The 57,671-nt window shown below is 74.2% G+C and carries 20 protein-coding genes (1 of these 20 running past the window's edge); 11 read left to right on the forward strand and 9 right to left on the reverse strand.

The features are described 5' to 3' along the window. Window positions 1-13,219, reverse strand: a 13,219-nt coding sequence (locus tag FB454_RS31250) for a type I polyketide synthase (protein ID WP_145824038.1), incomplete at its 3' end; no start/stop codon positions are given. Between the two features lie 44 nt (window positions 13,220-13,263). Then, a complete protein-coding gene (locus FB454_RS31255) occupies window positions 13,264-18,834 on the reverse strand; it encodes a type I polyketide synthase (RefSeq protein WP_486481622.1) in 5,571 nt (1,856 codons plus the stop codon). A gap of 289 nt (window positions 18,835-19,123) precedes the next feature. Between FB454_RS31255 and FB454_RS31260 the strand changes: the two genes are divergently transcribed. Continuing rightward, window positions 19,124-19,885 carry a thioesterase II family protein gene (locus FB454_RS31260; protein WP_013477282.1) on the forward strand — a complete coding sequence of 254 codons (762 nt, stop codon included), beginning with the start codon at window positions 19,124-19,126 and terminating at the stop codon, window positions 19,883-19,885. Window positions 19,886-19,952: 67 nt separating this feature from the next. On the opposite strand, the gene FB454_RS31265 is transcribed toward FB454_RS31260, so the two are convergent. The 3 genes from FB454_RS31265 to FB454_RS31275 form a co-directional block, all read right to left on the reverse strand. Then, on the reverse strand, window positions 19,953-20,840 hold the full coding sequence (locus FB454_RS31265) for a class I SAM-dependent methyltransferase (RefSeq protein ID WP_013285627.1): 888 nt from the start codon (window positions 20,838-20,840) through the stop codon (window positions 19,953-19,955). A 29-nt stretch (window positions 20,841-20,869) separates the two neighbouring features. Further along, a complete protein-coding gene (gene mhpA / locus FB454_RS31270; protein ID WP_145755651.1) occupies window positions 20,870-22,432 on the reverse strand; it encodes a bifunctional 3-(3-hydroxy-phenyl)propionate/3-hydroxycinnamic acid hydroxylase MhpA in 1,563 nt (520 codons plus the stop codon). A 70-nt stretch (window positions 22,433-22,502) separates the two neighbouring features. Beyond that, complete coding sequence (locus FB454_RS31275) at window positions 22,503-37,343, reverse strand: type I polyketide synthase (protein WP_145824039.1); 14,841 nt, start codon at window positions 37,341-37,343, stop codon at window positions 22,503-22,505. A gap of 224 nt (window positions 37,344-37,567) precedes the next feature. On the opposite strand from FB454_RS31275, the gene FB454_RS31280 reads away from it, so the two are divergent. Both FB454_RS31280 and FB454_RS31285 read left to right on the forward strand, forming a co-directional pair. After that, entirely contained in the window at window positions 37,568-38,401 is an 834-nt protein-coding gene (locus tag FB454_RS31280) for a hypothetical protein (RefSeq protein ID WP_240322336.1), read from the forward strand. After that, window positions 38,382-39,422 (forward strand): 3-dehydroquinate synthase, encoded by a 1,041-nt coding sequence (locus FB454_RS31285; protein ID WP_145755649.1) that lies wholly within the window; start codon window positions 38,382-38,384, stop codon window positions 39,420-39,422. The genes FB454_RS31280 and FB454_RS31285 overlap by 20 nt, the downstream gene beginning before the upstream one ends. A 100-nt stretch (window positions 39,423-39,522) precedes the next feature. On the opposite strand, the gene FB454_RS31290 is transcribed toward FB454_RS31285, so the two are convergent. Next, window positions 39,523-40,713 (reverse strand): ATP-grasp domain-containing protein, encoded by a 1,191-nt coding sequence (locus FB454_RS31290; RefSeq protein WP_145755648.1) that lies wholly within the window; start codon window positions 40,711-40,713, stop codon window positions 39,523-39,525. Between the two features lie 896 nt (window positions 40,714-41,609). On the opposite strand from FB454_RS31290, the gene FB454_RS31295 reads away from it, so the two are divergent. Beyond that, window positions 41,610-45,212, forward strand: coding sequence for a non-ribosomal peptide synthetase (locus FB454_RS31295; RefSeq protein WP_486481621.1), 3,603 nt, complete (start codon window positions 41,610-41,612; stop codon window positions 45,210-45,212). A 126-nt stretch (window positions 45,213-45,338) separates the two neighbouring features. After that, entirely contained in the window at window positions 45,339-49,040 is a 3,702-nt protein-coding gene (locus FB454_RS31300) for a non-ribosomal peptide synthetase (RefSeq protein ID WP_145755646.1), read from the forward strand. A gap of 75 nt (window positions 49,041-49,115) precedes the next feature. Here FB454_RS31300 and FB454_RS31305 read toward each other — a convergent pair whose 3' ends face one another. The 3 genes from FB454_RS31305 to FB454_RS31315 are packed head-to-tail and all read right to left on the reverse strand — an operon-like array spanning window position 49,116 to window position 52,139. Continuing rightward, window positions 49,116-49,811 (reverse strand): HAD-IA family hydrolase, encoded by a 696-nt coding sequence (locus FB454_RS31305; protein ID WP_013477291.1) that lies wholly within the window; start codon window positions 49,809-49,811, stop codon window positions 49,116-49,118. Window positions 49,812-49,848: 37 nt separating this feature from the next. After that, on the reverse strand, window positions 49,849-50,979 hold the full coding sequence (locus FB454_RS31310; protein ID WP_091328812.1) for a Gfo/Idh/MocA family protein: 1,131 nt from the start codon (window positions 50,977-50,979) through the stop codon (window positions 49,849-49,851). After that, a complete protein-coding gene (locus tag FB454_RS31315) occupies window positions 50,976-52,139 on the reverse strand; it encodes a DegT/DnrJ/EryC1/StrS family aminotransferase (RefSeq protein WP_030274336.1) in 1,164 nt (387 codons plus the stop codon). The genes FB454_RS31310 and FB454_RS31315 overlap by 4 nt, the downstream gene beginning before the upstream one ends. A 332-nt stretch (window positions 52,140-52,471) precedes the next feature. Between FB454_RS31315 and FB454_RS31320 the strand changes: the two genes are divergently transcribed. From FB454_RS31320 to FB454_RS31345, 6 genes are all read left to right on the forward strand, one after another. Beyond that, window positions 52,472-52,903, forward strand: coding sequence for a type II 3-dehydroquinate dehydratase (locus FB454_RS31320; RefSeq protein ID WP_013285616.1), 432 nt, complete (start codon window positions 52,472-52,474; stop codon window positions 52,901-52,903). A gap of 91 nt (window positions 52,904-52,994) precedes the next feature. After that, window positions 52,995-53,348 carry a DoxX family protein gene (locus FB454_RS31325; RefSeq protein WP_013285615.1) on the forward strand — a complete coding sequence of 118 codons (354 nt, stop codon included), beginning with the start codon at window positions 52,995-52,997 and terminating at the stop codon, window positions 53,346-53,348. A gap of 8 nt (window positions 53,349-53,356) precedes the next feature. Beyond that, entirely contained in the window at window positions 53,357-54,292 is a 936-nt protein-coding gene (locus tag FB454_RS31330; RefSeq protein WP_013477294.1) for an ROK family protein, read from the forward strand. Between the two features lie 11 nt (window positions 54,293-54,303). Then, complete coding sequence (locus tag FB454_RS31335; RefSeq protein ID WP_013285613.1) at window positions 54,304-54,864, forward strand: NADPH-dependent FMN reductase; 561 nt, start codon at window positions 54,304-54,306, stop codon at window positions 54,862-54,864. A 296-nt stretch (window positions 54,865-55,160) separates the two neighbouring features. Beyond that, window positions 55,161-56,453, forward strand: coding sequence for a serine/threonine-protein kinase (locus FB454_RS31340; RefSeq protein ID WP_053065508.1), 1,293 nt, complete (start codon window positions 55,161-55,163; stop codon window positions 56,451-56,453). An 84-nt stretch (window positions 56,454-56,537) separates the two neighbouring features. Continuing rightward, window positions 56,538-57,671 carry the 5' portion of a substrate-binding and vWA domain-containing protein gene (locus tag FB454_RS31345; RefSeq protein ID WP_047893889.1) on the forward strand. The gene runs 657 nt beyond the window's last position, so only the first 1,134 of its 1,791 coding nucleotides appear in the window; its start codon is at window positions 56,538-56,540; its stop codon lies off the right edge, out of view.

Genomic DNA, 57,671 nt, shown 5'->3' on the forward strand with positions numbered 1-57,671 from the left:
ACACACCCCCACCCAACACACCCGGCAAATCCACCAAACCACCCCACCGCAACGGCACCTCCAAACCCACCACCCGACCCAAACCCCACACCGCACCACCGTCCAGGTCGGTCAGAGGCTCGGAGTCGTCCACGGAGACGGCACCGCTGGTCAACCACCACAGCCGACCCTCGACCTCGGTGATTGCAAGCGCCTGGGCGACCGCCAGTGCATCGACGACACCGGCGCCGGCCAGCGACATCAGCGAGATCATCCCGGCGACCGGTCCTGCGGCCGCCGAGGCGGCGGACAGCCGACGCGCGATCCCGTCCCGGTCCAGCTCGTCCAGCACCACGGGGATCATCTCGGCACCCCGCTCCGCCAGCTCGGCCAGCAACGGGTGGTCCTCCTGGCCGGGGACCATCAGCACCAGCCAGGAGCCGGTCAGGTTCTCGTTCCCGGTCACGTCCTGGCGCCGCCAGACCACGCGGTAGCGCCAGGAGTCCACAGTCGACCGCTGCTGTGCGGCCCGCCGCCACTGCGCGAGCTTCGGCAGGACCGCGCTGAACGGTTCGTCCGCGCCGACGCCCAGCTCGCCGCCGACCAGGTCGGGGTCGCCGGACTCCACGGCCGCCCAGAACCGCCCGTCGAGAGCTTCGCCGTGCGCGTCCCGGCGGGCCACGGGCGCCGCCTCGGGCCAGTACCAGGTGTGGTCGAAGGCGTACGTGGGCAGGTCGACCACGCCCGGCCGGGCACCGGCCTGGCCGTGGTACGCCGCCCAGTCCACCGGCACACCCGCCACCCACAACTGCCCCAGCGCCGACGTCAGCGTCCCGACCTCCGGCTGATCCCGCCGCGACACCGCAACACGCCGCACACCCGCGTCCCCGACGATCTCCGCCACCATCGCCGTCAACGTCGCATCCGGGCCGATCTCCAGGAACGTGTCCACGCCCTGCCCCCGCAGAGCAGCCACCCCATCGGCGAACCGCACAGGCTGCCGCACATGCCGCACCCAGTACTCCGGGTCAACCAACTCCAGCGGCTCCGCGACCGCGCCGGTCACGTTCGACACGATCGGCACCCGCGGCACCCGCCAGTCCAGCCCCGCCACCACCGACGCGAACTCTTCCAACATCGGCTCCATCAGGCGGGAGTGGAACGCGTGACTGACCGCCAGTTCCTTGACCCGCCAACCCCGCTCGCGAGAAGTCCCCACCACCACCGCAACCTCATCGGCGGCACCCGACACCACCACCGACGCCGGACCGTTCACCGCCGCCACGTCCACCGCCGCACCCGACGCACCGATCAGCTCGGCGACAGCCTCCTCCGACGCGCCGACCGCCGCCATCACCCCACCAGCCGGCAACGCCTGCATCAACCGACCCCGCGCCGCCACCAACGTGCACGCATCCGACAGCGACAACATCCCGGACACGTACGCCGCCGTCACCTCACCGATCGAATGACCCGCCAGGAAATCCGCCCGCACACCCCACGACGACAGCAACTCCCACAACGCCACCTCGACCGCAAACAGACCAGCCTGGGCAAAGACGGTCTGATCCACCAGGGCAGCCTCATCCGACCCCGCCTGCGCGAACACCACATCCCGCAACGCACACGGCAACACACCATCGAACCGGACGCACACCTCGTCGAACGCCGACGCGAACACCGGGAACGTCTCGTACAGCTCCCGGCCCATACCCGCACGCTGCGAACCCTGACCCGTGAACAACACCGCCCGACGACCCACCGACACCACACCCGACACCGCCGACCCGCCCTCAGCAACAGCCGACAGACCAGCAACCAACTCGTCCACCGACGAACCCCACACCACCGCCCGATGCTCCAACGCAGCCCGCGACGTCACCAACGACCACGACACATCCACCGGCGACAGACCACGACCACGCACGAACGACGCCAACCGCGCCGCCTGACCCACCAGACCCCGCTCCGAACGACCCGACACCACCCACGGCACCGGCAAAGCCACGGAAGCGCCCCCGGCAGACGCCGGGGCAGACTCCGGCTCCGCCGCGACCTCGGGGACGGCCTCGGGCTCCGGCTGCTCCAGAATCACGTGCGCGTTCGTCCCCGAGATACCGAACGACGACACACCCGCCCGCCGAGCCCGGCCAACACCCGGCCACTGCCGCGACTCGGTCACCAACTCCACCGCACCCGACGACCAGTCCACATGCGACGACGGCACATCCACGTGCAAAGACGCCGGCACCACCCCATACCGCATCGCCAAGACCATCTTGATGATCCCGGCCACCCCCGCAGCCGCCTGCGTATGACCGATGTTCGACTTCACCGACCCCAACAACAACGGCACATCCCGACCCTGCCCATACGTCGCCAACAACGCCTGCGCCTCGATCGGATCACCCAACGACGTACCCGTACCGTGCGCCTCCACCACGTCGACGTCCGCCACACCCAAACCCGCGTTGGCGAGCGCCTGCCGGATCACCCGCTGCTGCGACGGACCGTTCGGCGCCGTCAAACCATTCGACGCACCGTCCTGATTCACCGCCGTGCCCCGCACCACCGCCAACACCCGACGCCCGTCACGTTGCGCATCCGACAGCCGCTGCACCACGAGCACCCCGACGCCTTCGCCCCACGCGGTGCCGTCCGCAGACTCGGCGAAGGCCTTGCAGCGGCCGTCCGCCGACAGCCCGCCCTGGCGGGAGAACTCGATGAAGGCACCCGGGGTGGACATCACGGTGACGCCGCCGGCCAGCGCGAGGTCGCACTCGCCCGACCGCAGCGCCTGCACCGCCAGGTGCAACGCCACCAGCGACGACGAACACGCCGTGTCCACAGTCACCGCCGGCCCCTCGAAGCCGAACGAGTACGCCACCCGGCCCGACAACACGCTCGCGGAGGCGCCGGTCGCGCCGAATCCGGCGAGCGCCTCCCCGGCCTGGCGTACGACGGTCTCGTAGTCCTGGCCGTTGGTGCCGGCGAACACCCCGACGCGGCTGCCGCGCAGCGCGAGGGGTTCGATCCGGGCGTCTTCGAACGCCTCCCAGGAGACCTCCAGCAGCAGCCGCTGCTGCGGGTCCATGGCGAGGGCCTCCCGCGGCGAGATGCCGAAGAACTCCGCGTCGAAGCCGCCCGCGTCGGCCAGGAACGCCCCGCGCGAGACGTAGGAGTCGGTGCCGGCCAGCGACTCCAGGTCCCAGTGCCGGTTGGCCGGGAAGTCCGACATCGCGTCGGCACCGGCCGTCAGCAGGTCCCAGAGCCCTTCCGGGGATTCGGCTCCGGCCGGGAATCGGCAGCCCATGCCGACGATGACGATCGGGTCGTCGCCCACGACGGGGCCGGTGGCGGCGGGGACGGGCAGCGCCTGCCCGCCGAGCAGCTCGGCGTGGATGTGGCCGGCCAGGGCGGTGGAGTTCGGGTAGTCGAAGGCGAGCGTGGTCGGCAGCGCGAGGCCGGTCGCCGCGTCGAGCCGGTTGCGCAGCTCGACGGCTGCCAGCGAGGTGAAGCCGAGGTCCTGGAACGCCCGGTCCGGCGCCACCCGCTCGGCGGACTCGTGGCCGAGCACGGCCGCGACCTCGGCACGCACGAGTTCGCCGAGGGCGCGCAGCTGCTCCGCACCGGACATCCCCGCCAGGCGGAGGCGCAGGTCGGCCGCCGGCACTGGGGCGTCGGCGGGCACCGCCGCGCCGGCCTCGGCCAGCAGGTCGCGGACCAGCGGGTGGGCGCGCCGAGGACCGGTGACGGCCACCCGGGCCCAGTCGATGTCGGCCACGACGAGGTACGTCTCGTCGCGGTCCAGCGCCCGGCTGAAGGCGCGCACGGCTGTCTCCGGCGCCATCGCGCCGAAACCGGTGCGGCTGAGCCGCTGTTCGAAGTCGCCCGCGCTCACCCCGCCGTCGGCCCACAGGCCCCAGGCGAGCGAGGTCGCCGACAGCCCCTCGGCGCGGCGGCGCTGCGCCAGGGCGTCGAGGAACGCGTTGCCCGGCGCATACGTGGCCTGGCCGGCGGCGCCCATCAGGCCGGCGAGGGAGGAGAAGAGGACGAAGGCGGAGAGGTCGCTGCCCCGGGTCAGCTCGTCCAGGTTGCGCGCGGCGTCGACCTTCGCCCGCAGGGCGGTGGCCAGCTGGTCGACACTCACGGCGTCGACGACGTTGTCGTCGAGGGCCGCGGCGGTGTGCACGACCGCGCTCAGCGGAAGCTCGGCGGGGATCGAGTCGAGCAGCGTCGCGAGCGCGGCCCGGTCGGCCACGTCGCAGGACGCGAGGGTGACCCGGGTGCCGAGCCCGGCGAGTTCCTCGGCGAGGGCGGTCGCGCCGGGCGCCTCGCCACCCCGCCGGCTGACCAGAAGGAGGTGTTCGGCTCCTTCGGCGGCCAGCGCGCGGGCGACGTGTCCCCCGAGTGCCCCGGTGCCGCCGGTGATCAGCACCGTGCCGCGCGGCGTCCAGGAACCGCGCGCACCGGTGTCGCCGTACGTCGCACGAACGAGCCGGCGGGCGTGGCCGCCGGTGCCGCGCAGGGCGATCTCGTCCTCCTGGCCGGTGCCGGCGATCAGCGTCCGGAGCATGCGCACGACGCCCTGGTCGGGCTGCTCGGGGAGGTCGACGAGCCCGCCCCACCGGTGCGGGTGCTCGGCGCGCAGCACGCTGCCGAAGCCCCACGCCATGGCCTGCACGGGGTCGACGTGCCGGTCGCGGGATCCGACGGAGACCGCGCCGCGGGTGGCGATCCAGAGCCGGGCGGTGATCCCGGCGTCGCCGAGCGCCTGCGCGAGCGCGACCGTGCCGGCGAGGCCCGTCGGCACGGAGGCGGCCCCGGCGTACGGCTGGGTGTCGAGGGCCAGCAGGGAGAGTACGGGCAGCACGTCCCCGTCGCGGCCGGTCGACGCCTCGGCGAGGTCGTGGGCGAGGCGCTTGCGGTCGCACGTGGCGTCGACCTCGACGATCCGCCCGCCGGCGGCGCCGAGGGCGGCGGCCCAGTCCGTCACGGCCGCGTCGGCGTCGGCCGGTACGACGAGCAGGAAGTCGGTCGCCTCGGCGCGGGCGGCGTCGTCCGTGAGCGGCTGCCAGGCCACCCGGTAGCGCCAGGAGTCGAGGGCCGCCTCGGCGTCCCGGCGGCGTCTCCAGGTGGACAGCGCCGGCAGCACGTCCGCGAGCGGGGCGTCGGCGTCGACGGCCAGGCTCTCGGCGAGGGTCGTCAGGTCCTCCGCCTCGATCGCCCGCCAGAAGTCCTCGTCGGCGGCGGTACGCCGGGCGGCGGGGGGACGGTAGGACCGCGTCGCGGCATTGATCCAGTAACGTCGATGGTCGAAGGCGTACGTGGGCAGGTCGACCACGCCCGGCCGGGCGCCGGTCTGACCGTGGTAGGCGGCCCAGTCGACCGGCACACCCGCCACCCACAACTGCCCCAAGGCCGCCGTCACCGCAGCGAGCTCCGACTGGTCCCGCCGCGACGCCGGAACCCGCCGCACCCCCGCATCCGCGACGATCTCCGCCACCATCGCCGTCAACGTCGCGTCCGGGCCGATCTCCAGGAAGGTGTCCACCCCCTGTGCCCGCAACGCCGCCACACCGTCGGCGAAGCGCACCGGCTGCCGCACGTGCCGCACCCAGTACTCCGGATCCACCAGCTCCAACGGGTCCGCCACGGAACCCGTCACGTTCGATACCACCGCGACGCGCGGCACCCGCCAGTCGAGCCCCGCCACCACCGACCGGAACTCTTCCAGCATCGGCTCCATCAGGCGGGAGTGGAACGCGTGACTGACCGACAGTTCCTTGACCCGCCTACCCCGCTCGCGAGCGGTCGCCACCACCGAGGTCACCTCGCCGACGGCACCCGACACCACCACCGACGCCGGACCGTTCACCGCCGCGACGTCGACCGCCGCTTCCGCAGCATCGATGATCCCCCGCACCGCGGACTCGGGCGCACCCACCGCCGCCATCACCCCACCGGCCGGCAGCGCCTGCATCAACCGGCCCCGCGCCGCCACCAAAGTGCACGCATCAGCCAACGACAACACCCCGGACACGTACGCGGCCGTCACCTCACCGATCGAATGACCCGCCAGGAAATCCGCCCGCACACCCCACGACGACAACAACTCCCACAACGCCACCTCGACCGCGAACAGGCCCGCCTGCGCGAACACGGTCTGATCCAACAGAGCCGCAGTCTCCGAACCCGTCTCCGCGAACACCACGTCGCGCAACGCACGCGGCAACAAGCCATCGAAACGGGCGCACACCTCGTCGAACGACGCCGCGAACACCGGAAACGCGTCGTACAGCTCCCGGCCCATGCCCACACGCTGCGAACCCTGACCCGTGAACAACACCGCCCGACGACCCGCCGACACCACACCCGACAACCGACCCTCGGCCACCGCCGACAGACCAGCAACCAACTCGTCCACCGACGAACCCCACACCACCGCCCGATGCTCCAACGCAGCCCGGGTCGTCGCCAACGACCACGACACGTCCGCCACCGCAAGGCCGGACCGATCCCGCACGAACGACGCCAACCGCGCCGCCTGACCCGCCAGACCCCGCTCGGAGCGCCCCGACAGCATCCACGGCACCGGCAACCCGACGGGCGCGGCAGACGCCGCGGCGTGCTCCGGCTCCGCCTGTTCGATGATCACGTGGGCGTTCGTGCCGGAGATGCCGAACGACGACACGGCAGCCCTGCGTGCGCGGCCCGCACCCGGCCACTCGCGCGCCTGGGTCACCAGCTCCACCGCACCCGACGACCAGTCCACATGCGACGAGGGCTCGTCCACGTGCAGCGTCGCCGGCACGGTCCCGTACCGCATTGCCAAGACCATCTTGATGACGCCCGCCACCCCGGCGGCGGCCTGCGTGTGGCCGATGTTCGACTTCACCGACCCCAGCAGCAGCGCGTCCCGGTCGTCGCGGTCCTGCCCGTACGTGGCGAGCAGCGCCTGGGCCTCGATGGGGTCGCCCAGCGTCGTGCCCGTGCCGTGCGCCTCCACGACGTCGACGTCGGCGACGCCCAGCCGGGCGTTCGCGAGGGCCTGGCGGATCACCCGCTGCTGCGAGGGGCCGTTCGGCGCCGTCAACCCGTTCGACGCGCCGTCCTGGTTGACGGCCGTGCCCCGCACGACCGCGAGGACCCGGCGCCCGTCGCGCCGCGCGTCCGACAGCCGCTGCACCAGCAGCACGCCGACGCCCTCGGACCAGCCCGTGCCGTCCGCCGCGTCGGAGAACGACTTGCACCGGCCGTCGGGGGCCATGCCCCGCTGGCGGGAGAAGTCGATGAACGTCTCGGGCGTCGCCATCACGGTGACGCCGCCGGCCAGCGCGAGGTCGCACTCGCCCGACCGCAGCGCCTGCACCGCCAGATGCAACGCCACAAGCGACGACGAACACGCCGTGTCCACAGTCACCGCCGGACCCTCGAACCCGAACGAGTACGCCACCCGGCCCGACAACACGCTGCTGGCGGTGCCGACGCCGAGGTAGCCGTCGAGGGCCTCCGGGACGTCGGCCAGCCCGGCGGCGTGGTTGTGGTACATCATGCCGGCGAACACGCCGACAGGGCGGCCCCGCAGGGCGAGCGGGTCGATCCGGGCGTCCTCGATGGCCTCCCACGCGGTCTCCAGCAGCAGCCGCTGCTGCGGGTCCATGGCGAGCGCCTCGTGCGGCGAGATCTTGAACAGGGTGGCGTCGAAGTCGCCGGCGTCGGCCAGGAAGCCGCCCTCGCGAGCGTAGCTGCTGCCCCGGCGCGCGCCGGACGGGTCGTACAGGTCGGCGACGTCCCAGCCCCGGTCGGCGGGGAAGCCGGTGATGCCGTCGCCACCAGAGACGAGGAGGTCCCACAACTGCTCGGGGCTGCGCACGCCGCCGGGGTAGCGGCAGCTCATGCCGACGATCGCGATCGGCTCGTCGAGCGCCGCGACGGCGGCGACCGGGGTCGCCTGGGCGTCGGCCCCGGTTCCGGTCTCGGCGTCCAGGTGGTCGGCGAGGGCGAGCGGGGTCGGGTGGTCGAAGACCAGGGTCGCGGGCAGGCGCAGGCCGGTGACTGCACCCAGGCGGTTGCGCAGTTCGACGGCGGTCAGCGAGTCGAAGCCCAGCTCGGTGAACGGGCGTCCGGCCTCGACGGCGGCGGCGTCGGCGTACCCCAGGACCGCCGCGACCTGGTCGAGGACGAGCCGCAGCAGGGCCGCGGCGCGCTCCTCGCGGTCGAGACCCGCGAGCCGCTCGGTCAGCGCGGCGGTCTCCGCCGGGCCGGAGCGCGCGGCGCGGCGCCGGGGCGCGCGGACCAGGCCGCGCAGGACCGACGGCAGGGTGCCGGCCTCGGCCTGGGCGCGCAGCGCCGGCCCGTCCAGCACCATCGGCACCGTCGCGGGCAGGCCGGTGAGCAGCGCGGCGTCGAGCAGGGCGAGGCCGTCCTCCTGGGGAAGCGGCCGTACGCCCGCGCGGGCCAGCCGGTCGGTGTCGGCCCGGTCGAGGCCGGCTGTCATGCCGCCGCCCGACTCGGCCCACGGTCCCCAGGCCAGCGAGTGCGCGGGGAGGCCCGCGGCCCGCCGCCGGTGCGCGAGCGCGTCCAGGAAGGCGTTGGCCGCCGCGTAGTTGGCCTGGCCGGGGCTGCCGGTCACGCCCGCCGCCGAGGAGTACGTGACGAAGAGCGCGAGGCGGCTGCCGGCGGTCAGGTCGTGCAGGTGCGCGGCGGCGTCCACCTTCGGCCGGAGCACCTCGTCGAGGGACTCGGCGGTGAGCGAGGTCAGGGTGCGGTCGGCCAGCACGCCCGCGGTGTGCACCACGCCGGTGAGCGGGTGCGCGGGGTCGATCCGGTCCAGCAGCGCGGCGAGGGCGTCGGGGTCGGCGGCGTCGCACGCCTCGACCGTCGCGGTGGCGCCCAGGTCGGCGAGGTCGGCGAGCAGGTCGGCGGCGCCGGCCGCGGCGGGCCCGCGCCTGTTGGTCAGCACCAGGTGGCGGACCCCGTGCCGGGTGACGAGGTGGCGGGCGACGAGCGCGCCCAGGGCACCGGTGCCGCCGGTGACCAGCACCGTGCCGTCCGGGTCCAGCGCCGGCGCCGGCGCGTCGGGTTCCGGGGCGGCGACGAGCCGGGGCACCCGGACCACGCCGTCGCGCACCGCCGCTTGCGGCTCGTCGGCCGACAGCAGGCCGGCGAGGGCGGAGGCGGAACTCTCCTCGTCGTCGAGGTCGACGACGAGGAACCGGCCGGGGTGTTCGGCCTGGGCGGACCGGAGCAGGCCCCACACGGCGGCGCCGGCCAGGTCGGCCACGTCGGCGTCGGCGTCCACGGCGACGGCGCCGCGGGTGAGGACCACCAGCCGGGATCCGCCGGTGTGGCGCTCGGCGGCGAGCCAGCCCTGGAGCACGGCGAGGACCTCGGCGAGCAGGTCGTGGACCGGGCCGGGGCCGGTCGCGGCAGCGCCGGCCGCCTGGTACAGCACGACGTCGGGCACCCCCGCGTCGCAGAGCGCGGCGAGGTCGGCGTGCCGGTCGGCGGTCACGCCGGCCGGCAGCGGCGCCGGGCGGTCGCCGAGCACCGCCCAGGTCGTGCGGTCGGGCGCGCCCACGCCGCCGGCGTGCCGGGGCCAGTCGAGGCGGAACAGCGCGCGGCGCCACGGGGATCCGCCGGCGGTGAGCTCCCCCGCCGGCAGGGGCCGCAGCACCAGGGAGCCGATCCGGGCGACGGGCGCACCGGTCGCGTCGGCGACCAGCATGGACACCGTGTCCGCACCGGTGGGGGTCAGCCGTACCCGCAGCGTGTCGGCACCGTGGGCGGACAGGGTCACGTCGGACCAGGCGAACGGCATCCGGGCCTCGCCGGGGTCGACGATGCCGAGCCCGACCGCCTGCACGGCGGCGTCGAGCAGCGCCGGGTGCAGCCCGTACCCACCGGCGTCGCCGGCCTCCGGGTCGGGCAGCGCCACCTCGGCGTACACGTCGGTGCCGACCCGCCAGGCGGCGCGCAGCCCGGAGAAGGCCGGGCCGTACGCGAACCCGGCCCGGGCCGCCCGCCCGGTCAGTTCCGACACGTCCAGGGAGGTGGCGTCGCTCGGCGGCCACTGCGCCGGTGTGCCGGTGTCCTCATCCGGCTCCGGGGTGAGCAGGCCGGTGGCGTGTCGCACCCAGATGTCGTCGGTGCCGGCGCGGCGGGCGTGGACGGTGAGCTGCCACGCTCCGCCACCGGCGCGTTCGGCGGCGACCTGCACGTCGACGCCGCCGGTCTCGGGCAGCACCAGCGGCGCCTGGAGGGTCAGCTCGGCGAGCCGTTCGGCGCCGACCTCCGCGCCGGCCTGCAGCGCCAGCTCCACGAACCCGGTGCCGGGCAGGAGCACGACGTCGCGCAGGGCGTGGTCGGCCAGCCAGGGCTGGGTCTCCACGGACAACCTGCCGGTGAGCGTCACCTCGTCGCCGTCGGCCGAGCGGAACACCGCGCCGAGCAGCGGGTGGCCGGTCGGGGTCAGCCCGGCGGCGGTCACGTCGGCGGGCTGCGGCAGGGGCAGCAGCCAGTAGCGTTCGCGCTGGAACGCGTACGTGGGCAGGTCGACCGGCACGGGCGGGCCGGCGAACAGGGGCGCCCAGTTCACCGGCACGCCCCGGGTCCACAGGGTGGCCGCGGCGGCCAGGGCGCTCGTCGCCTCGTCGTGCTCGGCGCGCAGCACGGGGACGCAGACCGCCTGGTCCGCGCCGACGATCTCCTGGGTGAGCGCGCAGAGCACCCCGCCCGGTCCCACCTCGACGTACGCGCCCACACCCAGCTCACGCAGGGTGGTCACGGCGGCGTCGAAGCGGACCGTGTCGCGGACGTTGCGCAGCCAGTACGCCGGGGAGCACACCTCTTCGGGGTCGAGCACCGCTCCGGTCACTGTGGAGACCACGGGGATGCGGGGCGCGGCGAAGGCCAGTTGCCCGAGCACGTCGCCGAACGCGTCGAGCATCGGGTCCATGCGGGCGGAGTGGAACGCGTGGCTGACCCGCAGCCGCCTGGTGCTGCGGCCGAGGGCCGCGAAGTGCGCGGCGACCGCCAGCACGGCGTCCTCGTCGCCGGAGACGACGACGGACTCCGGGCCGTTGACGGCGGCCAGCCGGGCGCCGGCCGTCCCGGCGACGGTGGCCAGGTGCGCGTGCACCTCCGCCTCGGTGGCACGGATCGACACCATGGCGCCACCGGTGGGCAGCGCCTGCATCAGGGTGCCCCGGGCGGCCACCAGGCGGGCGGCGTCGGGCAGCGACAGGACGCCGGCGATGTGCGCGGCGGCCACCTCGCCGACCGAGTGCCCGGCCACGAAGTCCGGCACGACACCCCAGGACTCGACGAGCCGGTAGGCGGCGACCTCGACGGCGAAGAGCGCCGCCTGGGCGTACCCGGTGCGGTCGAGAACGTCGGCGGGGCCGTCGAGCACGCCGCGCAGCGGCCGGTCGAGGTGCTTGTCCAGCTCTGCGCAGGCGGCGTCGAAGGCCTCGGCGAAGGCCGGGAAGGCGGCGTACAACCGCTGGCCCATGCCGACGCGCTGGGCGCCCTGGCCGGTGCAGAGCACCGCGACGCGGGTGGGGCCGGCGACCCCGCGCCGCACGGACGCCGCCGGGATCCCGTCGGCCAGCGCGCCGAGCCCGGCGAGCAGCTCGTCCCGGTCGGCACCGAGCAGCACGGCCCGGTGTTCCAGGACGGACCGGCCGGTGGCCAGGGTCCGGCCCACGGCGGCCGGCGTGGCATCGGGGTGCTCGGCGAGCCAGGAGCGCAGCCGGTCGGCCTGGGCACCGAGCGCTGCGGCGCTGCGCGCGGAGACGACCCACGGCAGCGGGTCGGGGCCGGTGACGGCGTCGGTGGCCGGCTGCGGCGCGGGCGGGGCGGCCTCGACGATGACGTGGGCGTTGGTGCCACTGACGCCGAACGAGGAGACGCCGGCGCGCATGGGCCTCGTCGCGCTCGGCCACGGGCGCGGCTCGCGGAGCAGGCTCACCGCGCCGGCCGACCAGTCGACGTGCGGGGACGGCTCGTCGACGTGCAGGGTGCGCGGCAGGACGCCGTGACGCATCGCCATGACCATCTTGATGACGCCGGCGACGCCGGCGGCGGCCTGGGTGTGCCCGAGGTTCGACTTGATCGATCCGAGCCACAGGGGCTGGTCGTCGGCCCGGTCCCGGCCGTACGTGGCGAGCAGGGCCTGCGCCTCGATGGGGTCGCCGAGGCGGGTGCCGGTACCGTGGGCCTCGACGGCGTCCACGTCAGCCGGGGCGAGCCGGGCGTTGGCGAGGGCCTGGCGGATCACGCGTTGCTGCGACGGGCCGTGCGGCGCGGTGAGGCCGTTGGACGCGCCGTCCTGGTTGACCGCGCTGCCGCGCACCACGGCGAGCACCCGGTGGCCGTTGCGCTGGGCGTCGGAGAGCCGCTCCAGCAGCAGCAGCCCGGCACCCTCGCTCCAGCCGGTGCCGTCGGCGGTGGCCGCAAAGGACTTGCACCGCCCGTCCGGGGACAGGCCGCGCTGCCGGCTGAAGCCGATGAACGTGTCGGGGCTGGACATGACGGTGACGCCGCCGGCCAACGCGAGAATGCACTCGCCGGAGCGCAGCGCCTGCACGGCGAGGTGCAGCGCCACCAGTGAGGACGAGCAGGCGGTGTCGACGGTGACGGCCGGGCCCTCGAACCCGAAGGTGTACGAGATCCGGCCGGAGACGACGCTGCCGTGGTTGCCCGTGCCGACGAACGCCTCCACCTCCTGCGGTACGCCGTTGAGCCGGGAGACGTAGTCGTGGTACATGACGCCGGTGAAGACGCCGGTGCGGCTGCCCTTGAGCGAGTCCACGGCGAGGCCGGCCCGCTCGACCGTCTCCCAGGCGACCTCCAGCAGGAGGCGCTGCTGCGGGTCCATGGCCAGCGCCTCGCGGGGCGAGATGCCGAAGAACCCGCCGTCGAACTCGCCGGCGTCGTGCAGGAATCCGCCCTCGCGGGTGTACGACTTGCCGTGCGCGTCCGGGTCGGGGTCGTAGAGGTTCTCCACGTCCCAGCCCCGGTCCGCCGGGAAGGGTGTGACGGCGTCGACGCCGGACTCGACCAGCCGCCACAGCGCCTCCGGAGTCCGCACCCCGCCCGGGTAGCGGCAGCCCATCCCCACGATCGCGATCGGCTCGTGATTCTGCTCGTCGACTGCCCGCAGGCGTTCGCTGGTCTCGTGCAGGTCAGCGGTGACGCGCTTGAGGTACTCGCGGAGCTTGGCTTCGTTCGCCATCGGGTTGATCACCTGTCGCTAAGGGGCAAGCGGCGGACTCGTGCTCAGGATCGGCCGAACTTCTGATCGATGAAGTCGAACAGCTCGTCGTCCGAGGCGTCATCGAGGGCCTGGCTGACGTCGTCGGGCCGGGCGGTGGCGTCGCTCCACCGGGTGACCAGCGTCCGGAGGCGGACCGCCACGGCGGTACGCGTCTCGTCGTCGGCGGCCAGCCGCTCCAGCTCTTCCGGCGCGGTCGCGGCGAATGCGGCCTCCAGCCGGTCCAGCTCGGCGAGCAGGCCCGGTTCGGGCTCCGGCGGGACGGCGTCGACCAGCAAGAAGTCGGCGAGGGCGGCGGGCGTGGGGCAGTCGAAGATCAGGCTCGCCGGCAGCCGGATGCCGGTGAGGGCGGTCAGCCGATTGCGCAGCTCCACGGCCGTCAGCGAGTCGAAGCCGAGGCCGGTGAACGTCTGCCCGGACGGTACGACGGTGGCCGGCGGGTAGCCGAGCACCTCGATGACCTGCGCCTTGACCAGTTCCTCCACCAGCCGGCCGCGTTCCGCCTCGGGCGTGCCGGCGAGGCGCTGCGCGAAGGACGGACCGCCGTCGCCACCGCCCTCGACGACGCGTCGCCGGGCCCGGACCAGGCCGCGCAGCGGCGCCGGGAGCTGGCCGGCGTCGGCCTGGCGGCGCAGCGCGGCGAGGTCGAGCAGCGCCGGCACCAGGTGAGGGCGTCCACCGTGCAGGCCGGCGTCGAAGAGGCGCAGCGCCTGGCCGGTGTCGAGTGGGCTGAGGCCGTTGCGGCTCATCCGCTGCCGCTGGGCGGCGTCGAGTGCGCCCGTCATCCCGCTGTCCGCGGCCCAGAGGCCCCAGGCCAGGGACGTGGCGGCGAGGCCGGAGGCGTGCCGGTGCCCGGCGAGGCCGTCGAGGAACGCGTTCGCGGCGGCGTAGTTGCCCTGCCCGGGGCCGCCGAGGACGCCGGCGACCGACGAGAAGAGGACGAACATCGCCAGCGGCCGCGATCGGGTCAGCTCGTGCAGGTGCCAGGCGGCGTCGGCCTTGGCGGAGAGGACGGCTGACAGCCGGCCGGGGGTCAGCGCCGAGATCACCGCGTCGTCGAGGACGCCGGCGGCGTGCACCACGCCGGTGAGCGGGTGCTCGGCGGGAACGTCGTCCAGCACCGCGGCCAGGCGGTCCCGGTCCGCCACATCGGCGGCGACCAGGCGGGCCTGCGCACCCAGCGCGGTCAGCTCGGCGAGCAGCTCCGCGGCGCCGGGGGCGTCGGTTCCGCGGCGGCTGACCAGCAGCAGATGGCGCACCTTGTGCGTACTGACCAGGTGCCGGGCCAGCAGACCGCCGAGGGCGCCGGTGGCTCCGGTGACCAGGACCGTCCCGTCGGGGTCGAGGACGGCGGCCGGGACCGGTTCGAGGACGGCTGGCGCGAGCCGGGGCGTCAGCACCTGCTCGTCCCGGACCGCCAGTTGGGGTTCGCCGGTGGCGACCGCACGGGCCACCAGGTCCACCGTGCAGGACTCCGGCTGCCGCGCCTCGTCGAGGTCCACGAGCACGAAGCGGTCGGGGTGCTCGGCCTGGGCCGAACGCAGCAGGCCCCAGACCGCCGCGCCGGGCAGGTCGCCCGCACGGCAGGTGTCGCCGGCGGAGACGGCCCCGCGGGTCAGCACGACCAGCCGCCGCGCCGCCAGCCGGTCGTCGGCGAGCCAGCCCTGGACGGCGGTCAGCACTGCGGTGAGCCGGCTGCGCGTCGCGGCGGGGACCGGGGCGTGCTCGTCGTCGGCGTACGCGGCGAGCAGCACCAGTTCGGGGTCGATCCGGCCGGAGTCGACCGCCTCCGCCAGCTCGGCGAGCCTGTACCTGGCGATCTCGGACAGGTCGGACGGTGCGTCGCCGAGGAGCACCACCCGAACGGTCGCCGGGGTGCCCGGCCGCACGCTCTGCCAGCTGACGGCGTACAGCGAGTCGGCGGCGGAGTCACCGGCGCGCACCTGGTCGGCGGTGACGGGGCGAGAGACCAGGGAGTCTATCCGGGCGACGGGTGCGCCGGCCGGGTCGGTCAGGGTCAGGGTCACGCCGCCGCCGCTGCGCCGGGCGCGTACCCGCAGCGCGGTCGCGCCGACCGCCGAGAGGGTGACGCCGGTCCAGGCGAAGGGCAGGCGTACTCCGTAGGCATCCTCCCCGTCGGAGTCGAGCAGACCGACGATGTGCAGCGCCGCGTCCAGCAGGGCGGGATGCAGGCCGAAGCCGGCGACCTCGGTGCCGTCGGGCACCGCCACCTCGGCGTACACCTCGTCGTCGGTGCGCCAGACGGCGCGCAGGCCACGGAAGAGCGGACCGTACTCGACGCCCAGACGGGACAGTTCGGTGTAGATGCCGTCGACCGCGACGGCGGTGGCGGCGCTGGGCGGCCACGGCGCCGGATCGGACCTGTCGGGCTGCGGTACGGCCGGGGCGAGGATGCCCGCCGCGTGACGGTCCCACTCGCCGTCCGGGTCGGCGGCGGCTCGGGAGTGGATGGTGACCGTCCGGCGACCGTCCTCGTCCACCGCGCCCAGCTTCACCTGCACCGCCCTGGTGCCGTCCTCGGCGAGCGCCAGCGGGGCCTGGAGGGTCAGCTCGTCGAGGGTGTCGCAGCCGACCTGCGCGCCCGCGTGCAGGACCATCTCGACCAGGGCGGCGCCGGGCACCACCACCGAGTCCCAGACGACATGTTCGGCGAGCCACGGGTGTGTCAGTACGGAGAGTTCGGTGCCGAAGACCCGTACGTCGTCGTCGGCCACGCGTACGGCGGCGTCGAGCAGCGTGTGGTCGACGGGGCGGACGCCGAGTCCGGGCGCCGACTCAGCCCCCGTAATGGTGTTGAGCCAGTAGCGCTGATGGTCGAAGGCGTACGTGGGCAGGGCGATGGTGCGGGGACGTGCCCCGGCCGCCCGCTCAGGGCCGGACCCGTCGAGGGCGGTGAGGTATCCGGTCCAGTCGACGCGGCCGCCGGTGACGTACCACTCGGCGAGGGCGGCGCGCAGCGTGTCGGCCTCGGAATGGCCGGCACGCATCGTGGCGACGTACCGCACGTCGCCGGCCGCCTCCACACAGTCCTGCGCCATGGCGGTGAGTACGGCGTCGGGGCCGATCTCGAGGAACTGCACGACGTCCTGCTGGTGGAGCGTGCGCACCGCGTCGGCGAACCGCACGGGCTGGCGTACGTGCCGGACCCAGTAGCCCGGGTCGGTGAGTTCGTCCGCCTCCGCCACCGCGCCCGTCACGTTCGACACGACCGGCACCCGCGGCACCCGCCAATCCAACCCGGACACCACCGACCGGAACTCATCCGACATCGGATCCATCAACCGCGAATGAAACGCGTGACTGACCGACAACTCCTTGACCCGCCAACCCCGCTCACGCGAGGCCGCCACCACCGAAGCGACCTCGCCAGCGGCACCCGACACCACCACCGACGCCGGACCGTTCACCGCCGCGATATCCACGCCCGCACCGGTCACGCCGATCAGCTCGGCGACAGCCTCCTCCGACGCGCCCACCGCCGCCATCACCCCACCAGCCGGCAACGCCTGCATCAACCGGCCCCGCGCCGCCACCAGCACACACGCATCCGCGAGGGAGAGCATCCCCGCCACATACGCGGCCGTCACCTCACCGATCGAATGACCCGCCACAAAATCCGCCCGCACACCCCACGACGACAACAACTCCCACAACGCCACCTCGACCGCGAACAGACCAGCCTGGGCAAAGACGGTCTGATCCACCAGGGCAGCCTCATCCGACCCCGCCTGCGCGAACACCACCTCGCGCAACGCACGCGGCAACAAACCATCGAAACAGGCGCACACCTCGTCGAACGACGCCGCGAACACCGGGAACGTCTCGTACAGCTCCCGGCCCATACCCACACGCTGCGAACCCTGACCCGTGAACAACACCGCCCGACGACCCACCGACACCACACCCGACACCGCCGGCCCGCCCTCAGCAACAGCCGACAGACCAACGGCAAGCTCGTCCACCGACGAACCCCACACCACCGCCCGATGCTCCAACGCCGCCCGCGACGTCACCAACGACCACGACACATCCCACAGCGACAGACCACGACCACGCACGAACGACGCCAACCGCTCGGCCTGACCCGACAAACCCCGTTCCGAACGACCCGACACCACCCACGGCACCGGCAACCCGACCGGCGCCACCCCGCCCTCAAGGTCGGCCCCGGCTTCAGCCTCCGGCTGCTCCAGGATCACGTGCGCGTTCGTCCCCGAAATACCGAACGACGACACACCCGCCCGCCGGGGACGCTCCACGCCCGGCCACTGCCGCGAGGACGTCACCAACTCCACCGCACCCGACGACCAGTCCACATGCGACGACGGCGCATCCACGTGCAAAGACGCCGGCACCATCCCATGCCGCATCGCCAGAATCATCTTGATGATGCCTGCCACCCCGGCGGCGGCCTGCGTATGACCGATGTTCGACTTCACCGATCCCAGCAACAACGGCACATCCCGACCCTGCCCATACGTCGCCAACAACGCCTGCGCCTCGATCGGATCACCCAACGTCGTACCCGTACCGTGCGCCTCCACCACATCCACATCGGCCGCCGACAAACCCGCGTTGGCGAGCGCCTGCCGGATCACCCGCTGCTGCGACGGACCATTCGGCGCCGTCAAACCATTCGACGCACCATCCTGATTCACCGCCGAACCCCGCACCACCGCCAACACCCGACGCCCCTCACGCCGCGCATCCGACAACCGCTGCACCAACAACATCCCGACACCCTCGGCGAGCGCTGTGCCGTCCGCCGCGTCGGCGAACGCCCGGCACCGGGCCACCGGGGACAGGTTTCCCTGCCTGGTGAAATCGATGAACACCGCAGGGGTGGGCATGACCGTGACGCCGCCGGCCAGAGCGAGATCGCACTCCCCCGACCGCAGCGCCTGCACCGCCAGATGCAACGCCACCAGCGACGACGAACACGCCGTGTCCACAGTCACCGCCGGACCCTCGAAACCGAACGAATACGCCACCCGGCCCGAGGCGATGCTGCCCGCGTTGCCGAGACCGAGGTAGTCCTCCACGCCCGCCGGCGGGGTCTGCGGCGGATGCGCGTACCCGCTGTGGGTCATGCCGGCGAAGACCCCGGCCCGGGCGTTCTTCAGGCTGGTGGGGTCGATTCCCGCCGACTCGACGGCCTCCCACGAGGTCTCCAGCAGCAGCCGCTGCTGCGGGTCCATGGCGAGCGCCTCACGCGGCGAGACCTCGAACAGCCGGGAGTCGAACTCGGCGGCGTCGGCCACGAATCCGCCCTCGCGGACCGAGGAGGTGCCCGGCCGGGACCGCTCCGGGTCGTAGAGCGCGTTGAGGTCCCAGCCACGGTCGGTGGGGAAGGAGGCGATCGCGTCACCGCCGGACGCGACGAGGTCCCACAGTTCCTCGGCCGTGCGCACCCCGCCGGGGAACCGGCAGCCGATACCGACGATCGCGATGGGCTGCTGCGCGTCGGCCTCGACGTCCCGGAGCCGTTGCCGGGTCCGCCGCAGGTCGGCGGTGACTCTCTTGAGGTACTCCCGGAGCTTCTCTTCGGTGTCCATCATCCCAGCCCATCGCGATTCACGGCGGAGACTCGACGTAAGCGACGGTACGAATGCGCAGAGTTCTCAGGCGACACCTGTATCTGTCGTTCGGCTCGCTCGGCCGAGAGCCACGCAGATCCCCATCTGCCGGGAGAAGTTATTGGTTACGCGCGAGCGCGGACAACCCCTAACCAGGCAACCGACCAGCTAGGGGTGTCCGGTCCCGACCCGCCGCACTAGCGTCGCCTCGACCGGGTCCACGCCCGATCCGGTCGGCAACCGCAGCCGCCGGAAGGACCACCAGAGGATGACCACGCCAGAAACCGACAACGGCTTGTGGGTGCGACGCTTCCACCCCGCCCCGGGCGGCGCGAGGCGCCTGGTGTGCCTGCCCCACGCCGGCGGGTCGGCAAGCTTCTACTTCCCGGTGTCCCGCGGTCTCTCCCCCGCGGTGGAGGTGCTGTCGATCCAGTACCCGGGGCGGCAGGACCGGCGCCACGAGAAGTGCATCGGCGACATCCACGACCTCGCGCGCGAGGTGTTCACCGTGCTGCGGCCCTGGCGGGACGAGCCGCTGGCCATCTTCGGGCACAGCATGGGGGCCAGCCTCGGCTTCGAACTCGCCCGGCTCATCGAGCAGGACGGCGGCAGCGTCGCGCATCTGTTCGCGTCCGGGCGCCGGGCGCCGTCGAAGTCACGGCACGAGACGGTGCACCTGCTCGACGACGAGGGGCTGCTGGCCGACGTCCGGAAGCTGAGCGGCACCAACTCCGCCGTCCTCGGGGACCCGGAGATGCTGCGCGCCGCGTTGCCGGCGATCCGCAACGACTACCGGGCCGCCGAGCGGTACACCTACCGGCCGGGGCCGCCGCTGAGCTGCCCGATCACCGTCCTCACCGGCGACGACGACCCGAAGACGACTGTCGACGAGGCTCGGGCGTGGTCGGACCACACCACTGGAGCGTTCGACCTGAAGGTCTACCCGGGCGGGCACTTCTTCCTGGCCGAGCACCAGCCGGCGATCCTGCGGGCCGTCTCGGCAACCCTGAGCGCGGCACCGGCGGTCTGATCTCACGCCGACGGGGGCCCGTCCACCGGTCGTCACGACCGGTGGACGGGCCCCTCGGTACGCGCTGTCACCGCTTGTGGCCGACCGCGATCACGTAGTCGAGCTGCGCCAGCTCACGCTTCATGAGGTCCTGGTTCTTCCAGTGGGCCGCCATGCTCTTGCGGACGGCCGGCTTGACGACGGCCCGGAACGCGGGGTCGTTGGTCCGCTCGGCCATGTACGCCCGCCAGCCCTCCCACGTCCGGTCCTTGATCGAGCGGACCTCCGGGTTGGCGAAGCCGGCCTCGACCAGCTCCTGCCGGTACGTGTCCCGGTCGTGCCAGTTCTCCTTGGGAATGCTGAACTTGACGAAACTCAGCGGGCCGGACTGGATGGCCGCGCGGACGACGTCGCCGCTGACCGGGATGATGTCGGCAGTGGCGAGCACGCCGCCCGGGCGCAGCACCCGCAGCGCCTCGGCGAAGAACGCGCTGCGCGGGTAGAAGTGGAAGGCGGACTCCAGGGCGACGACCCGGTCGAAGGTGTTGTCCTCGAAGGGCAGTTCGGTGGCGCTGCCGAGCCGGAAGTCGGTCCGGTCGGCGAGCCCCTCCTCCTGCGCCCGGCGCTGCGCCGCCTCGACGTGGTGCGGGGTGATGTTCAGGCCGTACACCTTGGCGACCTGGCGCTCGCGCAGCCACTTGAAGTCCTGGTCCCCGTAGCCGAAGCCGACGTCGAGCACGGTGTCGTCCGGCTTGAGCCCGGCGGCGTCGGCCAGCTTGTCGGCCAGCGCGTCGGCGGCCGTGTCGATGTCGGTGACCCCGTCGGACCAGTAGCCCACGTTCATGTAGTGGGTACGGCGGGCCGCGAACTCCACGTCGGGTGACTGGATCTCGTAGAAGCGCCGGACCCGGGTGATGGGGTCGGCGGTGAAGACCGTGCGGATCGCCCGGCCGGCGATCTTCAGGTTCTCGAACATGTCGGTTCCTTCCGGTGGGTGGATGCCGATCAGCCGCGCCGGATCTGCCGGCGCAGATCCTCGACGAGCGCGGGCACAGCGGCCGGGTCGGCGGCGGTGCCGAAGACGTAGAAGTCGGGCCGGACGAGGACCGCCACCGCGTCGTACCGCTTGAGGTGGGCCAGGTACACGTCGTCGAGGTCGAAAGCGGTCGGCGCGGCGCCGGATCCGGGTGCGGGCGCACCGGCGGGAACGATCCGGACGACCCGCGCGCCGAGCGCGTCCAGGAAGGCCCGGGCGTCGGCGTCGAGCAGGTCGTCGGGGTCCTCGGCGCAGAGCAGGACGAAGCCGGTGCCGACGACCTCGTCGAAGAGCCCGGCGCGGCCGTCGACCTCGACGCGACCCTGCGGCATCGGGGCGCCGGCGGCCTCGCAGCCGCTGTGCCGGACCCCGCCGGACAGGGGCTCCAGCAGGGACCGGGTGCGCGGGCGGGCGGTACGCCGGCGCAGCTCGGCGAGCATCGCGGCGTCGCGGCCGGCCGCGGCGGCGCGGTCGGTCTCGCAGATCACCGTGCCCGAGTCGATGGACATCCGGATGGCGTGCTGCACGTGCGCGCAGCGCTCCTCCTGGTAGGTGTCCAGCAGAGCCTCGTCGGCCAGGCCGCGGTGCACCAGGTCGAGCTTCCAGGCGAGGTTGAGGGCGTCGCGGAAGCCCGAACTCATCCCCTGCCCCATGAACGGCGGCATCACGTGCGCCGCGTCGCCGGCGAGCAGGATCCGCCCGGAACGCCAGCGCTCGGCCGAGCATGCCTGGGTGGTGTAGACGCCGTACCGCTCCAGGGTGGCGTTGTCCGGGGTGATGTCGAAGAGGCCGAGCAGCCGCCACACACTCTCGGCGCTCTCGAACTCCTCCCGGCTCTCCCCCGGCACCCGCATGAACTCCCACCGCCGGTGTCCCGGGCCGGCCGACACGGCCGTGCGGGGCCGCGCCGGGTCGCAGACCTGCAGGTTGTTCGGCTTGAACTCGCGGGCCTCGTGCGGGACCACGTCGCAGACCAGCCAGTCGTACGTGAAGCCGAAGTCGGTGACGCCGCTGCCCAGGTGCTCCCGCACGAAGCTGTTGGCCCCGTCGCAGCCGATGACCCAGCGGGCCGCGCGGACCTCCTCGCCGTCCGGGCCGGCGATGGTCACCTCGACCCCGTCGTCGTGCTCGACCAGGCCCGTCACCTGGTACGGGCGCAGCACCGTGACACCCGGCAACTCCGCGCCCCGCTCGGCGAGCAGCGCCTCCAGTCCCGGCTGGTAGAAGGAGACCGAGTCGGGCCAGCCCATCGGCCCGTCGCCGGTGACCTTGACGTGCAGCAGGGTCCGGCCGAAGCCGTTCTTGAAGGTGTACTCGCCCGACGACTCCACCACCGGGCCGAGGCGGTCGGCGACGCCGGCGGCGGCCAGGACACGGCTCGCCTCCCCGTCGTACGACACCGCGCGGGGGAAGTTGTACGGGGTGGCCCACCGCTCGACCGCCGTGACGGTGAGCCCTCGCTGCGCCAGCAGGATCGTGAGCATCTCACCGACGGGGCCGTAGCCCACGATCAGGACGTCGGTCGTCAGCATCGGTATCGGTTCCTCGGGGGTCGGTCGGACACGGGGTCGGCTTGTGGCGTGCGGGGCGGCCGGACGGCCATCAGATACCGAGTTCGGAGTCGATGAGGTCGAACAGGTCGTCGTCGCTGGCCAGTTCGAGGTCGAGGTCGGGATCGCCGCCCGAGCCGGCGCGCATCGTCCGCCACTTGGCGATCAGCACCTCCAGGCGGGACCCGATCTGGTCGTGCAGCTCCGGATCCACAGTGGCCTCGGTCAGCGAGCGCTCCAGGTTCTCCAGGTCCGCGAGGACCGGCGGGACCGCCGGTCCGCTGTCCGGCGCCAGCTCGGACACCAGGTACGTGGCCAGCTCGTTAGGGTCCGGGTAGTCGAAGATCAGCGTGGCCGGCAGGCGCAGGCCGGTGGCCGTGGTCAGCCGGTTGCGCAGCTCGACGGCGGTCAGCGAGTCGAAGCCGATCTGACTGAACGCCCGGCCCGGGGCCACCGCCGCCCGGCTGCCGTGCCCGAGCACGCTCGCCGCCTGCTCGCGTACCAGGTCGACCACCAGGGTGTGGCGCTCAGGCCCGTCGAGCGCCGCCAGCTGGTCGGCGAGCGTACGCCCGCCGCCGGTCGGGGTGGCCGCCCGCGCGGTCGGCCGTTCCCGGCGCAGCAGCCCACGCAGCAGCGCCGGTGGCCGCTCGACCCGCTCGCCGAGCGCGGCGACGTCGATCCTCGTCGGCACCAGCACCGGCTCGGCCAGCCGCAGGCCCGCGTCGAACAGGGCCATCCCCAGCTCGGACGGGATGGCGAGCTGCCCGTCGCGGGCGGTGATCCGGGGATCGGTGCGGTCCAGCTTGGCGGTCATCTCACTGGCCTGCTCCCACAGCCCCCAGGCGAACGACCGGCCCGGCAGCCCCTCGGCGCGGCGGGCCAGGGCGAGCGCGTCGAGGAACGCGTTCGCCGCGGCGTAGTTCGCCTGACCGGGTACGCCGAAGACGCCGGCGCCGGAGGAGAAGAGCACGAACCCGGCGAGGTCGAGGTGACGGGTGAGCTCGTGGAGGTGCCACGCGGCGTCGAGCTTCGGCGCGAAGACCGTGTCGACGCGCTGCGGGGTGAGGGCGGTGACCACCCCGTCGTCGAGCACCCCGGCGAGGTGCACGACGGCGGTCAGCGGGTGCCGATCCGGTACCGCCGCCAGCACCCCGGCGAGGTCGTCCCGGTCGGACACGTCGGCTGCCACCACCGTGGCCTCGGCACCCAGGGCCCGCAGCTCGTCGACCGCCTCGGCCGCACCGGGGGCCCGCTCGCCGCGGCGGCTGACCAGCAGCAGCCGCCGGACGCCGTGCGTCTCGACCAGCCGCCGGGCGACCAGCCGGCCCAGGGTTCCGGTACCTCCGGTCAGCAGCACCGTGCCGTCGGGATCCCACTCCCGGGGCATGGTGAGCACCACCTTGCCGACGTGCCGGGCCTGGCTGACGTGCCGGAACGCCTCCGGTGCCTGGCGGACGTCCCACACCTGGGTGGGCAGCGGGGTGAGTACCCCGCGCTCGAAGAGCTCCAGCAGCACGACGAGCATGCGCTGCACCTCGTCGGGCTCCTCCAAGGTCAGGTCGAAGGCGGTGTAGGCCACCCCCGGGTGGTCGGCGGCGACGCGGTCGGCATCGCGGATGTCGGTCTTGCCCATCTCGACGAACCGCCCGCCGCGCGGCAGCAGCCGCAGCGAGGCGTCGACGAACTCGCGGGCCAGCGAGTCCAGGACGACGTCGACACCCCGGCCGCCGGTGGTGGCGGTGAAGCGGGTCTCGAAGTCGAGGGTCCGGGACGAGGCCAGGTGTTCGTCGTCGAGACCGAGCGCGCGCAGGGCGCCCCACTTGGCGGGACTGGCGGTGGCGTACACCTCGGCCCCGAGGTGGCGGGCGAGCTGCACGGCGGCCATGCCGACGCCACCGGCCGCCGCGTGCACCAGCACCGACTCGCCGCGGGTGAGCCCGGCCAGGTTGACCAGGCCGTGGTAGGCGGTCAGGAAGACCACCGGCACGGAGGCGGCCTCCACATACGACCAGCCGACCGGCATCGGAGCAAGCAGGCGGCGGTCGGTGACCGCGACGGGCCCGAAGCAGCCCACGAAGACCCCGAACACGTGGTCGCCGGGCCGCAGGTCGGTCACCTCGGCGCCCACCTCGACGACCTCGCCGGCGCCCTCGCCGCCGAGCGGTCCCGCGTCGCCAGGGTAGAGGCCGAGTGCGTTGAGCACGTCGCGGAAGTTGAGGCCGGCGGCGCGGACGCGTACCCGGACCTCGCGGGGGCCGAGCGCGGCGTCGGCGGCGTCGGTGGCGACCAGAGTGAGGTTCTCCAGGCTGCCCCGCACCGGCGCGTCCAGCCGCCACGCGGGGGCGGGTGGTGCGGGCAGCTCACCGGCCGACCCGGCCCGCGCCAACCGCGGCACGTACGCCGCGCCGACCCGGATCGCGGCCTGCGGCTCGTCCGCCGCCAGCAGGGCGGCCACCTCATCGGGGCCGATCCCGTCGTGGTCGACGTCGACGACGACGATCTGGCCCGGGTTCTCCGACTGGGCGGAGCGCACCAGACCCCACGCCGCCGCGGCGGCCGGGTCGGTCACCTCGCCGGCGTGGTGCACGGCCACCGCGCCCCGGGTCACCAGCAGCAGCCGCGACGCCGCCCAGCGGGGCTCGGTGAGCCAACGCCGGACCAGGTCGAGGGCCTGTACGGCGGCATGGCGTGCCGCGCGGGCGGCGGGCTGCGCGGGGTCCGCGTCGAGCGGCACGAGCACCGCCGCGGGCAGAGCCAGTCCCGCGTCCACGGCGTCGGCGAGCCCGTCCAACCCATGGTGCAGCGGGAACCCGTCCAGGCCGGGGGCGACGGTCACGGCGTCGACCGGAGTGGCCGACTCGACGGGCAGCAGCGGCGTCCAGTCGACGCGGAACAGGGCGTCGCGGGTGGCGCGGTCGTCGGCGACGGCCAGCTCGGTGGCGGAGATCGGGCGCATCGTCAGGGCGGCCACCTCGGCCACCGGGGCGCCGGTCGGATCGGCGACGGTCAGCGCGATGGCGTGCGGCCCGACCCGGTTCAGCCGTACCCGCAGGGCGGTCGCCCCGGTGGCGTGCAGGCTCACGCCGCTCCAGGCGAACGGCAGCAGGAGCTGGCCGGCCCCGGCCCCGGCGAGCCCGCCGAAGTGCGCGGCGTGCAGGGCGGCGTCGAACAGGGCGGGATGCAGGCCGTACCGGTCGGCGTCGACCCGCTGGGCCGCCGGCAGCTCCACCTCGGCGTAGACCTCATCGCCGCTGGTCCACACCGCGCGCAGGCCCTGGAACGCCGGCCCGTACTCGTACCCGTCGGCTTCCAGGCCGGCGTAGAAACCGGTCAGGTCCACGGGCCGGGTGTCGGGCGGCGGCCAGACGGTGAGCTGCGGAGACACCGCGGGCTGATCGGCGCGGAGGGTGGCGCTGGCGTGCCGGGTCCACGGCTGTCCCGCCGGCGCGTCGGCGGGCCGGGAGTGCACGGTCACCGGGCGGCGTCCGTCGCCGGCGCCCGCGCCGACCACCACCTGCACCTGCGTCGCTCCGCCGGCGGGCAGGGTCAGCGGCGCCTCGATGACCATCTCGTCGAGGAACGGGTGGCCGACCTCGTCGCCGGCGCGCAGGCAGAACTCCACCAGGCCGGTGCCGGGCACCAGCACGCTGCCGGTGACCCGGTGATCGGCCAGCCACGGCTGCGCGTCGGCCGACAGCCGCCCGGTGAACAGGTGGCCCCTCGTCTCGGCCAGCACGACCGACGCGCCGAGCAGCGGATGACCGGCGGTGTCCAGACCGGCGGCGCCGACGTCGCCGGGGCCGGAGATCGGCCGGGGCCAGTAGCGGCGGTGGGCGAACGCGTACGTGGGCAGGTCGACGCGTCGGCCGCCGGCCAGTGCGGGCCGCCAGTCCACCGCGACCCCGGACACGTGGAGCTGGGCCAGGGAGAGCAGGAACCGCTCAAGGCCGCCCTGGTCGCGTTGCACCGAGCCGACCACCACGGCATCGCCGTCGTGGTCGGCGAGGGTCTCCTCGACGCCGACGGTCAGCACCGGGTGCGGGCTGCACTCGACGTACGCGTCGTGGCCCTCGGCGGCCAGCGAGCGGATCGCCCGTTCCAGCTCGACGGGCCGGCGCAGGTTGCGGTACCAGTAGTCGGGCCCCATCTCCTCGCCGTCGAGCCAGCGCAGGTCGGTGGTGGAGAACAGCGGCACGGCGGCCGGACCGGGGGTGATGCCGGCCAGCACCTCGGCCAGCTCGTCGCGGATGCGTTCCACCTGGGCGGAGTGGGAGGCGTAGTCGACGGCGATCCGACGCACCCGGGTCTGCTCGCCGGCCAACTCGGCGAGCAGCTCCTCGACCGCTTCCGGCTCGCCGGACACCACGACGGCGGCCGGCCCGTTCACGGCGGCGACCGAGATCCGCTCGCCGAAACGGGCGATCCGGTCGCGGACCGTGTCGGCGGGCAGCGCGACGGAGGCCATCGCCCCGTGCCCGGCCAGAGCCCGCAGCGCGCGGCTGCGCAGCGCCACCACCCGGGCCGCGTCGGGCAGGGACAGCACCCCCGCGACGCAGGCGGCGGCGATCTCGCCCTGGGAGTGCCCTACCACGGCGGCCGGCTGCACACCGTACGAGCGCCACAGCTCGGCCAGTGACACCATCATCGCGAACAGGGCGGGCTGCACGACGTCGACCTCGTCGAGGCCGGGCGCGCCGGGCGCCTGGCGCAGCACGTCCACCAGCGACCAGTCCAGGTACGGTCGCAGCGCCGCGTCGCAGGCCGCCATGCGTTCGGCGAACACGGGGGCCTGGTCGAGCAGGTCCAACCCCATGCCGAGCCACTGTGCGCCCTGCCCGGGGAAGACGAAGACGCAGCGGCCCGCGGGACGGGCCTCGCCGCGCGTGACCGCCGGGTCGGGCCGGCCCTCGACGAGCGCGTCGAGGGCGTCGGCGGCCCGCTGCGCCGAAGCGACGACCAGCACCGCGCGGGAGTCGAAGGTGCCTCGGGTGGTGGCCAGCGACCAGGCCACGTCGAGGGGCCGCCGGCCGGGCCGGGCGGCGAGGTCCGCCCGCAGCCGGCGCGCCTGGCCGATGAGCGCCTGCGGGGTACGCGCCGACAGCAGCCATGGCAGCGCACGCTCCTGCGGCGGCTCGGATCCGGCGGCCTCCGGCATCGTTTCGCCGACCGACTCGACGATCACGTGGGCGTTGGTGCCGCTGATGCCGAACGACGAGACGCCGGCGCGCACCGGCCGGTCCGCCGCCGGCCAGGGGCGGGCCTCGGTGAGCAGCTCCACCGCGCCCGAGTCCCAGTCGATCCGCGAGCTGCGGCGCTCGGCGTGCAGGGTGCGCGGCAGGACGCCGTGACGCATCGCCATGACCATCTTGAGCACGCCGGCGACGCCGGCCGCGGCCTGGGTGTGCCCGAGGTTGGACTTGACCGAGCCGAGCAGCACCGGCGGTGCGCCGGGCGGACGCTGCCCGTACGTGGCGAGGATCGCCTCGGCCTCGATGGGGTCGCCGAGCGACGTACCGGTGCCGTGGGCCTCCACCACGTCCACCTCGGCGGCGGTCAGCCCGGCGGCGGCGAGCGCGGCCCGGATGACCCGCTCCTGGGACGGCCCGTTCGGAGCGGTCAGCCCGTTGGACGCGCCGTCGGAGTTGACCGCCGAGCCGCGTACGACGGCCAGGACCGGGTGGCCCCGGCGGCGGGCGTCGGAGAGCCGCTCGACCACCAGCATCCCCACGCCCTCGGACATGCCGAAGCCGTCGGCGTCCTCGGCGAACGCCTTGCACCGCCCGTCGGCGGCGAGACCCCGCTGGCGGCTGAAACCGGTCAGCCCGGCCGGGGTGGCCATCACGGACACGCCACCGGCCAGGGCCAGGTCGCAGTCGCCCTGGCGCAGCGCCTGCACGGCCAGGTGCAGCGCCACCAGGGAGGCGGAGCAGGCGGTGTCCACGGTGATGGCTGGTCCCTCCAGCCCGAGCGCGTAGGCGACCCGGCCGGAGAGGACGCTGCCGGCGGTGCCGGTGAGCAGGTGCCCCTCGTCGGCGGTGACCTCGCCGTCGTCGGAGACGACGCCGGGGGCGACCCGGCCGGCGTAGTCCTGCCCGTGGGTGCCGGCGAAGACACCGGTCCGGCTGCCCCGCAGGGTGACCGGGTCGATGCCGCCGCGCTCCAGCGCCTCCCAGGAGGTCTCCAGCAGCAGCCGGTGTTGCGGGTCCATGGCGAGGGCCTCGCGGGGGCTGATGCCGAAGAACTCGGCGTCGAAGTCGGCGATGCCGGTGAGGAACCCACCGGAACGCACGTACGACCGGCCGGGCGTGCCGGGCACCGGGTCGTAGAGGTCGGCCAGCGGCCAGCCCCGGTCGTCGGGCAGGTCGCCGATGACGTCGGCGCCCGCGTCGAGCAGCCGCCACAGCTCCTCCGGGGAGCCGATACCGCCAGGGAAACGGCAGGCCATCGCGACGACGGCGACCGGCTCGTCCAGGGCGACGGTGCTCGCGTCGGTGACCCCGGTGGCCGCGGTGCCGAGCAGCCGGGCGTGCAGGTGCGCGGCGAGCAGCTCGGGAGTGGGGTGGTTGAACACGGCGTGCGGGGCGAGCCGGACACCGGTGACGGCGGTGAGCCGGTTGCTCAGCTCCACGGCCATCAGCGAGTCGAAGCCGAGGTCCTTGAACGGGCGGCGCGGCTCGACCTGCTCGGGGCCGGCGTGCCCGACCACTGTGGCGCACCGGGTACGGACGAGGTCCAGCAGCAACTCGGCGCGCTCGGGCTCGGCGAGTTCGGCCAGCCGGTCGGCGAAGCCCTTAGCGGCGGCGGGCGCGGAGGCGGCGTTGACCGCCCGGCGGGGCGGCGGGGGCAGCAGTGCCCGCAGCAGGGCGGGCACCTCGCCGGAGGTCCGTACGGCAGCCAGGTCGAGCCCGATCGGTACGAGCGCCGGCCGGTCCACGTCCAGGGCGGCGTCGAACAGCGCCAGTCCGGCAGCCGTGTCGAGGGGGCGGGTGCCGCCGCGGGCGAGCCGGGCCAGGTCGGCCGGGCTGAGCCGGCCCGCCATCCCGTCCCGGGCGGCCCACAGCCCCCAGGCCAGGGCGCTGCCCGGCAGGCCCTGGGCACGGCGGTGCGCGGCGAGCGCGTCGAGGAACGCGTTGCCGGCGGCGTAGTTGCCCTGACCGGGGCTGCCGAAGGTGGCGGCGGCCGAGGAGAAGAGCACGAACGCGGCCAGGTCGAGGCCGGCGGTGAGTTCGTGCAGGTGCCAGGCACCGTGCACCTTGGAGCGCAGAGCCCGTGCCCAGCGGGCGGGGTCGAGGTCGGTGATCAGGGCGTCATCGGTGGCCCCGGCTGCGTGCACGACGGCGACGAGCCGGCCGGCCAGTGGGGCGATCACCTCGGCGAGCGCCGCCCGGTCGGCGACGTCGGCCGCGACCACCCGGACTGTGACGCCGGCGTCGGTCAGCGCTGTCGTCCAGTCGCCGGACCGGCCGCTGCGGCTGACGAGCACCAGTTCGGTGACGCCGTGCGCAGTGGCGAGGTGGGTGGCGACCTGCCGGCCGATCCCGCCGGTGCCGCCGGTGACGAGTACGGTGCCACCGGCCAGGGCCGCCCGCGGCGTACCGGCCGGGGTCTGCGCCACGGGGCGGAGGCGGGGCAGCAGCGCACGCCCGTCGCGGACGGCCACCTCGGGTTCGTCCTCGGCGGCGGCCAGCGCCGAGCGGATGGCGGCGTCGTCGGTGGTGTCGAGGCTGAGCAGGAGGAAGCGGTCGGGTTGCTCGGCCTGGGCGACGCGGAGCAGCCCGGCCACCGGGGCGTGCACCGGGTCGCCGTCGCGCAGGGCGAGGGCCAGGCGGGTGGTCTCCGCGCGAGGGTCGGCCAGCCAGGTCTGGAGGACGCCCAGCACGGCGAGGCTCACGGCGTGCGCCCGGTCGGGCACCGGCCGGCCCGGCTCGCCGTCGCCGACCCGCAGCACGAGCAGCGGCGGCAACGGCCCGTCCGGGGGCGTGTCGTCGGCGATCGTCCAGGAGGGCGCCGGGGTCGCCGGGAACGCCGCGGGCAGCCAGTCGACGACATACAGTCCGGCGGGGGTGGCCGCCGTCGTCGGCGGGCCGGCGGGCGGCAGGTCCACCGCCCGCAGCACCACCCGGTCGGCATCGAGCACGGGCCTGCCCGCGTCGTCGACGGCGCTCAGCGTCACCGCGTCCGCCCCGCCGGGGGCCAGGCAGACACGCAGCGCGTGCGCTCCGACGGCGTGGCGGCGCACGCCCGCCCACTCGGTGGGCAGCAGCCGAGCGGTGGGCCCGGCGTCGGCGACGGGCGCGAAGTCGGCGAGCGGGAGCAGGCGCAGCGCCGCCTCCAGCACCAGCGGGTGCACGCCGTACCGCTCGGCGTCCGGGTCGCGGGCGTCCTCCGGCAGGCGTACGTCGACGAAGAGCCGGTCGGCGGTGACCCAGGCGCCCCGGACCAGCTCCCCGGCCAGCGCGCGGTGCTGTGGTGCGCTCAGATCCACCGGCCGGGCCCCGGTGGGCGGCCAGACGGGGGCGAAGGCACCCCGACCGCTCCCCGGGTCGACGGGCGCGAGCACGGCCTCGGCGACCGCACGCCAGGGCAGCCCCTCGCCGGCCCGGACGTGGCAGTGCGCCACCCGGTGTCCGTGCCCGTCCGGCGCGCCGACACCGATCTGCACGTCGAGGGTCGCCTCGGTGGGCAGCGGCACCGGCTCAGGGACGTGCAGCCGCCGCACGCTCGGGGCGCCGAGCTGGTCGCCGAGGTGGGCGAACATGTCCAGCACGGCGGAGGCGGGCAGCAGCGGGGCCGTGCCGTCGCCGGGTGCGGCCAGCCACGGTGAGGTGGCCGTTGACACCTGCCCGGTGCAGACCACCTGCGCGGTGCCGGCGACCGCCAGCAGCCCGCCGAGCAGCGGGTGCCCGACGTCGGCCAGCCCGGCGCCGCCGGGACCGCCGACACCGGTGGGAGCGGGCAGCCAGTAGTGCCGGCGCTGGAAGGCGTACGTGGGCAGGTCGACGCGGCGGTGCGGGCCGGGGCCGGCGAGGACGGCACGGTCCACGGCGACGCCCCGCACGTACAGCCGCGCCACGGCGGCGAGCAGCGCCTCGGCCTCCCCGGCGGTGCCCCGTACGGCGGGGACGAAGGCCAGTTCGTCGGCCTCGGCGACGAGGCAGTCCTGGGCCATGGCGGTGAGTACGCCGGCCGGGCCGATCTCCAGGAAGGTGGTGACGCCTTGCCCGTGCAGGGCCCGTACCCCGTCGTGGAAGCGGACGGTGCCCCGCACGTGCGCCACCCAGTGCTCGGGCGAGCAGAGCCGAGCCGGGTCGACGGGGTGACCGGTCAGGTTGGACACCACCGGCAGGTGCGGGGTGCGGTACGTGAGGCCGGCGGCCACCGCGCGGAACTCGTCGAGCATCGGGTCCATGCGCGGCGAGTGGAACGCGTGCGACACCCGCAGCCGGCTGGTGCGGCGCCCGGCCGCGCGCAGCGTGTCCGCGACGGCCAGCACCGCGTCGGTGTCGCCGGAGAGGACGACGCTGGTGGGGCCGTTGACGGCGGCCAGGCCCACCCGGTCGGTGAGGTACGCGGCGACCTCGGCCTCGTCGGCCTCGACGGCGACCATCGCGCCCCCGGCGGGCAGCTGCTGCATCAGCCGGGCACGGGCGGCGACCAGCGCCGCCGCGTCGGCGAGGGAGAACACCCCGGCGACGTGCGCGGCGGCCAGCTCGCCGACGGAGTGGCCGAGCACCGCATCGGGGCTCACCCCCCAGGACTCCAGGAGGCGGTAGAGCGCCACCTCGAAGGCGAACAGCCCGGGCTGGGTGTACAGGGTCTCGTCGAGCAGGCCAGCCGGTTCGGTGCCCTCGGCGGCGAGGACGACGTCCGCGACGGGGTACGGGGCGTGGCCGGCCAGGCAGCGATCGAGTTCGGCACAGGCGGCGTCGAAGGCGGTGGCGAAGACGGGGTACGCCGCGCACAGCTCGCGGCCCATGCCGGGGCGCTGGCCGCCCTGCCCGCCGAAGAGCAGGCCGAGTCGGCCGTCGACGACCCGGCCGGTCGACACGCTCGGCAGGTCCGGGTCCGGGCCGCGGCGGGCCAGCGCACCGAGCCCCGTCCGGGCGGACTCCGCGTCGCCGACCAGCACCACGGCCCGGTGTTCGAGGGCCGCGCGCGTGGTGGCGAGGGCGTGCCCGACGTCGACCGGGTCGGCGTGCGCCCCCGGCCCGTCGAACCACGCCAGCAAACGGGCCGCCTGACCACGCAGCGCCTCGTCGGAGGCCGCCGAGAGCAGCCACGGCACGGGCGGCCGGACGGTGCCGGGCGACGGCGGCCCGGCGGCGTCCTCGGCGGTGGCCGGCGGGTCGGCGGGCGCCTCGACGATGACGTGCGCGTTGGTGCCGCTGATGCCGAACGACGAGATGCCGGCTCGGCGAGGTCGGCGTACGTCGGGCCACGAGCGGGCCTCGGTGAGCACCTCGACCGCGCCGGCCGACCAGTCCACCTCGGACGTCGGGGCGTCCACGTGCAGGGTGCGCGGCAGCGTCCCGTGCCGCATGGCGAGCACCATCTTGATCACCCCGGCGGCACCGGCGGCGGCCTGGGTGTGGCCGAGGTTGGACTTCAGCGACCCCAGCCGCAGCGGTTCCGCGTCGCCGCGTCCCACTCCGTACGTGGCGAGCAGCGCCTGGGCCTCGATGGGGTCGCCGAGCGACGTGCCGGTGCCGTGGGCCTCGACCACGTCCACGTCGGCGGCGGAGAGCCCGGCCGCCTCCAGCGCCCGGCGGATGACCCGCTCCTGGGCGGGCCCGTTGGGGGCGGTCAGCCCGTTGGACGCGCCGTCGGAGTTGACGGCGGAGCCCCGCAGCACGGCGAGGACGGGGTGCCCGTGCCGGCGGGCGTCGGAGAGCCGTTCCAGCAGCAGCACCGCGACGCCCTCGGACCAGCCGGTGCCGTCGGCGCCGTCGGCGAACGCCTTGCACCGGCCGTCCGGGGCGAGCCCCCGCTGCCGGCTGAACTCCACGAACGCCTGCGGGGTGCCCATCACCGCCACGCCGCCGGCCACGGCGAGGGAGCAGTCCCCGGCGCGCAGAGCCTGGGCCGCCAGGTGCAGCGCCACCAGCGACGAGGAGCACGCCGTGTCGACGGTGACCGCCGGCCCCTCCAGCCCCAGCGCGTAGGCGACCCGGCCGGAGACGACGCTGCCGGCGGTGCCGACGCCGAGGTAGCCCTCAGTGCCGGGCGGCGCCTGGCGCAGGTTCGCGGCGTAGTCGTGGTGCATGACGCCGGTGAAGACGCCCGTGGCGCTGCCACGCAGCGAGGTGGGGTCGATGCCGGCCCGCTCGAACAGCTCCCAGGCGGTCTCCAGCAGCAGCCGCTGCTGCGGGTCCATGGCGAGCGCCTCGCGCGGGCTGATCGCGAACAGGGTGGCGTCGAACTCCGCGGCGCCGGTGAGGAAGCCACCGACCCGGGCGTACGAGGTGCCGGGGCGGTCGGGGTCGTCGGAGAAGAGGTTCGCCAGGTCCCAGCCCCGGTCCGTGGGGAACTCCGTGAGTCCTTCCCGGCCCTGGTCGACCAGATCCCACAGCTCCTCGGGGGAGGCGACGCCGCCGGGGAGCCGGCAGGCCATGGCCACGACGACCACCGGGTCGTCCCCCGTGGACGGCACCGCCGCCGGGTCCGTCGTGGGAGCGGCCTGCGCGGCGGCACCTCGCAGGCGGGCGGCGAGGTGCCGGGCGAGGGCCTGCGGGCTGGGCCGGTCGAACGCGACAGTGGCGGAGAGCCGTACCCCGGTGGCCCGGGCCAGCCGGTCGCGCAGGGCGACCGCGGCGACCGAGGTGAAGCCGAGTTCCTTGAACGCGCGGCCGGGGCGGACCGCGGCCGGGCCGGGCAGCCCGGCCACCTGGGCGGTGGCGGTGCGGACCAGGTCGAGCAGGAGTCGGTCCCCCTCGGCGGTGGTGAGCCCGGCCAGCCGGCGGCGCAGCTCGGCGGCGTCCCGGTCGTCCGTGGCGTCGCCGGGCTCCGCGACGGGCCCACGCCAGGCCGGGTGGGCGGCGTCGACGTGGCCCGCCGGGCGGGCGAGCACGACCAGGTCGTTGCCGTCGTGGGCCACGTCGAACGCGGCGAGGTCGGCGCGCACGGCCGCCGGCACGGTGCCCGCTCCGGGTCCGGTCGCCGCCGGGACGCCGGGCAACGACCCGCCCTCGGCGGGCACGGTCGTGCCGACGAGCCGGGCCGGATGACCGGACGCCCGACGGCGGGCGACCAGGGCGTGCAGGGCCCCGACGGCCGAGGCGGCCCGCTCCCGGCCCGCGGCGCCCAGCAGCAGGGCGGACGGCACGAGGACGGTGAACGTCGCCCCCGGGTGCCGGCTCGCCGCGTCCAGCGTCGCGGCGAGCCTGAGCAGCCGGGCGGCGCCCTCGGCGTCGGCCAGGTCGTCGCCGCACGGGCCGAGGAAGACCGCGCCGAACGCCTCGTCGCCCACCCGCTCGGCGGGCAGCACGACGGCTTCCGCACCGGTGGCGGTGAGTTCGGCGGCCAGGTCCGCCACGGCCGGGGCGGGCGTCGCGCCGGCGGACAGCAGCCGCAGCCGGCGGACGCGGTGCGCGGCGACGAGGTGCCGGGCCAGCGCGGCGCCGGTCGGTCCCTCGGCACCGGTGACCAGCACCGGGCGCTCCGGGTCGGCCACGGTCGCCGGCCGTGCCGGCGCGGTCGCCGGGGCGGGCACGAGGGCCGCGTGCCGGGCTGCCCCGCCCCGCAGGGCGACCTGCGCGGCACCAGCGTCCACGACGGCGGGCAGCAGGGCGAGCGAGCGGGCCGAAGCGTCGTGGTCGACCAGCACGATCCGGTCCGGGTATGCGGCCTGCAGGCTGCGCCCGACCGCCCAGACGGCACCGGCCGCCGGATCCGGCCCGGCCCACCCGGCGGCGTCGCCTGCCCCGGTGGCCGCGTCGCCGGACAGGCCGTGCGCGCCGGGCCGGGTCGCCCCGTCGCTGGCCGGGCCGGTCAAGAGCACCAGCCGGGTGCCGGCGAAGCCGTCGTCGTCGAGCCAGCCACGCAGCCGGCCGGCGAGATCCGCCGCGTCGGCGTCGGCCGGCCCGGCCAGCAGCACCGTCACGTCGGGGGCGTCGGGGGCCGCCCGCAGGGTGACCAGGTCCCGGTGGGCCCGGAACCGCTCCCCCGGCGACGCCGCGCGCAGCGGCTCCACCAGCGGCTCGCTCCCGGCGCCGACAAGCGCCCAGCGGCGGGCCGGGCCGGCGGCGTCCTGCGCGGCCGCCGGAACGGGCGCCGCCACCTGCGGTACGGCGGCCAGGTCCAGCGGTCGCCAGGCGAGCAGGCTGAGCGCCTCGTGGTGGCTGCCGTTGACCGCCCGCAGCCGCGCCGGCCCGTCGGACAGGAGCCGGCGGGTGACCTTGCCGGACGGGGTGCGGGGCACCTGCCCGATCTCGTACAGCGCTTCGGGAACCTTGTGGTAACTGAGCCTCTCCCGGCAGGCTGCGAACCCCGCGGCGGGGTCGAAGCCCTCCGGCCCCGGCACCACGAACGCCACCGGCACCTCGCCGAGCACCTCATGCGGCCGGCCGGTCACCGCCACGTCGGCGACGCCGGGCACCGCGCGCAGCACCTCCTCCACCTCGGCCGGGTGGATCTTCTCCCCGCCCCGGATGATCAGCTCCTGGTGGCGGCCGGTGACGAAGATGTTGCCGTCGGCGTCGCGGCGGGCCAGGTCGCCGGTGCGGTACCAGCCGTCGCGCAGGGCGGCGGCGGTGACCGCCGGCAGGTTGTGGTAGCCGAGCATGACGCTCGGACCGCTGACCCAGACCTCCCCCTCGGCGCCGGTCGGCACGTCCAGACCCGTCTGCGGGCTGACCAGGCGCACCTCGACGCCAGGCACCGCGCGCCCACAGGAGCCCTCGACCCGGGGCTGCTCCGGCCGGGTGACGGCGATCGAGCCGCAGGTCTCCGTGCTGCCGTACGCGTCGAGCAGCGGCGCGTCGAAGACCTCGTCGAACGCCCGCCGCAGCGCGCCGGTGGTGATCGCCCCGCCGACCAGGCAGACCCGCAGGGCCGGGGCGCGGAAGCCGGTCTCCCGGGCGGCGGTGACCAGGTGGTGGTACATGGCCGGCACACCGGCGAGCACTGTGGCCTCGTCCTCGTCGACCGCGCGCAGCACGTCGTCGGCGGAGAAGCCGTCGATGAGCCGGGCCGTGGCCCCGACCGCCGTCACGCTGAGCACGCACCCGATGTGGGAGAGGCTGTGGAACAGCGGCAGTGGCCAGACCACCCGGTCGGCGGCGGTGAGCCCGGGGATCGGCACGTAGCAGGCGGCGACCGACCAGAGGCAGGTGCGCTGGGTGGAGAGCACACCCTTGGGCCGGCCGGTGGTGCCGGAGGTGTAGAGCATCCAGGCCACCTCGTCGAGGCCCAGGTCGTCGCGGGCGCCCACGGCCGGCTCGGTATCGACCAGGTCGCGCCAGGCGACGACCTCGTCCGCAACCGGGCTGTCCCCGGTGACCACGATCCGCAGGGCCGGCCGGGAGGTACGCAGCCGCAGCATCTGGTCGAGGTGGCGCGGGTCGGTGACCACCAGCACCGCACCGGAGTCGTCCAGCAGATGGGCCAGTTCCGCGTCGGTGCTGTGCGGGTTCACCGGCACGCCGACCGCGGCGGCCCGCGTGACGGCCAGCCAGGTCTCCACCGTCTCCACGCGGTTGCCGAGGCAGAAGGCCACCCGGTCGCCCCGGGCGACCCCGGCCGCCGCCAGGTGACCGGCCAGCCGGCGGGTCCGCGCCGCCAGGTCGGCGTATCCGACCGCCCGGCGGTCGTCGCGGAATGCGACCTTGTTCCCCAACCTGGCGGCGTGCGCCTCGATCAGATCGGACAACGGCTGGATCAGGTCGCTCCGAAGCATGTCACCACATCCATCCGTCGGCGAGACTCCTCATCCGCGGCGTAGACCTCGCTCGCCGTAGCGGCCCAAGTCTTCCGAGCACCCTGCCGACGTCCTACCCCTGTCACCCCCTAAGTCGTCCCCAGTTCGGAGCGCCGATCGGGTGGTGGAGCGGGCCTGCGGGCCGATGATGGGGCGACCCCGCAGACCGTCGAGTCCCGTGCTCCACCCGCCCGTCAGCCGAGGTGCCGTCGTTGGAACGCTGCTGGTTGTTCGCCCGTTCGGCCGTACCGGCCGACGGCTGCCCGGGCACGCGGCTGACCGAGCTGGTCGGCACCGTCCTGACCGGTCTGGTCGCCGCCGCCCGCCGGGCCGATCCCGGCATGAACTGGTTCTTCGACCCGGAGGGCTCCCCCGCCGAGCGTCTGAGCCTCGGCTTCCATGCCGTCCCCGCCGCGCTCGACGCGGTACGGGCGGGGCTGCTCGCGTACGACCCGGGAGCGTCCCTCGCCAGCGACCGGCGCGTCGTGCGCGACCCCGCCCGGGGCGGCCCGCTCGCGTTCGCGGGCAGCGAACTGGCCCTCACCCTGCTCGGCGGCGACGTGCCCTGGCTGGCCGGCGGCGAGCTGCCGCTGGCCGTGGCGCACCTGCGACACCTGACCGGGCTGATGCCGGCGGCCGACCGCCTGGCGTTCCTCTTCCTGCACTGGCAGGAGCGCAGCCAGCGGCTCACCGGCGCACAGCGGCGGGACCTGGCCGCGCAGGCCGACGACGGGGCGGAGAAGATCGTCCTGTCGGCCGGTGACCTACCGCTGGGCGGGGATGTGGCAGTGGCGTGGCAGCGCTACCTGGACCGGGTGACCGACGTGGTGGGCCACGACCACCCGACGGCGCCGTCCGGTTTTCTGCTGGCGCACCACGCGCAGCTCACCCACGATCGGTGGGGCATCCGGCCGGAGGTCGACTCGCTGGCCGCGCTGGCGCTGCGCCTGTCGATGGTGCGGGGCCGCCCGGCCGCGACCGCGCCGGTCCGCGTTCCGCAGAGGAGGCAGCAACCACATGCACACGCCGGTACCTGACCGTCCCGCCGCCGGCGAGCCGGCCCACGTCGAGGTGGCGCTCGGGGAACGGTCGTACCCGGTGCTGATCGGTCCCGGCGTGCGCCACCGGCTCCCGGCGGAGGTGGCGCGGACCGGCGCCCGACGGGTCGTGGTGGTCTCGGCCCGGCCACCGGAGTGGACGCCCGACCCGGGCGTGCCGCACCGGGTGGTGCCGGCCCGCGACGGCGAGCACGACAAGAACCTGACCACTGTGGAACAGCTCTGCCGAGCGTTCGCCGAGTTCGGGCTGACCCGGACGGACGCGGTGGTCTCCTGCGGCGGCGGCACCACCACGGACGTGGTCGGGCTGGCCGCCGGTCTCTACCACCGGGGCGTCCCGGTGATCCACTTGCCGACCTCGCTGCTGGCCCAGGTGGACGCCAGCGTCGGTGGGAAGACCGCCGTCAACCTTCCGGAGGGCAAGAACCTCGTGGGCGTGTACTGGCAGCCCCGGGCTGTGCTCTGCGACACCGAGCACCTGGGGACGCTGCCGCAGCGGGAGTGGCGCAACGGGTACGGGGAGATCGCCCGGGCGCACTTCATCGGCGCCGGCGATCTGCGTGACCGGCCGGTGGCGGAGCAGATCGCCGCGTCAGTGGCGTTGAAGGCCCGGGTGGTGGCCGCGGACGAGCGGGACTCCGGCCTGCGGCACATCCTCAACTACGGCCACACGCTCGGGCACGCGTTGGAGCGGGCCACCGACTTCGGCCTGCGCCACGGCGAGGCGGTCGGCGTCGGCACCGTCTTCGCGGGCCGGCTGGCCGGCGTCCTCGGCCGGGTACCGGCCGAGCGGGTGGCCGAGCACCACGACGTGGTGGCGGGCTACGGACTCGACACCACGCTGCCCACCGGCGTCGACCACGACGAGCTGATCGCGCTGATGCGCCGGGACAAGAAGGCCACCTCGGGCCTGTCCTTCGTCCTGGACGGACCGGGCGGAGTCGAGCTGGTCACCCACGTCCCCGAGGTCGCTGTGCGTACCGCACTCGCCGGCATGTGAGGCCGGCACCGCCCGGTGCCCGTTCGCCGGCCGGCGCCGCGGGGCAGCCGGGCCGGCGAACGGATGACGAGCCGCCGGAGCCGAGCCCCGGATCGGCGCGTCAGCTACCCAGGGCCCGCTGGATCTGCGCCACCAGCACGCCGCAGGCGTACCGGTCCGCGGCCCCGACCATGCCGACAATGGTCGCCGGCAGCGGGCCGTTGTCCGTCTCCGCCGGGTCGTGGTGCATGAACACGACGAACTGCCCCCGGTCGATGAACGGTGCGAGGATCGGTTCGGCGTCGACGCCGGGGGCCAGTGAGAAGAACGTGGTCATGGCGCATGGATGCTGGTCCAGCAGCGAACTGCGGTGCAGCAGCGAGGTGGTGGCCCCGCTGACCCGGAAGTTCGGGTCGATGACCCGCAGGGCGCCGTCGCGGCCGATCCCGGCGTCGAAGGAGCAGTAGCCCCGGTACCCGAGCTCACTGGCCTTCCGGACCCCTACGGTCAGCGCTTCGACCAGCTCCTCCGGGGGCTGGTCGTCGTCCATCACACAACCGACCCACGTCGAGGTGGGCTGCGGCAGGTGTACGGACGAACCGAAGTAGTGCACCGCTCCGCTGTCGGTCACGCCGAACTGGATACCCCAGATGGTCTGGAAGGGCACCTCCTCTTCGACGATCCACTGCTCGCTCACCTGTTCCAACTGGTTGAACAGGGAACGGTTCCGCCGGTCCCGCAACCGACGGGTGAAGATCGCAATTCCGCTGGACACCTCGACCCCGGCCGGTTTGATGACCGCCGGCCGGCGGTCGCGCGCCACGATACGGCGCACTTCGGCGGGGGTGGCGACCTGCCGGCGGGGCAGGTACTCCGGCGCGACCAGAGTCTCCAGCACGGTCTTGTTGTTGAGGCGGGCGAGCAGATCCGCGGGCACCCGGGCGCGAGCGGCCCGCAGTCGCGGGTCATGCGGAGGAAACTGGAACTCCAGCATCTCGCCCCGCTCGACGGCTTCCCGCGCGTACCGCACCGCCTGCGCGCCGGAACGGAATTCCCGCAGGTCGCTGGGCGTCTTCAGACCACTCCGGCTGAGCAGACGCAGCGACTTGTCCGCGCTGGAGCCGGTGCTGCAGATCGCCGCCGACTGGTGCGGAAGGGTCAGGTGCAGACCCGTGATCATGTCCAGGCCGTTGTAGAGAGCGGCGCCCGCGCCGGCGAGATAGGGGCTGTCGGCGGTGGCCGACGGGTCGGGCGGCCGGGCCAGGACCACCCCGTCGTGTGCGAACACCTGTACCTGGATGGGCACCTGCATTTAGTCTCCTGACATGCCGGCCCGGTGCGGGCCTCGGGGTGGCGGTGAAACCGGTGCGCCACGGCCACGAACAGCGGAGAACGTGGCCGAAGGGGTGGGCTCCCGGTCCTGATCCGGCCGCTCGGCCGCGAGAGCCGGGCGTGCCGCGTGCACCGACCGGACGGTCGTGAGCTGGACCGGCCGGGAAGCCGGCTGGCTTATGGCCAGCGTTGCGGCGGCGAGGTGCACACCGCCGGTCAGCGGCTGAGTTTCCAGCCCCCGACAGGCGTCATGATCGAAAGATCATAGTCACTATGCATTGCCCCGGGATGGGCCAGACAGGCGAACGCGAACGGCTCTTTCGCCGCCGAGGCCGCCGATACTCCTAGCGGGGCCATCGACTCGGGCTGACCGAAAAGCTGTTCTTCAGAAGGGCTGGAGTCGCCGGACGGCGCTGTCGCAGCCCGCGCTGTCGAGTGCCCGGATCCGGACGGCCACGCCCCCTGCCAGCTCACATCGCCGGACCGGCCTCGACGCGGCCGGCGGGCATCGCCGACACGTCCCAGGCCTGCCCGGGGAGGAGATCTCCGGCTGATGCGCTAGGGGTCGACGTGCCGATCTCTAGGGGTGTACGCCACTCCACAGCGCTTCGTATGGTCGGGCCCCATCGGCTCGTCGTTCCCACTCTCAGCGCACCGGATCGGGTGGCCCGCGAGCGGTGCCGCCCGTCAACGCGCCTCGCGCCAACCCCGCCGTCCGGCGTGCGGCATCCCGGCTGACCGATCGTCGCGGCCCTGCGCCTTTCGGTCGTCCCCTTTCGATCGGAGGTTGAGCTGTTGTCTGTCGGGTTCGATGGCGCCCAGGCCGCGGACGGCGCGGTTGCTCTGGAGCTCGTGGGGGACCTGCGGAGGCCGGCGGTGTGGCCCGCGCGGGCGGCCTCGGTGCACCGGGTGCTGCCCGCCTGGCCGTCGCGCGTGACACCGGCCGGGCACGTCGTGGTGGCGGGGCTCGTGGCGGTCCTGGCCCGCTGGACCGGCCAGGACGAGGTGGTGCTCGGGCTGGCCCCGGCCGGCGGGGTGGTGGCGCGGGTGGACGTCTCGGGCGACCCGGGATTCGGGGAGTTGGCGGCGCGGGTGGGACTGGCGTGGACGGCGCCGGTGGCGGTTCCGAACCGGCCGGACCCGGTGGCGGTGGAGTTGGCCGACGGCCCGGTGGCGGAGACGGGACCGGCCGCGGTGGACGTCGACATGGTGGTACGCGTGGCGGCGGACGGGTCCGTGCTGCGGGTGGACTACGCGGTGGAGGGATTCTCCGCGCAGTTCGTACAGGGACTCGTGGATCAGGTCGTCGTGCTCGTCTCCGCCGGGACGGCGGCGCCGCAGGTAGCCCTGTCGAGGTTGCCGTTGCTGGACGCCGCGGAACGGGAGCGGTTGCTGACGTGGGGACGCGGCCCGGTGCGGGAGATCCCGGGTGAGCCGATCCACGAGCTCGTGCTGGGCTGGGCGCAACGGTCGCCGGAGGCGGTGGCGGGTGTCGCGGGTGACGAGGTGCTGACGTACGGGGAACTGGATCGCCGGTCAGGACTGCTGGCGGCGTACCTGCGGTCGGTGGGTGTCCGTGCCGGTGACGTGGTGTCCGTGGCGCTGGAGCGCGGGTTGTGGTCGCTGGTGGCCGCGATGGGCGTGCTGCGGGCGGGTGCCGCGTACACGCCGATGGACGTGTCGTGGCCCGCGGAGCGGATGCGGGTGCTGCTGGCCGACCACGGCGCGCGGGTGGTGTTGACGGTCGGTGCGGTAGCGCCCCGGATCCCCGCCGGGGACGGGGTCACGGTGGTGGCGCTGGACGACGGCTGGCCTGCGGTACCGGCCGGTGCGGCGACGGATCTGCCTGTGGTGCCGGTGGACGCTCCGGCGTTCGTCATCTACACGTCGGGTTCGACAGGCACGCCGAAGGGCGTGGTGCTGTCGCACGAGAGGCTGACGAACTTCCTGGCGTGGATGACCGACGAGTGCGCCATCGGCCCCGGCAGCCGGATGCTGCACTCGGCGGCACCGGTCTTCGACGCCGCGTTCGGGGAGATGTTCGCCGCGCTCACCGGCGGGGGTTGCGTCGTCGTGTGCCCGCGCGACGATCTGCTCGACGCGCGCCGGCTCACCGACCTGGTCAACAGCCACGGCGTCACGCACACGTTCGGCCCGGCCACCAACATCGCCCCGCTCGACCCGGCCGCCTGTCCCGGCCTCCGCTGCATCATCTTCGGCGGCGAGGCCGTCCCGCCGCGGTTGGCCCAGCGGTGGCTGACGGCGGGCACGCGGGTGGTCAACGCGTACGGGCCGGCCGAGATCGCCGTGGCGTGCACCTGGTTCGACGCGTCGGCCGGGTGGGGTGGCGCGTACGTACCGATCGGCTGGCCGATGCCGAACCGGCAGGTCCGCGTCGTCGACGCGAACCTCGACCTCATGCCGGCCGGGGTTCCCGGGGAGATCCTGATCGCCGGCTTCGGCGTCGCCGACGGTTACCTCAACCGTCCCGAACTGACCGCCCAGCGGTTCGTCACCGACCCGTACGGCGGCGGGCTCGCCTACCGCAGCGGCGACCTGGGGAGATGGAACAGCGCCGGCGCACTGGAGATCCTCGGCCGGATGGACCACCAGGTGAAGGTCAACGGCATCCGCATCGAGCTGGGCGAGATCGAGAGCATCCTCGCCCAGCACCCGGAGGTGGAGACCGCCGTCGTCGTCCGCCGCGAGGACCGGGGCGTGGCCCGACTCGTCGCGTACGTCACCGGGCGCGACGGCCGCACCCCGGCCACCGGCGACCTGCGCGACCACGCCGCGGCCCACCTGCCCAGCTACATGGTCCCCGCCGCCGTCGTCACCCTCGACCGCTTCCCCCTCGGCGGCACCGGCAAGATCGACCGGAATGCCCTTCCCGCACCCGGCGCCCAACGCCCCGACCTCGGCGTGCCGTACGTCGAGCCGGCCACCGAGGGCGAGCGCCTCGTCGCGGAGGTGTTCGCGAGCGTGCTCGGCATCGAGCGGGTCGGCGCCCGCGACAGCTTCTTCCACCTCGGCGGCACGTCGTTGCAGTCCGCAGCCGTCGCCACAGGCATCGACGAGGCCGCCGACGTGGTCGTGCCCGTCTCGCAGATCCACCGCACCCCCACCCCGCACGAGCTGGCCCGGTGGCTCGCCACCGCCCCCCGCCGTACGGACACCGGCTCGACCGCCGGACAGACCCGGCAGCGCCCGGGACCGGTCCCGCTCGCGCAGCAGGTGGCGAAGTGCCTGATGTCGCCGCTGGAGGTCGTCGTCCCGGTCACCTGGTGGATCGAGGGTGAGCTGGACCTACGGGCCCTGATGGCCGCCCTCGGCGACCTACACCACCGCCACCAGGCCCTGCACGCCCGCTACCGGCGCACCGACCCACCAACAGCAATCATCCCACCCAACCCCGGCATGCCCCAGCTACGGCTACTCGCCGACGCCACCACCGAACACGACGCCCTCGACCAACTCGCCGAAGCAGTACAGCAACCACTCGACTACACCCAGGGCCGCAACTGGCGCGCCGCCCTGATCCGAAACAAAACCACCAACCGAATCCTGTTCGGCATCGGCATCCACCACATCGCCTTCGACGGCTGGTCATACGGACTACTCGTACGAGACCTCAGCCACGCCTACACCGCACGACAAGCCGGCCACACACCCACCTGGAAACACCCCGCACCCACACTGCACCAGTCCTACGACGAATACACCCGCCTACGCGACGCCGCCGACCTGCAAACCCAACGAACCTACTGGCGCGAACAACTACGCGACCTGCCCCGCCAAGGCACGGGCCCGGCCACCGCGCCCCTGGAACAGGCCCTCGCCTGGGGACCGAAGGCGGGCCACACCGTCACCGTCACCCCCGAGGTGCTCGACCGCTGGGACCGGGCCGCCCGCGACCACCGCTTCAGCCGCTCCAGCTACTTCGTGGCGGCCTTCGCCTCGGCGCTGCGCGCCATCCATCAGCAGGACGACATCGCCCTGCTGATGGTGGTGGCCAAGCGCGGCAGCCGCGTCCTCGACTCCGCGTTCACCACCCGGCTCAACCTCAACTGCGTGCGGGTGCGCTTCGACGGGCCGCAGGACGACAAGCTGGTCCTGCGGGTCGACGAGACGATCCGCGATCTCATGCGGGCCCAGGACGTTCCCTTCGCGGAGACCGCCGACGATCCCGCCGCCGGGCTCTCCGGCGAGGTGGTCGCGAGCCTGCCGACGTTCGTGTTCCAGGACAACGTGGTGGTGCCGCTGGAGCTGCCCGGCTGCCGGGCCGAGGAGGTCGTCGACCCGTACGCCCGGGAGGTGCCCAACGGGCTCACGGTCGAGGTGCTGCCCCGCGTCGACCATGCTCTCCTGCGCGTCACCATCCGCACCGACTACCTGCCGTACAGCTTCGCCGAGGAGCTGAACCATCACATGCTGCGCTTCCTCGAAGACGGGCCGGCGGGTACACCCACCGCCGGCTGACCGTCCGCCTTTGCGTACCGGACCGCTCGTCGTCGCGTGGCACGCGGCCCGTTGTCCCGAGAGTTCGTGGTTGTCCCTCCGGCGCACCCCTCTGGGTGGCGCCGGCCCTGATCGGAGGCTGGCTCAATGTCTGTCGGAATCGTCGGTGCGCAGGCCACGGATGTCGCTGGGCCCGGCTTCGAGATCCTCGACCTGATGGGGGACCTGCGCCGGCCGGCCGCGTGGCCGGCCCGGGCGGCCTCCGCGTACCGGCCGGTCGACCTGCCCGTCCCGGCGGGGGCGCGCTCCCCCGGCGCGGTGCTGCTGGCCGGTCTGCTGGGGGTGCTGGCCCGGTACACCGGCCAGGCCGAGGTGGCGGTCGGTCTGTCGTCGGGCGGCGTGCTGCGGGTCGACGTCGCGGATGAACCGGGCTTCGGCGAGCTGACGTCGCGGGTGGCCGCGGCGCTGACCGGCCCGGTCACGCGTGACACGGGCGCGGCGGGGCCGGTGGTGGTCGGGCTGGTGGACGCCCCGGTGGCCGAGGTGGGGCCGGACGTGGTGGACGTGGACATCGTGGTGACCGTCGCGGGGGACGGGTCGGCGCTCCGGGTGGACTACGCAGCCGACGGCTTCTCGGCGGACTGGGTGCGGGGTCTGGTGGACCAGACCGTGTCGTTGCTGTCGGCCGGGGTCCGCGAACCCGGGGTGCCGCTGGGGGCGCTGCCGCTGCTGGGCGCGACCGAGCGCGAGCGGCTGCTCGCGTGGGGCCGGGGCCCGGCCCGCCCGGTGCCGGGTGAGCCGCTGCACGAGCTGGTGCTCGAGTGGGCGCGACGCACGCCGGACGCGGTGGCCGGAGTCGCCGCCGGGGAGGTGCTGACGTACGCGGAGCTGGCCCGTCGCTCGGGGGCGCTGGCCGCGCAGCTACGGTCGATGGGCGTACGGCCCGGGGACGTGGTGTCGCTGGCGTTGGACCGCAGCATGTGGACCCTCGTCGCCACCCTGGCGGTGCTGCGCGCCGGGGCGGCGTACACGCCGATGGACGTGTCCTGGCCGGCGGACCGGATGCGGATGCTGCTGGCCGACCACGGCGCTCGGGTCGTCCTCACCGTCGGCGAGGTCGCCCCGCGTGTCCCCAGACCTGACGGCGTACGGGTCGTCGCCCTCGATGTCGACTGGCCCACCCTTGCGGCGGCCGAGGCGGCCGACCTGCCGGTGGTGGCCCCGTCCCGGCCGGCGTTCGTGATCTACACGTCCGGCTCGACCGGGACACCGAAGGGTGTCGTGCTGACCCACGAGCACCTGACGAACTTCGTCACCTGGATGCGGGAGGAGTGCGCGGTCGGCCCGGACAGCCGCATGCTCCATTCCTGCTCCCCCGTCTTCGACGTGGCCCTCGGCGAGATCTACACCGCGCTGACCTCCGGCGCCCGCGTCGTCGTCAGCTCCCGCGACGACCTGCTCGACGCCCGCCGGTTGACGGAGCTGATCGCCAAGGAGCAGGCCACCCACGCGTTCTGCCCACCCACGAACCTCGCCGCCGTCGATCCCGCCGACTGCCCCAGCCTGACGTGCGTGACCCTCGCCGGGGAACCCATTCCGCCCCGCATGGCGCAACGCTGGACGGCCGCCGGTGCCCGCCTGATCAACGCGTACGGGCCCGCGGAGGCCTCCGTCGCCTGCACCTGGTTCGACGCGTCCAAGGGCTGGCCCGGCGCGTACGTGCCCATCGGCCGACCCATGCCCAACCGGCAGATCCGCGTCGTCGACGCCAATCTCGACCTCGTCCCCATGGGCGTCCCCGGCGAGATCCTCATCACCGGCGCCGGCGTCGCCGACGGTTACCTCAACCGCCCCGAACTGACCGCCCAGCGGTTCGTCACCGACCCGTACGGCGGCGGGACCGCCTACCGCACCGGCGACCTCGGCCGGTGGAACGCCGCCGGAGCGCTGGAGATCCTCGGCCGGATGGACCACCAGGTCAAGGTCAACGGCATCCGCATCGAACTCGGTGAGATCGAAGCGACTCTCGAACAACACCCGGACGTCGGCACCGCCGTCGTCACCCGTCGCGAGGACCAGGGCACCGCCCGGCTCGTCGGCTACGTCACCGGGCGCGACGGCCGCGTCCCCGTCACCGCCGACCTGCGGGCACACGCCGCCGCCGTGCTCCCGCCCTACATGGTTCCCGCCGTGATCATGGTCCTGGACCGGTTCCCCACCGGCGGCACCGGCAAGATCGACCGACGGGCGCTACCAGAGCCGGGCTCGCGCCGTCCCGATCTCGACGTGCCATACACCGAACCGGCCACCGACTCCGAACGCCTCGTCGCGGGGATCTTCGCGACGGTGCTCGGGCTGGACCGGGTCGGGGCACTCGACGGGTTCTTCCACCTCGGCGGCACCTCCCTGCAGTCCGCCGCCGTCGCTGTCGCCCTCGACGAGGCCGCCGACGTCGCCGTGCCCGTCTCGCAGATCCACCGCACCCCCACACCGCAGGGGCTGGCCCGCTGGCTCGCCACCGCCCCCCGCCGCCCCGGGGCCGAGCCGGCGCCGTCCGTCACCGGCCGTCCCGGCCCGTCGAAGCCCGTCCCGCTGACCCCGTCCGTCGCGAAGTGCGTCGTGCTCCCCTTCGAACTGGTCTGCCCGACCACCTGGTGGATCGAGGGTGAACTGGACCTACGGGCCCTGATGGCCGCCCTCGGCGACCTACACCACCGCCACCAGGCCCTGCACGCCCGCTACCGGCGCACCGACCCACCAACAGCAATCATCCCACCCAACCCCGGCATGCCCCAGCTACGGCTACTCGCCGACGCCGCCACCGAACACGACGCCCTCGACCAACTCGCCGAAGCAGTACAGCAACCACTCGACTACACCCAGGGCCGCAACTGGCGCGCCGCCCTGATCCGAAACAAAACCACCAACCGAATCCTGTTCGGCATCGGCATCCACCACATCGCCTTCGACGGCTGGTCATACGGACTACTCGTACGAGACCTCAGCCACGCCTACACCGCACGACAAGCCGGCCACACACCCACCTGGAAACACCCCGCACCCACACTGCACCAGTCCTACGACGAATACACCCGCCTACGCGACGCCGCCGACCTGCAAACCCAACGAACCTACTGGCGCGAACAACTACGCGACCTGCCCCGCCAAGGCAAGGGCCGGCCGCAGGAGATCCTGGAACAGACCCCGACCTGGGGCCCCAAGACCGGGCACATCGTCGCCGTCCCGCCCGAGCTGGTGCGGCGCTGGGACCGAGCCGCCGTCGAACACCGCTTCAGCCGTTCCACCTACTTCGCCGCCGCCTACGCCTCGGCGCTACGCGCCATCCACGGGCAGGACGACATCGCCCTGCTGATGATCGTCGCCCAGCGCGGCAGCCGCGTCCTCGACTCCGCCTTCACGAGCAGGATCAGCAGCAACTGTCTCCGGGTCCGGTTCGACGGCCCGGAGAAACACCTGATGCGGGGCCTCCAGCAGGCCGCGGACGAACTGATGGCCGCCCAGGACGTCTCCTTCCTGGAGATGGTCACCGACGACCCGGTCCTCGACCTGCCCCGCGAGGTGATCAACAGCCTGCCCTCGTTCGCCTACCAGGACAACCTCGTCCTCCCGCTGGACCTGCCCGGCTGCCGGACCGAGGAGGTCGTCGAACCGTACGCCCGGGAGTGGTCCGGTGCCTGCGTCGCCGAGGTGCTGCCCGGCGACGAGAGTGTCCTCCTGCGGGTCACCATCCGTACCGATCTGGTCCCGGCCCCCGTCGCCGAGATCCTGGCCACCGGCATGCTGCGCTTCCTGGAAGCCGGCCCCGAGGCGGTCAGCGACACCCGCTGACCGCCGCTTGCCGGCAGGCTCGGCGGCAGCGCGCCGTGCGGCCCGCGCGAGCAGCCCGGCGCGCTCCGGTCCGGGTCAGTGGACGAGGGCCGCCGGGCAGTGCGCGAGCAACTCCGCCGGGGCGTGCACGACCAGGTCGGGGCCGGCGGCGAGCAGCGCCGCGATGTCCCCGCCGTGCCACGTCGTGGCGACGGCCGTCGCCCCGGCGTCCCGGCCGCTGAGCAGGTCGATCACCGCGTCGCCCACCATCATGGCCTCGTGCGGCGGCACGTCGAGGTTGCCCAGTGCCTGGAGCACGATGTCCGGGGCAGGCTTGGGACGGGCCACCTCGTCGGAGCCGATCACCTGGCCGAAGAGGCCCAGCACGCCGAGTTGGTCGAGCAGGGAGCGGGCCCGCGGGCCGGCCTTGCCGGTGGCGATCCCCATTCGGATGCCACGCGAGTGCAGGGTCTCCAGGGTCTCCCGGACGCCGGGGAAGAGCGGCACGAGGTGGGCCATCCGGTAACTCTCGCGGACGAACGGCTCCTCCATCTCCAGGGGCAGCCCCATCAGGCGCATGATGTCCGGGAAGTACCGGCCCATGTGCCGGTTGTACTCCTCGAACGGTGCCGGCCCGTCGCCCACCACCTCGGCGTACGCGATGCTGAACGCCTCACGCATGACGGCCGAACTGTCGACGATGACGCCGTCGAGGTCGAACACGACCGCGCGGATCGGGCCGCGCGCCGGCGACGGCGGGGTCACCTCGACTGTGGACGATGGACGGCTCATGGCTGCTCCCGGAAGGGGTTGGGGCCGAGGGTGGTTCTCACCCGGCGCGATGGCCCACCAGTGCGTGCTGGCGCTCCGGCCGGGTGGGCCGGGCGCACTGGTAGATCCGTTCGATGATGTCGATGGTCCGGCGGGCCTCGGCGACGGCCGCGCCCCGGGCGGCCGGGTCGGCGAGCAGCCCGGGCAGGGCGTCGAGCTGGTGGTCGTACTCCGCGCCGATCGGCTCCCCGGGCAGCGGCAGCCGCGCGGTCCGGCCGTCGCGGGTACGCGTCAGCACCGGCGTGGGCTCCCGGTTGGGACTGAAGCCGAACGTGCAGCGCAGCGTCGCCGACCCCGCGGCGCCGTGCACGGTGACGGTGGTGCGGTCCAGCGACTCGTGCGAGGCCCAGCAGGCGTGCAGGGCGACGGAGGCGCCGGTGTCGGTGAGCAGGAACCCACGGGCGGTGTCCTCGACGTCGCCGGGAACGTGGCCTGCGGTGTCGGCCCCGCCGCGCCAGGCGGCGTGGGCGGCGCTGTCGTTGACGAAGTCGTCCGAGACGCTGCCGATCGCGTGAGTGACCCGGGCCGGGCCGAGCAGCGGCAGCACCGTGTCGAGCAGGTGCCAGCCGAGGTCCACCAGCGCGCCCCCGCCGGACTGGTCGCGGCGGGTGAACCAGCCGCCCGCGTCGGGCACCCCTCGGGCGCGAACCCAGGCCACATCGACGTGCCGGATCGGGCCCAGCCCGCCGGCCACGTCGGCCAGCGCCCGGATGTCGGCCCGGTAACGGGCGGCGCTGCCGGCCAGCAGCACCGCGCCGCCGTCGCGCTCCGCGTCGGCCAGGATGCCCGCCTCGGCGGAGGTCAGGCAGACCGGCTTCTCCAGGAACACCGGTACGCCCCGGCGCAGCAGCCGGACGGCGACGACCGCGTGCAGGTGGTTCGGTACGGCGACCACCGCCAGGTCGACCGTTCCGGCGGGCAGGTCCTCGACGTCGGCGTACGCGGACGCGACGGCGTGGGTGTCGCGGGCCTGATCGCGCACCACGGGCTGCGGGTCGACCACGGCGACCACCTCGAAGCCGGGGTGTGCGGCGAGCCGGGGCAGCCAGATCTCCCGCCCGGCCCAGCCGAGGCCGACCACCGCGACCCGCACCGGCCGGCCGGCCGCGGCCGGGGGCCGGGCCGTCATCCGGCGAGGACGTCGGCGAGCACGGCGGCGATCTCGTGCATCTGCTGCTCCGTGCCGAGCAGGGTGCGGTGGTGCAGCCAGACGCAGTCGGAGTGGATCTGCTCGGTGTTGGGGCAGCGGGCCGCGATCGCCTCTACCGACTCGTCGGACGCGCCGGCCATCCAGAAGCCCTCGCACCGGTAGATCGCCCGGAACGCCACGAACGCCGGGACGCCCCGGGCGATGAGCGCGTCCACCACGGCACGGCGGCGCTCGATGCCGATCCCGGGGATACGGAACATCGCCATGTAGTGCGGGTTGCGGTCGGTGCGGGGGTCGGTCGCCTGCGGGACGACGCCCGGGATCTCGGCGAGCAGGCTCGACAGCAGCGGCCAGCGCTGCTCGCGCAGCGCGATCTGCTCGTCGAGGCGGGTCAGCTGGGCGCGTAGCACAGCGGCGGTGAACTCGCTCATCCGGTAGTTCGAGCCGGTGGTGCTGTGCAGGTATTCGCGGTCGGTGCGGGGCCGGCCGCAGCTGTGCACGAGGAATGCCCGCTCGCGCAGTTCCTCGTCGGGGAAGACGACCGCTCCGCCCTCGCCGGCGGTCATGAGCTTGCCGTTCTGGAAGCTGAAGGCGGCCACCGAGCCGAGCGCGCCGGCCCGTCGGCCCCGCCACTGCGCGCCGTGGGCGTGTGCCGCGTCCTGCAGCAGAGCCACCCCGGCGTCGGCGGCGAGCTTGTCGAGCGCGTCCATGTCGGCGAACTGCCCGGCCATGTGCACCGGCATGATCACCTTGGTACGGGGGGTGATCGCGGCCTCGACGGCGGCGGGGTCGACGCAGTAGGTGTCCAGGTCGACGTCGACCGGCACGGCGACCGCGCCGAGACGCTGCGCGGCCAGCGAGGACGAGATGAACGTGAAGGCCGGGACGATCACCTCCGTCCCGGGGCCGACGCCGAGCACCTCCAGCGCGACTTCCAGCGCGTGGGTGCCGTTGGTGACGGCGAGCGCGTGAGGGCTGCCGTGGTAGTCACCGAACTCCCGCTCGAAGGAGTCGACCTCACTGCCGCCCATCCGCCACCACTGACCCTGTTCGAGGGCGCGGATCAGTCCGGTTCGCTCCTCGTCGCCGTACTGCGGCCACTCGGGGAACTCGGACACCGTCGAGGGCTGACCACTCATGACTTCCCACTTCCCAACTCGGGCAGACCAGGGGCTTCGACTGACCATCGGGCGGGACGACCCGAGACCGCCGGTACGCGGTCCGGGCACAGCGGAGCACCGGATGGCCGCGCGGTACGTGACGCCTCCGTCCGGAGCCGGCGGCGTCGCTCAGCAGGGAGGACGGTAACCGACGCGGATACGCGGTCACCGCCCCTAACAGCCCCTAGCCACCCCTTAGTCCACCCGCGCCTCGGGCGCCGCCGGTTCGCCGGGAGCCGTTGGCGTAGTAAGACTGCGGTGACCAGTCATCAGGCTCTGCGGGACCAGGGCCGTGCCCCACGAGGTGAAGCGTGTCGGACGTACTGCTGCTGAACGGCCCGAACCTGGGCATTCTCGGCCGGCGGGAACCGGAGATCTACGGCACCGACACCCTGGACGACATCCAACGCGCCGTCGGCGAGGAGGTCGCCACCCGGGGCTGGGGTGTGGTCGCCGAGCAGCACGACTGCGAGGGTGCGCTGATCCGCACGATCCAGAACAGCTACGACACGGTGGGCGCGATCGTCAACCCGGGCGCCCTGATGATCGCGGGCTGGAGCCTGCGCGACGCGCTGGCCAACTACCCCCGGCCCTTCGTCGAGGTGCATCTGTCCAACGTGTGGGCGCGGGAGAGCTTCCGGCACGACTCGGTGATCGCCCCGCTGGCCAGCGGGGTGATCGTCGGGCTCGGAGCGCTGGGCTACCGGCTGGCCGCGCGCGCCCTCACCGCGACCGTCCGATGACGACCGGGCACCCCGCCGTCCAGTGCCGTGGGCGCCGGCGTGCCGGCAGCGCGGTCGTCCGCACGTCCCGACTCTTCCCGAAGGACCTCACGTGGAGATCTCCGTCCTCGTCCTGACCCTCGTCCTCGCCGCCGTGTTCGTGGGCACCGCCGTGCCGAAGCTCACCGGGCAGGCACAGATGCGCGAGCGGATGGACCACCTCGGCGTCTCGCCGGGGCTGACACGCGCGCTGGGGGTGCTGGAACTCGCCGCGGTCGCCGGGCTGCTGCTCGGCCTGCTCTGGCCGCCCCTGGGCATCGCCGCGGCGATCGGTCTCGCCCTGCAGATGGCGGGCGCGGTCGTCTACCACTCCCGGGCCAAGGACCCGGCCGCGACGATCCTGACGCCGGTGATCTTTGCCGTGGCCGCCCTCGCGCTCGTCTACCTGCACGTGCGGCTGGGCTGAGGCCGGCCGTGTCCGGTCCGCAGCGCCACGGCGGCGTCCTCGGCATCGACGTCGGCGGCACCAAGGTCGCGTTGCGCGCGGAGGCGCCCGGGCAGCCGGCGTACGACCGCACCTTCCGCTGGCCCCGGACTGCCGACCCGGCCGCCGACCTGACGGTGCTGGCCGTCGAGGTGGACCGGCTGCGCGACCGGTGGGGACCGGTGGACGCGGTCGGGGTGGCCATGCCGGCGACCACTGACACCGGTGGCACCGTCACCACCTGGCCTGGGCGCCCCGGCTGGGTGGGCCTCGACCTCACCGGCGCGCTGCGCCGCCTCTTTCCCGACGCGGCAACCGCCGTCGCCGACGATGGTGATCTCGCCGCCCTTGCAGAGGCGCGCTGCGCCGGCGCGGACGACGTGGTCTACCTGGGCGTCGGCACCGGGATCGGCGGTGGCGTCGTACTGGCCGGCCGGCCGGTGCCGGGCCGGTCCTCCGCCGAGATCGGTCACGTGGTCGTCGCTCTCGATGGTGAGCGCTGCGACTGCGACCGGCATGGCTGCCTCCAGTCCATCGCGTCCGGCCCCGCCACCCTGCGCCGTGCTGCCGCCCGCCGGGGCGGCGAGGTGGGCTTCGATGACCTGCGGGCCGGACTCGACGGGCGCGAGCCCTGGGCGGTGGCGGCGGTCGAGGAGAGCTGCCGGGCGCTGGCGGCGGCGGTGGTGAGCCTCGGCGAGATCCTCGATCCGGCGCTGGCGATCGTGGGCGGCGGGTTCGCCGCCGGCCTGCCCGGCTTCGTGCCGCTCGTCGCGGAACGGGCACGCCGCGCCGGCCGGCCCGGCCGTCCGGCGCCACCGGTGCGTCCCGCCGCCCTCGGCGGGCTGTCGTCCCTGCACGGCGCGGTGGAGCTGGCTCGTGACCTGACCGGCACGCCGGCTCCCGCGCGCCCCACCCCCATCGCGTAGAGGAGAGCAGCATGGTCAGGATCGGTGTCATCGTCGGCAGCACGCGACCCGGCCGCAAGGCCGACGCCGTGGCCCGCTGGGTGCGCGACGTCGCCGCCAAGCGGGGCGACGCCACTGTCGAGCTGGTCGACATCGCCGACTACGCCCTGCCACACTTCGACGAGGTGCTGCCACCGTCGATGGCGCCGTCGCGACGCCCCGCCGTACGCCGCTGGGCGACGACCGTGGCCGGGTTCGACGGCTTCGTCTTCGTCACGCCGGAGTACAACCACTCCATCCCGGGCGCACTGAAGGATTCCCTCGACTTCCTCTACCAGGAGTGGCAGCACGCCGCCGCCGGCCTCGTCAGCTACGGCGTGCACGGCGGCACCCGGGCGGCGGAGCACCTGCGGCTGGTGCTCGGGCAGCTCGGCGTCGCCGACGTCCGCTCCCAGGTCGCGCTCTCTCTGACGACCGACTTCGTCAACTTCCGCGACTTCCGGCCGGCCGCGCACCACGAGCAGGCCCTCGGCACCATGCTCGACGAGGTGGTCGCCTGGGCCGGCACACTGCGGACGCTGCGCCGGGCCTGACGCCGCTGCGGCTGCGCGGGCCGGCGACCGTGGTCGGGCACCGGCATCGACCCGCTGGCACGGCACGGCGGGAAACGAGTTCGCGCCGGCCACGGCGGAGGACGAAGGGACACCCTGGAGGGACGCCCGCCGTCGTAGGCCGGGCCGGCCCGCGCAGTGCGGCGACCGCCACCGCGAGGACCACCGGCGGTGGTGGCTCCCACCCATGATCGGCTGTCCTCTGTCGTCGCTGCGGCATGACACGATGGCCGTGCCCTGCGCCGCCGGTGGCCGGGCACGACACTGATGGAGTCGGGATGTCAGAACTGGCCGGCACGCCGGTGCCAGGATTGGCGAAGCTGTGGACGCACGACCCGGTCACCGCCGGCCGGTATCGGCTGCTCGGCCGGCTGGGCGCGGGTGGGCAGGGGGTCGTCTACCTCGGTGAGGACGACGCTGGTGACCGCGTCGCGGTCAAGATGGTCAACGTCGACCTGACTGATCCACGGGCGCGGTCGCAGTTCGTGAAGGAGATCGCCGCCGCGCGCCGGGTCGCTCCGTTCTGCACCGCGCAGGTGCTCTTCGCCGAGGTCGACGGCGAGCGTCCCTACGTGGTCAGTGAGTTCATCGAAGGCCCGACCCTGCACCGGCACGTCCGCGAACGCGGCCCGGTGACCGGTAACGCCCTGCACCGGCTCGCGGTCGGCACTGTCACCGCGCTCGCCGCGATCCACAGTGCCGGCGTGGTGCACTGCGATCTGAAGCCGGACAACGTGGTGCTGGGCAGGGACGGCCCTAGGGTGATCGACTTCGGCATCGCTCGCGCGCTGGGCGTGACCGAGACGGCGTCCAGCCGGGTCATGGGGACCACCGCGTACATGGCACCCGAGCGGTTCCGCAACGACGCGGTCGGTCCGCCCTGCGACGTCTTCGCCTGGGCGGCCACGATCGCGTTCGCTGCCGGTGGCCGGCCACCCTTCGGCGATGATTCGCTCTTCGCCGTGATGCACCGGGTGCTGCACGATCCGCCCGACCTGCCGGCGTTGCCTCCGGTGCTGGACGAGCTGATCCGGGAGTGCCTGGCGAAGGATCCGGCGGATCGGCCGGGTGCCGAGCAGGTGCTGGTGCGGCTGCTGCGGCAGGACGCCACGGCCACCGTGCCGCTACGTCGGGAGAGCCTGCTCGAGGTCGGCAACGAGACCGCGGGCACGCCGACGCCGAACCATCCCCTTCCCCGGATCACGCCGACGGCACCGCAGCCGCGCCCGACGCAGCCACAGCCACAGCCACAGCCGACGGTGCCGACCCAGGCCCGGCCGACGCAGCCGGCACACCCACGGATGACGACCCAGCCGGCGTACCTGCCGGCGACGGAGCCCGGCGTCGGCGCCGGGTCCGGCGGCGCGTTGCGGCGACTGCGTCGTGAGGCCCTCGACGCCTGGGGCATCTCGACAGCGCTCTTCCTCGGCTCGGCCGGCGCCGCCGCCGGCTACGTCGCGTCGAGCGCGATCGGCCCGGCCGCCGCAGTCGGGGCGGTCGCCTTCGTCGTGGTCTACCTGGTCCGGCTGCTGGTCGCTACGGCGGTCGGGGGACGGTCCGACCGCCCGTGACGCCGCGGCAGGGGTCCGGGTCGCCGGCTGGCGCCGGATCGATAGGTTGACGGCCACCAGCCGCCCGCCGAGGAGGACGCCCCGATGACCCCATCCGTTACCCGCACGCGGCAGTGGTTGCCCTACACCGCCGCCGTCACCGCCGGGCTGGTGGTCATCGCCGGGGCGTTCGTGTTCGTCCAGCAGCGCGATGCGGGCAGCGAGGTGCCCCGCACCGACTGCGCCACCACCCTCCAGGTCAACTCGTCGACGGAGAAGGCGGCGCTGCTGGTCGACCTGGCCGAGCGCTACAACCGCAGCAGCCGGTCGATCGACGGCGGTGGCTGCGCCCAGGTGCACGTCAGCGCGCTCAACTCGGGCCAGGCCGCCGAGGCGCTGGCCACCGGCTGGACCCACACCGGCCTGCCGCGACCACAGGTCTGGCTGCCGACGTCGAGCCTGTGGACCGGCCAGCTCCGGCTGCTCGACCAAGCCGCCGGGCGAGCACCGCAGACCCCGGACCGCTACCCGTCGATCGCCAACAGCCCACTGGTGATCGCGATGCCGCAGCCCAAGGCCGAACTGATACGCCGGCGCGGGCCGCTGGGCTGGGGGGAGATCCTGGGCCTGTCCGGGCGGGACGGATGGGCGGGCTTCGGCAAGCCGGAGTGGGGCCGCTTCACCTTCGGCAAGGACAACCCCAACCTGTCCACCTCCGGGCTGGCGGCGACCATCGCCACCTACTACGCGGCGGTGCAACGGTCCAGCGACCTGACCCGGTCCGACCTTGCCGACCCCGCGGTCACCCAGTTCGTCCGCCGGATCGAGGCCAATGTGTCGCACTACAGCGACGATTCGGTGGACCTGCTGCGCAGCCTCGCCGAGGCGGACCTGGCGGGCGGCGCGGGCAGTACTGACGACATGAGCGCCATCGTCCTCCAGGAGGAACTCGTGGACCTCTACAACACGGGTGCGCTGAGCCCTCGGCAGGACGGGCAGGAGCGGGGCCGCAGGCCGAACGTCCCGCTGGTCGCCGTCCACCCCAAGGAGGGCACGTTCAACCTGGACCACCCGTTCGTGGTGCTGCCCTCCGCCGACGAGCGGCAGCGGGCGGCGGCGACCGACTTCCTGGCCTTCCTGACCGAGGACGCCCAGCAGGAGAGCTTCGCCCGCCTCGGCTTCCGGGACCACGAGCGCCGAGCCTCGGCGGAGCTGCTCGCCAACGTCGGCGCCGAGCCC

The sequence above is a fragment of the Micromonospora sp. CNZ297 genome, assembly GCF_007827625.1.

Excerpts from the sequence above, each read along its gene's own strand:
- FB454_RS31285 (WP_145755649.1), top strand. The coding sequence starts at position 38,382 with ATGCACACGCCGGTACCTGACCGTCCCGCCGCCGGCGAGCCGGCCCAC.
- FB454_RS31275 (WP_145824039.1), bottom strand. The coding sequence starts at position 37,343 with ATGCTTCGGAGCGACCTGATCCAGCCGTTGTCCGATCTGATCGAGGCG.
- FB454_RS31310 (WP_091328812.1), bottom strand. The coding sequence starts at position 50,979 with ATGACGGCCCGGCCCCCGGCCGCGGCCGGCCGGCCGGTGCGGGTCGCG.
- FB454_RS31305 (WP_013477291.1), bottom strand. The coding sequence starts at position 49,811 with ATGAGCCGTCCATCGTCCACAGTCGAGGTGACCCCGCCGTCGCCGGCG.
- FB454_RS31265 (WP_013285627.1), bottom strand. The coding sequence starts at position 20,840 with ATGTTCGAGAACCTGAAGATCGCCGGCCGGGCGATCCGCACGGTCTTC.
- FB454_RS31260 (WP_013477282.1), top strand. The coding sequence starts at position 19,124 with ATGACCACGCCAGAAACCGACAACGGCTTGTGGGTGCGACGCTTCCAC.
- FB454_RS31315 (WP_030274336.1), bottom strand. The coding sequence starts at position 52,139 with ATGAGTGGTCAGCCCTCGACGGTGTCCGAGTTCCCCGAGTGGCCGCAG.
- FB454_RS31300 (WP_145755646.1), top strand. The coding sequence starts at position 45,339 with ATGTCTGTCGGAATCGTCGGTGCGCAGGCCACGGATGTCGCTGGGCCC.
- FB454_RS31340 (WP_053065508.1), top strand. The coding sequence starts at position 55,161 with ATGTCAGAACTGGCCGGCACGCCGGTGCCAGGATTGGCGAAGCTGTGG.
- mhpA (WP_145755651.1), bottom strand. The coding sequence starts at position 22,432 with ATGCTGACGACCGACGTCCTGATCGTGGGCTACGGCCCCGTCGGTGAG.
- FB454_RS31335 (WP_013285613.1), top strand. The coding sequence starts at position 54,304 with ATGGTCAGGATCGGTGTCATCGTCGGCAGCACGCGACCCGGCCGCAAG.
- FB454_RS31255 (WP_486481622.1), bottom strand. The coding sequence starts at position 18,834 with ATGGACACCGAAGAGAAGCTCCGGGAGTACCTCAAGAGAGTCACCGCC.
- FB454_RS31290 (WP_145755648.1), bottom strand. The coding sequence starts at position 40,713 with ATGCAGGTGCCCATCCAGGTACAGGTGTTCGCACACGACGGGGTGGTC.